The sequence below is a fragment of the Ectobacillus funiculus genome (assembly GCF_004138295.1).
GTDB classification, from domain to species: domain Bacteria; phylum Bacillota; class Bacilli; order Bacillales; family Bacillaceae_G; genus Ectobacillus; species Ectobacillus funiculus.
This window is the reverse complement of sequence record NZ_SCFM01000013.1, coordinates 115344-173014: the sequence shown is the minus strand read 5'-3', so window position 1 is coordinate 173014 and position 57671 is coordinate 115344. Positions and strand designations below refer to the sequence as shown.

Annotated in this window: 58 protein-coding genes, 1 tRNA gene, 3 pseudogenes and 1 riboswitch (2 of these 63 cut by a window edge); of the genes and pseudogenes, 16 read left to right on the top strand and 46 right to left on the bottom strand. The window is 42.0% G+C overall.

Going from position 1 to position 57671, the window contains the following annotated elements; genetic code table 11:
- Window positions 1-759, top strand: partial view of a class I SAM-dependent methyltransferase gene (locus tag EP737_RS10940; RefSeq protein ID WP_129728005.1) — the 3' portion only. The gene continues 9 nt to the left of window position 1, outside the view; 759 of the gene's 768 nt are visible here — the last part of the coding sequence; its start codon lies beyond the left edge, outside the window; the stop codon is at window positions 757-759.
- Window positions 760-922: 163 nt separating this feature from the next.
- On the opposite strand, the gene EP737_RS10935 is transcribed toward EP737_RS10940, so the two are convergent.
- The 8 genes and pseudogenes from EP737_RS10935 to EP737_RS10900 form a co-directional block, all read right to left on the bottom strand.
- The gene (locus tag EP737_RS10935) at window positions 923-2245 is read right to left on the bottom strand and encodes an alkaline phosphatase (protein WP_246040227.1); all 1323 of its coding nucleotides are present in this window, start codon (window positions 2243-2245) and stop codon (window positions 923-925) included.
- A 261-nt stretch (window positions 2246-2506) separates the two neighbouring features.
- Window positions 2507-3697, bottom strand: a complete 1191-nt coding sequence (locus EP737_RS10930; protein WP_129728004.1) for an MFS transporter — start codon at window positions 3695-3697, stop codon at window positions 2507-2509.
- Between the two features lie 315 nt (window positions 3698-4012).
- A complete protein-coding gene (locus EP737_RS26540; RefSeq protein ID WP_281278889.1) occupies window positions 4013-4138 on the bottom strand; it encodes a hypothetical protein in 126 nt (41 codons plus the stop codon).
- Window positions 4139-4349: 211 nt separating this feature from the next.
- Window positions 4350-5246 (bottom strand): annotated as a pseudogene (gene nrdF, locus EP737_RS10920) (class 1b ribonucleoside-diphosphate reductase subunit beta); the annotation flags it as partial.
- A gap of 28 nt (window positions 5247-5274) precedes the next feature.
- Window positions 5275-6858, bottom strand: a complete 1584-nt coding sequence (gene nrdE / locus EP737_RS10915; RefSeq protein ID WP_425455882.1) for a class 1b ribonucleoside-diphosphate reductase subunit alpha — start codon at window positions 6856-6858, stop codon at window positions 5275-5277.
- A 287-nt stretch (window positions 6859-7145) separates the two neighbouring features.
- Window positions 7146-7718 (bottom strand): annotated as a pseudogene (locus EP737_RS10910) (ribonucleotide reductase N-terminal alpha domain-containing protein); the annotation flags it as partial.
- Window positions 7705-8064, bottom strand: coding sequence for a class Ib ribonucleoside-diphosphate reductase assembly flavoprotein NrdI (gene nrdI / locus EP737_RS10905; protein WP_129728002.1), 360 nt, complete (start codon window positions 8062-8064; stop codon window positions 7705-7707). The pseudogene EP737_RS10910 and the gene nrdI, both read right to left, overlap by 14 nt.
- Before the next feature lie 1199 nt (window positions 8065-9263).
- Window positions 9264-10106 (bottom strand): SPFH domain-containing protein, encoded by an 843-nt coding sequence (locus EP737_RS10900; protein ID WP_129728001.1) that lies wholly within the window; start codon window positions 10104-10106, stop codon window positions 9264-9266.
- A gap of 141 nt (window positions 10107-10247) precedes the next feature.
- Here EP737_RS10900 and EP737_RS25545 point away from each other — a divergent pair, with 141 nt between their 5' ends.
- Window positions 10248-10400, top strand: a complete 153-nt coding sequence (locus tag EP737_RS25545) for a hypothetical protein (protein ID WP_165350757.1) — start codon at window positions 10248-10250, stop codon at window positions 10398-10400.
- 228 nt (window positions 10401-10628) lie between these two features.
- Here EP737_RS25545 and EP737_RS10895 read toward each other — a convergent pair whose 3' ends face one another.
- The 4 genes from EP737_RS10895 to EP737_RS25540 all read right to left on the bottom strand — a co-directional run bounded on the left by EP737_RS10895 (window position 10629) and on the right by EP737_RS25540 (window position 12911).
- On the bottom strand, window positions 10629-10979 hold the full coding sequence (locus EP737_RS10895) for a hypothetical protein (RefSeq protein ID WP_129728000.1): 351 nt from the start codon (window positions 10977-10979) through the stop codon (window positions 10629-10631).
- 58 nt (window positions 10980-11037) lie between these two features.
- On the bottom strand, window positions 11038-11232 hold the full coding sequence (locus EP737_RS10890) for an abortive phage infection protein (protein WP_129727999.1): 195 nt from the start codon (window positions 11230-11232) through the stop codon (window positions 11038-11040).
- A gap of 292 nt (window positions 11233-11524) precedes the next feature.
- Window positions 11525-12190, bottom strand: coding sequence for a histidine phosphatase family protein (locus EP737_RS10885; protein ID WP_205650922.1), 666 nt, complete (start codon window positions 12188-12190; stop codon window positions 11525-11527).
- Window positions 12191-12749: 559 nt separating this feature from the next.
- Entirely contained in the window at window positions 12750-12911 is a 162-nt protein-coding gene (locus tag EP737_RS25540; protein WP_165350756.1) for a hypothetical protein, read from the bottom strand.
- 317 nt (window positions 12912-13228) lie between these two features.
- Between EP737_RS25540 and EP737_RS10880 the strand changes: the two genes are divergently transcribed.
- The gene (locus tag EP737_RS10880) at window positions 13229-13414 is read left to right on the top strand and encodes a YkvS family protein (RefSeq protein WP_129727997.1); all 186 of its coding nucleotides are present in this window, start codon (window positions 13229-13231) and stop codon (window positions 13412-13414) included.
- A 115-nt stretch (window positions 13415-13529) separates the two neighbouring features.
- On the opposite strand, the gene queF is transcribed toward EP737_RS10880, so the two are convergent.
- The 6 genes from queF to EP737_RS10855 all read right to left on the bottom strand — a co-directional run bounded on the left by queF (window position 13530) and on the right by EP737_RS10855 (window position 17383).
- The gene (gene queF, locus EP737_RS10875; RefSeq protein ID WP_129727996.1) at window positions 13530-14027 is read right to left on the bottom strand and encodes a preQ(1) synthase; all 498 of its coding nucleotides are present in this window, start codon (window positions 14025-14027) and stop codon (window positions 13530-13532) included.
- A gap of 19 nt (window positions 14028-14046) precedes the next feature.
- A complete protein-coding gene (queE, locus tag EP737_RS10870) occupies window positions 14047-14763 on the bottom strand; it encodes a 7-carboxy-7-deazaguanine synthase QueE (protein ID WP_129727995.1) in 717 nt (238 codons plus the stop codon).
- Window positions 14756-15247, bottom strand: coding sequence for a 6-carboxytetrahydropterin synthase QueD (gene queD, locus EP737_RS10865; RefSeq protein WP_129727994.1), 492 nt, complete (start codon window positions 15245-15247; stop codon window positions 14756-14758). Before queD ends, queE begins: the two co-directional genes overlap by 8 nt.
- A complete protein-coding gene (queC, locus tag EP737_RS10860) occupies window positions 15247-15909 on the bottom strand; it encodes a 7-cyano-7-deazaguanine synthase QueC (protein ID WP_129727993.1) in 663 nt (220 codons plus the stop codon). Before queC ends, queD begins: the two co-directional genes overlap by 1 nt.
- A gap of 99 nt (window positions 15910-16008) precedes the next feature.
- Window positions 16009-16052: riboswitch (PreQ1 riboswitch) on the bottom strand.
- A 355-nt stretch (window positions 16053-16407) separates the two neighbouring features.
- Entirely contained in the window at window positions 16408-16530 is a 123-nt protein-coding gene (locus EP737_RS26245; RefSeq protein ID WP_246040226.1) for a DUF6254 family protein, read from the bottom strand.
- 589 nt (window positions 16531-17119) lie between these two features.
- Complete coding sequence (locus tag EP737_RS10855; RefSeq protein WP_410776948.1) at window positions 17120-17383, bottom strand: Spo0E family sporulation regulatory protein-aspartic acid phosphatase; 264 nt, start codon at window positions 17381-17383, stop codon at window positions 17120-17122.
- Window positions 17384-17723: 340 nt separating this feature from the next.
- Here EP737_RS10855 and EP737_RS10850 point away from each other — a divergent pair, with 340 nt between their 5' ends.
- On the top strand, window positions 17724-18485 hold the full coding sequence (locus tag EP737_RS10850) for a divergent polysaccharide deacetylase family protein (protein ID WP_129727991.1): 762 nt from the start codon (window positions 17724-17726) through the stop codon (window positions 18483-18485).
- Window positions 18486-18697: 212 nt separating this feature from the next.
- Here the strand turns inward: EP737_RS10850 and EP737_RS10845 are convergent, their stop codons facing one another.
- Complete coding sequence (locus tag EP737_RS10845; RefSeq protein ID WP_129727990.1) at window positions 18698-19327, bottom strand: class II aldolase/adducin family protein; 630 nt, start codon at window positions 19325-19327, stop codon at window positions 18698-18700.
- 283 nt (window positions 19328-19610) lie between these two features.
- Complete coding sequence (locus tag EP737_RS26535; protein WP_281278888.1) at window positions 19611-19745, bottom strand: hypothetical protein; 135 nt, start codon at window positions 19743-19745, stop codon at window positions 19611-19613.
- A 160-nt stretch (window positions 19746-19905) separates the two neighbouring features.
- On the opposite strand from EP737_RS26535, the gene EP737_RS10840 reads away from it, so the two are divergent.
- Entirely contained in the window at window positions 19906-21672 is a 1767-nt protein-coding gene (locus EP737_RS10840; RefSeq protein WP_129727989.1) for a B12-binding domain-containing radical SAM protein, read from the top strand.
- Between the two features lie 192 nt (window positions 21673-21864).
- On the top strand, window positions 21865-22086 hold the full coding sequence (locus EP737_RS10835) for an NINE protein (RefSeq protein WP_165350755.1): 222 nt from the start codon (window positions 21865-21867) through the stop codon (window positions 22084-22086).
- Between the two features lie 103 nt (window positions 22087-22189).
- Here the strand turns inward: EP737_RS10835 and EP737_RS25535 are convergent, their stop codons facing one another.
- Window positions 22190-22357, bottom strand: coding sequence for a hypothetical protein (locus EP737_RS25535; RefSeq protein ID WP_165350754.1), 168 nt, complete (start codon window positions 22355-22357; stop codon window positions 22190-22192).
- Window positions 22358-22489: 132 nt separating this feature from the next.
- Between EP737_RS25535 and EP737_RS10830 the strand changes: the two genes are divergently transcribed.
- A complete protein-coding gene (locus EP737_RS10830) occupies window positions 22490-22834 on the top strand; it encodes a DUF3905 domain-containing protein (RefSeq protein ID WP_425455879.1) in 345 nt (114 codons plus the stop codon).
- 39 nt (window positions 22835-22873) lie between these two features.
- Here EP737_RS10830 and phaC read toward each other — a convergent pair whose 3' ends face one another.
- From phaC to phaR, 3 genes are all read right to left on the bottom strand, one after another.
- Window positions 22874-23959, bottom strand: coding sequence for a class III poly(R)-hydroxyalkanoic acid synthase subunit PhaC (gene phaC / locus EP737_RS10825; RefSeq protein WP_129727986.1), 1086 nt, complete (start codon window positions 23957-23959; stop codon window positions 22874-22876).
- A 66-nt stretch (window positions 23960-24025) separates the two neighbouring features.
- Window positions 24026-24769, bottom strand: a complete 744-nt coding sequence (locus tag EP737_RS10820; RefSeq protein WP_129727985.1) for a 3-oxoacyl-ACP reductase — start codon at window positions 24767-24769, stop codon at window positions 24026-24028.
- A 52-nt stretch (window positions 24770-24821) separates the two neighbouring features.
- Window positions 24822-25277: a polyhydroxyalkanoic acid synthase subunit PhaR gene (gene phaR / locus EP737_RS10815; RefSeq protein ID WP_129727984.1), complete on the bottom strand. Its 456-nt coding sequence runs from the start codon at window positions 25275-25277 to the stop codon at window positions 24822-24824.
- Window positions 25278-25521: 244 nt separating this feature from the next.
- Between phaR and phaQ the strand changes: the two genes are divergently transcribed.
- The 4 genes from phaQ (at window position 25522) to EP737_RS10795 (ending at window position 27418) form a co-directional block, all read left to right on the top strand.
- Complete coding sequence (phaQ, locus tag EP737_RS10810; protein WP_129727983.1) at window positions 25522-25971, top strand: poly-beta-hydroxybutyrate-responsive repressor; 450 nt, start codon at window positions 25522-25524, stop codon at window positions 25969-25971.
- A gap of 42 nt (window positions 25972-26013) precedes the next feature.
- The gene (phaP, locus tag EP737_RS10805; RefSeq protein ID WP_129727982.1) at window positions 26014-26538 is read left to right on the top strand and encodes a polyhydroxyalkanoic acid inclusion protein PhaP; all 525 of its coding nucleotides are present in this window, start codon (window positions 26014-26016) and stop codon (window positions 26536-26538) included.
- Window positions 26539-26637: 99 nt separating this feature from the next.
- Window positions 26638-27081, top strand: coding sequence for a MaoC family dehydratase (locus tag EP737_RS10800; protein WP_129727981.1), 444 nt, complete (start codon window positions 26638-26640; stop codon window positions 27079-27081).
- A gap of 151 nt (window positions 27082-27232) precedes the next feature.
- A complete protein-coding gene (locus EP737_RS10795; protein WP_129727980.1) occupies window positions 27233-27418 on the top strand; it encodes an alpha/beta-type small acid-soluble spore protein in 186 nt (61 codons plus the stop codon).
- Between the two features lie 265 nt (window positions 27419-27683).
- Here EP737_RS10795 and EP737_RS10790 read toward each other — a convergent pair whose 3' ends face one another.
- A complete protein-coding gene (locus tag EP737_RS10790; RefSeq protein WP_246040225.1) occupies window positions 27684-28454 on the bottom strand; it encodes a prepilin peptidase in 771 nt (256 codons plus the stop codon).
- Window positions 28455-28632: 178 nt separating this feature from the next.
- Between EP737_RS10790 and EP737_RS10785 the strand changes: the two genes are divergently transcribed.
- Window positions 28633-30333 carry a pyruvate oxidase gene (locus EP737_RS10785; RefSeq protein ID WP_129727978.1) on the top strand — a complete coding sequence of 567 codons (1701 nt, stop codon included), beginning with the start codon at window positions 28633-28635 and terminating at the stop codon, window positions 30331-30333.
- 126 nt (window positions 30334-30459) lie between these two features.
- Here the strand turns inward: EP737_RS10785 and EP737_RS10780 are convergent, their stop codons facing one another.
- The 7 genes from EP737_RS10780 to EP737_RS10750 form a co-directional block, all read right to left on the bottom strand.
- Window positions 30460-31173: a LutC/YkgG family protein gene (locus tag EP737_RS10780; RefSeq protein WP_129727977.1), complete on the bottom strand. Its 714-nt coding sequence runs from the start codon at window positions 31171-31173 to the stop codon at window positions 30460-30462.
- Window positions 31173-32597, bottom strand: coding sequence for a LutB/LldF family L-lactate oxidation iron-sulfur protein (locus EP737_RS10775; RefSeq protein WP_129727976.1), 1425 nt, complete (start codon window positions 32595-32597; stop codon window positions 31173-31175). Before EP737_RS10775 ends, EP737_RS10780 begins: the two co-directional genes overlap by 1 nt.
- A gap of 14 nt (window positions 32598-32611) precedes the next feature.
- Entirely contained in the window at window positions 32612-33328 is a 717-nt protein-coding gene (locus EP737_RS10770; RefSeq protein ID WP_129727975.1) for a (Fe-S)-binding protein, read from the bottom strand.
- Window positions 33329-33515: 187 nt separating this feature from the next.
- The gene (locus EP737_RS10765; protein ID WP_281278891.1) at window positions 33516-34208 is read right to left on the bottom strand and encodes a FadR/GntR family transcriptional regulator; all 693 of its coding nucleotides are present in this window, start codon (window positions 34206-34208) and stop codon (window positions 33516-33518) included.
- Window positions 34209-34411: 203 nt separating this feature from the next.
- The gene (locus EP737_RS10760; RefSeq protein ID WP_246040223.1) at window positions 34412-35800 is read right to left on the bottom strand and encodes a sensor histidine kinase; all 1389 of its coding nucleotides are present in this window, start codon (window positions 35798-35800) and stop codon (window positions 34412-34414) included.
- Window positions 35801-35802: 2 nt separating this feature from the next.
- The gene (locus tag EP737_RS10755; protein WP_129727973.1) at window positions 35803-36471 is read right to left on the bottom strand and encodes a response regulator transcription factor; all 669 of its coding nucleotides are present in this window, start codon (window positions 36469-36471) and stop codon (window positions 35803-35805) included.
- Entirely contained in the window at window positions 36471-37430 is a 960-nt protein-coding gene (locus tag EP737_RS10750) for a YncE family protein (protein ID WP_129727972.1), read from the bottom strand. The genes EP737_RS10755 and EP737_RS10750 overlap by 1 nt, the downstream gene beginning before the upstream one ends.
- A 781-nt stretch (window positions 37431-38211) precedes the next feature.
- Here EP737_RS10750 and EP737_RS10745 point away from each other — a divergent pair.
- Both EP737_RS10745 and EP737_RS10740 read left to right on the top strand, forming a co-directional pair.
- Entirely contained in the window at window positions 38212-39057 is an 846-nt protein-coding gene (locus tag EP737_RS10745; RefSeq protein ID WP_129727971.1) for a CAP domain-containing protein, read from the top strand.
- A 219-nt stretch (window positions 39058-39276) separates the two neighbouring features.
- Window positions 39277-40128, top strand: coding sequence for a CAP domain-containing protein (locus EP737_RS10740; protein ID WP_246040222.1), 852 nt, complete (start codon window positions 39277-39279; stop codon window positions 40126-40128).
- Window positions 40129-40231: 103 nt separating this feature from the next.
- Here EP737_RS10740 and EP737_RS10735 read toward each other — a convergent pair whose 3' ends face one another.
- The 4 genes from EP737_RS10735 to adhE all read right to left on the bottom strand — a co-directional run bounded on the left by EP737_RS10735 (window position 40232) and on the right by adhE (window position 45008).
- Window positions 40232-40858 (bottom strand): DUF1648 domain-containing protein, encoded by a 627-nt coding sequence (locus EP737_RS10735; RefSeq protein WP_129727970.1) that lies wholly within the window; start codon window positions 40856-40858, stop codon window positions 40232-40234.
- Window positions 40859-40944: 86 nt separating this feature from the next.
- On the bottom strand, window positions 40945-41841 hold the full coding sequence (locus tag EP737_RS10730) for an RluA family pseudouridine synthase (protein ID WP_129727969.1): 897 nt from the start codon (window positions 41839-41841) through the stop codon (window positions 40945-40947).
- Window positions 41842-41944: 103 nt separating this feature from the next.
- On the bottom strand, window positions 41945-42283 hold the full coding sequence (locus EP737_RS10725) for a YmaF family protein (protein WP_129727968.1): 339 nt from the start codon (window positions 42281-42283) through the stop codon (window positions 41945-41947).
- Between the two features lie 121 nt (window positions 42284-42404).
- On the bottom strand, window positions 42405-45008 hold the full coding sequence (gene adhE, locus EP737_RS10720; RefSeq protein WP_129727967.1) for a bifunctional acetaldehyde-CoA/alcohol dehydrogenase: 2604 nt from the start codon (window positions 45006-45008) through the stop codon (window positions 42405-42407).
- Window positions 45009-45535: 527 nt separating this feature from the next.
- Here adhE and EP737_RS10715 point away from each other — a divergent pair.
- The gene (locus tag EP737_RS10715; RefSeq protein WP_246040221.1) at window positions 45536-46153 is read left to right on the top strand and encodes a YitT family protein; all 618 of its coding nucleotides are present in this window, start codon (window positions 45536-45538) and stop codon (window positions 46151-46153) included.
- 428 nt (window positions 46154-46581) lie between these two features.
- On the opposite strand, the gene EP737_RS10710 is transcribed toward EP737_RS10715, so the two are convergent.
- The 9 genes from EP737_RS10710 to EP737_RS10670 all read right to left on the bottom strand — a co-directional run bounded on the left by EP737_RS10710 (window position 46582) and on the right by EP737_RS10670 (window position 56895).
- Entirely contained in the window at window positions 46582-47013 is a 432-nt protein-coding gene (locus EP737_RS10710) for a histidinol dehydrogenase (RefSeq protein ID WP_129727966.1), read from the bottom strand.
- Window positions 47014-47285: 272 nt separating this feature from the next.
- A complete protein-coding gene (locus tag EP737_RS10705; protein WP_129728073.1) occupies window positions 47286-49484 on the bottom strand; it encodes an MMPL family transporter in 2199 nt (732 codons plus the stop codon).
- 12 nt (window positions 49485-49496) lie between these two features.
- On the bottom strand, window positions 49497-50135 hold the full coding sequence (locus tag EP737_RS10700; RefSeq protein ID WP_129727965.1) for a phosphatase PAP2 family protein: 639 nt from the start codon (window positions 50133-50135) through the stop codon (window positions 49497-49499).
- Window positions 50136-50258: 123 nt separating this feature from the next.
- Window positions 50259-51302 (bottom strand): polyamine ABC transporter substrate-binding protein, encoded by a 1044-nt coding sequence (locus EP737_RS10695; RefSeq protein ID WP_425455881.1) that lies wholly within the window; start codon window positions 51300-51302, stop codon window positions 50259-50261.
- Window positions 51303-51327: 25 nt separating this feature from the next.
- Window positions 51328-52119, bottom strand: a complete 792-nt coding sequence (locus EP737_RS10690; protein ID WP_129727963.1) for an ABC transporter permease — start codon at window positions 52117-52119, stop codon at window positions 51328-51330.
- On the bottom strand, window positions 52116-52967 hold the full coding sequence (locus EP737_RS10685) for an ABC transporter permease (protein ID WP_129727962.1): 852 nt from the start codon (window positions 52965-52967) through the stop codon (window positions 52116-52118). The genes EP737_RS10690 and EP737_RS10685 overlap by 4 nt, the downstream gene beginning before the upstream one ends.
- Window positions 52964-53938, bottom strand: coding sequence for an ABC transporter ATP-binding protein (locus EP737_RS10680; protein ID WP_129727961.1), 975 nt, complete (start codon window positions 53936-53938; stop codon window positions 52964-52966). Before EP737_RS10680 ends, EP737_RS10685 begins: the two co-directional genes overlap by 4 nt.
- A gap of 86 nt (window positions 53939-54024) precedes the next feature.
- Entirely contained in the window at window positions 54025-55392 is a 1368-nt protein-coding gene (locus EP737_RS10675; protein WP_129727960.1) for an aldehyde dehydrogenase, read from the bottom strand.
- A gap of 282 nt (window positions 55393-55674) precedes the next feature.
- On the bottom strand, window positions 55675-56895 hold the full coding sequence (locus EP737_RS10670; protein WP_129727959.1) for a D-alanyl-D-alanine carboxypeptidase family protein: 1221 nt from the start codon (window positions 56893-56895) through the stop codon (window positions 55675-55677).
- A gap of 191 nt (window positions 56896-57086) precedes the next feature.
- On the opposite strand from EP737_RS10670, the gene EP737_RS10665 reads away from it, so the two are divergent.
- A tRNA-Val gene (locus EP737_RS10665) sits at window positions 57087-57159 on the top strand.
- A 390-nt stretch (window positions 57160-57549) separates the two neighbouring features.
- Here EP737_RS10665 and EP737_RS10660 read toward each other — a convergent pair.
- Window positions 57550-57671 (bottom strand): annotated as a pseudogene (locus EP737_RS10660) (site-specific integrase) (its annotated part continues 505 nt past the right edge of the window); the annotation flags it as partial.

The following is a 57671-nucleotide window of genomic DNA, read 5'->3' as shown; positions in this document are numbered from 1 at the left end:
AAACAGCGTGTACAAGAGCAGTTCGGTAAGTATGCAGCTCATTATGTAACAAGCGAAATCCACGCTAAAGGAAAAGACCTGGCAGTACTTCTTGCACTCTCTGAGGCAAAGAAGGAAGATATTGTTCTCGATATCGCCACAGGCGGCGGTCATGTTGCCAACGGCTTTGCGCAGCTTGTAGATCAGGTTACCGCACTTGATCTAACAGAAAACATGCTGCAGGAAGCGGAAGCATTTATTCGCGGAAATGGACATACAAACGTTACCTTTATGAAGGGTGATGCCGAGCGGCTGCCGTTTCCTGATGCTTCATTTTCTATTGTGGCTTGCCGCATTGCACCGCATCATTTCTCGGACATTGCTGCTTTTGCGGCCGAGAGCTACCGTGTGCTCCAAGAAAACGGGAAGTTTCTTCTGATCGATAACGTTGCTCCTGAGCAAGATGAGCTTGATACCTTTTACAATACAGTGGAGAAAAAGCGGGACAATAGCCACTACCGTGCTTGGAAGAAATCTGAATGGATTTCACTATTAGAGCGTTCAGGATTTACAGTGCAGCAGCTTGTGACCTTCTCAAAAACATTTCAATTTGAAAAATGGTGCAAACAAGCAGGATTGCCGGAAACGGAGAAACAAGAGCTGGAGCAGTATATGCTGAATGGGGATAAACAGATAGCGAAGCATTTTCATATTGAGGTACAGGACGGACATATCAGCAGCTTTCAAGGGCAAGCTGTGTTGATACAGTGCAGAAAATAAAGAAAACTCGCCGACTGGTAAGCCTTGCCTTTATACTATATTCCTAAAATTTCTCACTACATCGAATGGTCTCCCAGCTTTCAGGTGGGAATTTATATTTTCTACAATGTAACAATAAACGCGCAGTATGCTTCTAGACACGCTGCGCGTTAAAATTCCTCATCTAGCGGGCTGGTAGAAAAGAAATTCCCATGACTTGTGCCATTAATTGTGGAAGATCTGTGTTATTGTGTAAACCGTAGAACAGGTTAGATCCTGGCCCGAATGCATATACCGGGACATCCATACCAGTATGCTTAAAAGTTGTCCAGCCAACTAATGCACGTTCTGAAATCACTTCATTAATTGCTATGTCCGTCGTTTGAGCAGCTTTAATTCTTGCAGCTTCTTCATCTGTAAGATTTATATTAGCATAGTGTTTCACTACTTCCTTTATATTGCTGCGGGCAGGATTGAGCTTTTTTGCCATAAAGAAGCCTGTTGCAGTTACGTTGCGAAGCATTTCAATATTTGCAGCATATTTCCCGTAACCACCAACGGACATACCTCCCGTATCATGATCACCCGCTACAACGACTAAAGTATGTTTGTCCTTTTTGGCGAATTCTAATACCTTTTCCACTGCTGCTTCAAATGCTTCGGCATCTTTCATCGCCCAAGCTGCATCGTGAACATGCCCTGCCCAATCAATCTCACTTCCTTCAATCAGCAAGAAAAATCCGTCTTTCTCCTGATGAAGCACTTCAATGGCTGCTTTGCTCATCTCAGCTAGGCTAGGCTGCTTGGTTACATCCCGATCCAATTCTGCTGCTAAGCCCTCTTCAGCAAACAAACCGATTAGCTTCCCAGTCTTTTTGGCAGCAGACAGCTGTTCCCGATTGCTGACCAATTGGTACCCCTTTTCCCGTGCCTCCTTTAAAAGTGAATCAGGAAAATACCTCCTTCCGCCTCCTAGAATCACATCTACTCCATTGTTCAGCAGCTGGGGTGCAATAGTTGCTTCGCTTGTACGTGAAACAGCATGTGAAGCAAATGCAGCAGGAGTGGCATGCGTAATCGTGGCAGTAGCGACTAATCCAGAGGCTTTTCCCGTTGCCTCAGCGGCTTCAAGAATCGTTTTCAACGTCTTACCTTTTGGTGAAAGGCTAATCATTCCATTATTTGTTTTGACTCCTGTCGCCATTGCTGTTGCAGCAGCAGCTGAATCTGTTACCGCGGAGCTTGCAGAATATGTTCGATGCATACCGACGAACATGGAGTCCAAAAGAGATTGTTTGCCTTTATACCAACGATAGTGCGTTGCATACGCCGCAGAAAAACCATCTGGAATCATAAATATAACGTTTTTTACCTTCCCGTTATCATGGTTAGTTTCTGCTTCCGCAGATGATGGTGAAAAAGCACAGGTGCCCATCAAACTACCAACAGCAATAGAAGACATAGCTGCAAAAAGGAATAGCTTCTTTTTAAAACTTGTGTTGAACACTCTATTTGCCCCCTAAAAAATGATTAGCTAAAAAGCCTGTCCGATCCCTAGGGATGGTAAAGAAAAATGGAAACTGTGTACAAACTTATCCTGATCCATTCAGTACTGTAATATCATTTCCTGTGTTATCAAAAATTAATTGGAATACTGAAAATGAATATTCTCTTCTATGTTAGGTACCATCAAAGAATGATGTTTCCATTTATTGTAAATAAAAATGAGCACCCTCTATTCTGAGGGTGCTCACTATACTCTGTTTATCTATGCTCTTTTCTGTGTTCTCACCAAGCTTTGTTTATTGATAAATAATACGGAACAGTAAACAAGAAGGAAAAATACCATGACGAAAGCTGAAAATAAATAAATGGAACTATAGCTTGTTTTTACGGCAATCAAACCAAGAATAGCCGAACCTCCCCCGATCCCCAGGTCAAACGAATTAAAGAACATCGCAGTTACCTTTGTGAATTGTTCAGGCTTGGTATTATTCAAAGTCCAGGCTTGTAGAGAAGGGAATAATGATCCCGTTCCCATACCATATAAAGCCGCAGCAATGAGTAAATCACTTAAAGTGGTAGCTTGGTATAATAAAACAAATCCAATGGTAATGGAGATAGAACTTGGAATCAAGACCCAGGCATGCCCTTTTCGGTCGAATACTTTTCCGGAAATAAAACGGATTAAAAATCCGCTCACTGTATTTACAAAATAAAACCATGCCACTCCTTCAATATTTAGCTCCTTTGCATAGAGTGCCATAAAACTAATGACTCCTCCAATGCATATGCCAAACAAAAGCATTAGGAAGCAAGGAAAAATAGCGGAAGGTTCAATCATTGACTGGAGGAATGATTTCTCTGTTTGATTAGAATTGGCCACACTTTCTGGAAAAGAAATGAAGCTAACGCAAGAAAGAAATACTAGCAAACTAAGTCCTGCGACTCCAAATAATATAATTGGATTGTACGAGTTAAATAGCCACATCCCAGCGAAAGGCGATAGTGCCAAAGCAACGGTTGTGCCATTCCCAATCATTCCCATCCCTTCGCCTCGTCTGTCTTTCGGAATAATCTCCGCTGCTAAAGTAGAAAGAATCGTAACAGCAAGACCAAAGCCAAAACCATGCAGAATACGAATCGAAAGTGCAAGGATAAAGCTTGTGCCAATATAATAACCTAGAGTTGAGAGTAAACAAATAAGAATAGAGACAACTAATACTTTCTTTCTCCCAAATTTATTAGTAAAAATTTCAGTAAACGGCCGAATGATAATAGCAGAAAAAGTAAAGCTCCCGATGATCAATCCTATTTTGGATATATCAAGGCTCCCATACTTTTCCAAAAAAAGCGGGAGAGTTGGCAGCAAAATATCAAATGCGAAAAAAGCAAATGCATTGGCTAACATGATAATAATAAATGTTTTAGTCCATAAAGACGGTGGTGTATTTGACACGAAGGTAGGCTCCTTTTGTTAAATGTATTAAATGATTATAGCACGATAAAGTAAAACAACTAGTTCAGCTTCTAGGTGCTTCATTTGTTTTGGTTTCGTTATATACTTTTTATATTATGAAAAATTCACTATGTTTAATAACAGAATCACAAATAGTTATTCTGACATAATTATTCCAGCAGAGTCTTCTTAAAAAAGAAATAGTAAACACATACATAAAAAAGGTATTTACATATTAGTTATGTCTAATGTGTAAATACCTTTTTTTAGGGATTTTTAGAAATGAGGTCTTGCTATCATCAAGCCCTCTGCTTCTTAAAAATCAAACACAAAATCATCATTTGTCAGTTTTTCAACATTTGTTGCTTTGACGTAACCATTTCCTTTACCTGTATGTTCCCACAAGCTCGCTACACTTGCAGCGGGACGAACCCGGCTCATGCTTTCGCATGAGAGCAGACTATATCATCATCCGTTTTGGATGCTCCGCGCTTCCACTCGCTTGAGTGTACTCCCTTTTTAAGGGATAGTCGTTGCACGTTCCTCATAGAGGCTTCGCTCAGGATTGCCATATCACTTACGCAACACAGGCTTTCCCTGAATTCACGGAGTTATTCGATAGACATTTCTGCCTAAAGCCGCTCAAGAAAAGAACGGAGAAAAAGTCATGGTTTTTTGTATCAGTACGAAGTCCGTTTAAGACAATTGGATTAATCTCCTCATCCTCAAAATATGGATCCATACCAAGATTCATTAACGCCTTATTTGCATTGTAGCGAACAAATTTGTTCACTTCATCTACAAGACCTATTGACGTATAAATTTCTTCTGTATATGCTTGTTCATTTTCATATAAGTCGATTAAGAGCTCAAGTATTTCTGCTTTTACCTCTTGCTGCTCGTCTTCTGATAGCTTTGCGTATAATTCTTGTGCTAATAAGCCAACGAACACACCGTGAATGGACTCATCACGTATGATCAGGTTAATAATTTCACCACTTGCTGTCATCTTACCTTGACCAGCGAGATAAAGCGGATAGAAGAACCCGCTGTAGAATAAATAGCTTTCCAAAAACACGCTTGCAACCATCGCCATATATAGCTCTTTATTCGTTACCTCTGGCTTTAACAGGCGGCGGTAGTAGGACGTAATGATGCTTCCTTTTTTCTCTAGAAGCGGATGCTCGTCTACCCATTTAAAAATACCGTCAATTTCTTCTTCTGTTGCGAGTGTCGTAAAAATATGACTGTATGACTTTGCGTGTACTTCCTCCATCGCACCCATAAACGCCAGCACGCTTTTTGCCTGCAGATTGTTCACATGCACGAGGATGAGCGGCATACCCTCGCCGCCCTGTTTCGTGTCAAGCAAGGTCAAGCCGCCGAGAACTCGCTTGTAGGCAACTTGCTCTTCCTTAGATAACTGTACCCAAGTGTTTTTGTCAGAGGAAACAGCGATTTCCTCCTCCGTCCAAAACTGGGCGATATTTTGCTTCCAAAACATTAAGCTGTAATCATCTTCTTGCTTATTCCAGTTTACTGCGCGCACTATAAACCACCCCTTCTCTCTCTAAAAATTAGACTACGCACGCTACGCACTCTTCTACGCTTAGCTTTCGTGTTCTTGTATAATACAAGCTCTTTAAGCCTTTTTTGTGAGCGTAGATATAATAACGCGCCAATTCGCGTGTGGAAATATCGCTATTCACGTATAAAATCGTGCTGATTCCTTGATCTACATGCTGCTGAATTTCCGCGATTAAGTCAATAAGCTTAAATTGATTAATATCATAAGAGGATTTATAGTACCAAAACGTTTCTTTTGATAAGAACGGCATTGGGTAATATGTTGTTGCATTTGCATACGTTCTAGACTCAATTTGGTTTACGATCGGCATTACGCTAGATGTCGCGTTTTGAACGTAGCTGATGGATTGCGTCGGAGCGATTGCAAGCCTATAAGCATTGTATAATCCGTATATTTGAACTTGTTCTTTCAGATTACTCCAATCTTCCTGCGTCGGAACATGCATGCCTTCAAACAGCTTTTTTACCTTGTCTAAGCATGGTCTAAAGTCAGTTGTTTCGTATTTCTCGAAGTATGTTCCTTTCGCATACTCGGACTTCTCAAAGTCTTTAAATGTCTCGCCTCGCTCTTTTGCGATTTCCATACTTTTCTCGATGGAATAGTAGTTCAACATCATAAAGAAGGTACGAGCAAAATCCTTCGCTTCTTCGCTTTCGTACGCGATTTTATTTTTTGCCAAGAAACCGTGCAGGTTCATTGCACCTAAGCCAACAGAATGAAGTTCATCATTCGCCTTTTTCACTGTTGGAGCGTTTTGAATCACTGTCATATCAGAAACGGCTGTCAAAGCCTCCATACCGGTATGCACTGCTTCGCGAAGTTCTTTGTTTTCCATTACGTTGACAATGTTTAAAGATCCTAGGTTACAGTTAATATCACGGCGGATAATATCGCCTACACCGTAATCGTTAATTTCTGATGTTTCTTGAAGTTGGAAAATTTCCGAACAAAGGTTCGACATTTTAATTGAACCAATATCCTTAAGCGGATGCTGCTCATTCGCATTTGATTTAAACATGATGTACGGATATCCTGATTCCAATTGGATCATAGAAACTTTAATTAGCATGTCACGCGCACTTAAATCAAGCTTTTTCTTTTTGATTTTCGGATTTGCAACCAGTTCTTCGTACATCGCATCAATATCCATATCGTCTAGGTGTTTTCCATACTCTTTAAACACTGTATATGGAGCGAATACGTATAGAGGTTCATCCTTCTCTGCTAGTTCAAAAAACTTGCTTGGTACGATTAATCCGATGGAGAGGGATTGGATCCGAGTTTTTTCATCAGCGTTGATTTTTTTCGAGTCAAGGAATTCAATAATATCCCAGTGGAAAATGTTCAAGTACACGGCGCCTGCGCCTTTTCTTTGTCCTAACTGATTTGCATAAGAGAAAGAATCCTCTAACAGCTTCATCACCGGCATTACACCGCTTGCCGCATTTTCAATCCCTTTAATTTCTTCTCCTCTGGCTCGTAGTTTAGAAAGATTTAGCGCACCTTCTGTTCCACCAGGTTCGCTATACCTAGTGCGTCCATTTGGACAGCTTACAGTCGCCTGTAAGAGCAGACCATATCATACTCTTCCATATTTGGTAAGAGTCCCTGCGTTTCGGACGCCAAACGCTTGCGTCCTACTCTACTCTCTTCCGCTGAGACAGCGTGATTTCGATGGTCGTTACACCTTTTATCTAATTGGTCAAATTTTGGTCAAGAAATCGGTAGCTTGAAAATTCATCATTCTCACAGCTGACCAATTAGATAACTTGGCTCGGTATTGTCTTGTTAAAGCAAGAGTTCCACCGAATTAGCAGGGTTCTTATAACCAGCATCTCTGCTAGTTGGCGCTCATTGGTTAACGCCTCCGCCAATCTTACTTAGCTGCATCGCCGTATTAATATTAAATCCAATCGAGTTTAAGCTATCATCCATTTCCAAAAGAAAACAGCTCACCATTTCCCCTCTTCTGCTTCGTCCTGCATTCAAAAAGGTTGGTGTCGCTGGTTGATAGTTTTGCTTGATCATTTGTTGTGCATATTTCTTTGCTTTTTCCGCGTTACCACGGCCCAAGTATAAGCTGACAATTGCAATGCGATCTTCATAGCTTTCCAAATACTGCTTTCCATCATTTGTTTTTAATGCGTAATCCTTATAAAACTTTGATACCGCCATGTAGGATTGAAATTGGAAGTTTTCTTCGTATGTAGTAGCATACACTTCCTCAATCTCTTCTAGAGAATACTCCTGTAACACATTGTAGTAATAGTCTTGCTCCATCATATAGGCGATGCGCTCACGTACGTTGCTAAACGGTAGTGTGTTTTCGCGCGCCTCTTTCAAAAATTCCTGCAATGCTTCTTGGTCTTTCTCCAATTGATAGAAGCCATCTGCCATTTGTGTAATTTCATTATTGAGCTCAATATGTCGCAAGCCCCAGCACCCTTTCTTTGAAAAATTCTATATCTTTATTTGTCCCAGCCATTTCAAACTTAGACAAAACTGGCACTTCGTATGCTTTGGCAATGTGGTCTGCGCTGGCGCCAAACTTGTCTCCCCAGTTACGATTTCCGCTCGCTGCTACACCTTTTAAGCGATCGTAGTTTCGCTCCAGAAATTTTGCTACACGCTCTGGCACTTTCCCGAATCCTGTTGTATATGTGACAAGGACATACTCCTTATCCAGCAGTAATTCGTCATGAATTTGCACCGCGGGCATATTGAGTTTTTGAATAAACCTCTTCACATTTCCTGTCATTGAATCATATACAATCAGCATTCCTAACTCCTCCATTTCCTAACCATAACCAAATTCTTCATATTTTTATCTGCCTACATATTGTATTATGTTTTTCGAGCAGACACAAGATATATGCACAGATTTATTTTGAGCAAAAGAATTTGTTTTTCGACAAAGAAAGAGCCGTTCCAAAAAGACGTACAAAACATATGAAACTACATTATAAATAGCATGTCAATACAGTGTATTTACGAGAACTTGTCAATGTATTTTCTAGTTCATCCTAAAGATTAAATGTATGAATATGGAGAAAAAGAAGGGAATTTGCAGAAATGTTTTAAGGGAAGCGACAATTTATGCAACATAAGAAGAAAATTGAAGAAAGAACATCCAAGGCAGATTTGTGAGGAAACAAAGAGAGCAAACAGGATAAACATCCTTGAGCGCGAAAGATACGCTTTTCTATAGAGAAAACTCGCTGAGTGGCGAGCCGTCAGGCGAAGACAGAAGCGTAGTTACACTTACACTTTGTTCCTAAAATTTCCTGCTACATCGAACTTGCTTCTAACTGGAAAATTATACCTCTACCATACAAAAAAAAGAAGCCTCCTGGGACCCGAGAGGCTTGGCTACTTATTTCTCGCGCATGCTTTGAGTTTTACGGGGTTTAGCCGATAAGCTTTGACGCGAACAAGTGCACTACATATAAAGTTTGTGTTTTGCCTTAAGGCATGATGTCCCATGAAACAAGGTACCAGCGAGGCATTACCTCGTTTTTCTCTCTCCTTTCTGTTGCCTGCGGCGATGTGTCTAGAGGCATTTTACAAAGAAATAGTTTTTTTGTAAAATCAACTCCGGTTTATTCATATAGATCTTTGTAGCATAATTGTTACAAACGTCACATATTCGAAAGAGCAGACTTCATTATATAATGTGCGTGTAAAGGTATTATTTCCCGTCAATATTCTGGTTTTCCTGGGAAATAACCTAAATAAATCAACGGAAACCCTCTTTTTTCCTCGCTTTTCTCCCTTTATTATACTAGATATACTCTCTCTTTATAGAGCCACAAAAATGCCAGCTTACAGGCTGATATCTCAAGCAAAGAAACATTTGATTGTTACAATCACCTTATAAATGTTTCAAACGGCTAACATTTCCAAACTAGTATATTAAGAGAGAAGGACTGAAATAGCTGCATAGTAGAAAAAATCTTTCTCGTTTCTCTTTAGGCAGGCCTATTTCAAGGTCCCAGCATTCATCACGGGCTGTGTTCCTTTTTCTGATACGATCGCGACCATCAGATTGCTTACCATTTGTGCCTTCATATCTTCGCTTAGCTGTACGACTTGTCTCTGATCCAGCTGTTCAAGCGCCGCCTCGACCATTCCGACTGCACCCTCTACAATTTTTTGACGCGCCGCCACGACAGCTGTTGCCTGTTGACGCTGCAGCATAGCACTTGCGATTTCAGGGGCATATGCTAAATGAGTAAGGCGTGCCTCTAGCACTTTTACACCGGATACATTCAAACGCACTTGCAGCTCACGGGCCAACTCTTCTGCAATTTCCTCTGCATTTCCGCGAAGTGACCACGCTTTCTCAGTATCCGTATCATACGGATACTTTGTCGCTACATGACGAAGTGCAGTTTCACTTTGGATACGTACGAATTCTCGATAGTTTTCCACATCAAACAATGCTTTAGCTGTATCTGTTACCTTAAATACGACAACCGCAGCAATTTCAATGGGATTCCCGTCTACATCGTTAACCTTCAACGTATCACTATTAAAGTTGCGCACGCGCAAAGAAACACGTTTGCGGATGGAAGGAATTGTAATAAAGAAACCATCATCCCGAATGGTCCCCATATACTTTCCGAAAAATATTACGGCTACAGAATCGTTCGGCTGCACAATTGTCAGCCCCGTTAATACGAATATGGCCAGGACCGCGGCAAAAATGAGGTATAAAGGATTGTATTGCACAATACTAAAGTACGCGGCGAATATAAGAATCACAAGCAATAATAACAATCCAATAAAACCATTTATCTTCCAAGCTGCCTGCTCTTTCACAGCTATCTCCTCCCTTTTGATTTTGGAAATCCTTACTAATTCTATGTTACAACGCCCAGTGGCTTTCAACAATCCTTTTTTAAATTATTTAGCCATTCTTATTCTTTCTTTGCTACACTGATTGAGAAGGGAGTGTGTACAATGGAAAATAAAGAAATATGCTGGTGCTATGAAAAATATAAGGCGCAGCTTCCCCTGGGAACAAAAACAGTTTGCTTTAAAGAAAAGTGCGCCAATTATCGTAAACATCAGCAAACGCAGCAGACAAAAGAAGATTCAGATCGGCAAATATAAAGGGGGCTGAACTTAGTAAAGACAAAATTTCATCTGTGCGTGCACTATATCCAATTTGCTGCTATATCAGATAATCCTTAGTATTTCTCTGAAAACCCGCTATCATTGGCGAGCCGTTAGGCGAAGATAGAAGCGCAGTTGTCTTTATACTTTGGTCCTAAAATCTTCTCTACATCGCATTCGCTGCTAGCTGGAAAGGTATGCTTTTCTAAAATGCAAAAAACAGCCCTACTCTGAGCTGTTTCCGCCTTCATTCTTATACTCAATATGCAAGACATCGCTAATTCGCACTGTATAGTAGCTACCAGCCAAATCTTGAATGGTTATCATATTTTCATCATCGCTTACCGCACAAATACGCCCATCTATATCTAAGAAGGAATCTTGATGTAAAATGGTAATCGGAACATAGAGCTTACTTTTGTATGCATCAGCAAGCTGTTTTTTCAATTCCCATAAATAGCGCCCCGCTCTTTTACGATTTGCAGGCAAAAGCACCATCCCCATAAACCGTCTGCCTTGTTCATCCTTCCACATATAATCCCAATGTGTGAGACGCTTTTGCTTAAATTCTCCCAAGCTCATTCCCTCCCCATCTATTGTTTTTATAATATTAGCTGCAGTTCCCTATCATTGTTTAGGAACGCGGTGTTTCCATGTATGTGTACACCACAATTCCTCCATGCTGGGCAACACCGCGAAAATGCTTAAAATCCGGTCTATTCACCAACACTTCCCGAAAGGAGTAAAATACCTCTTTGGTTACAGTATATTCATGCAGCTCACCGCTCTTTAATTTATCTAAAATCTCATTAACTATTGATTGATCCATAGACTTCACCTCTGCAAGTACTTATTGTACCGTTATTTCCAGAAACCGACAAGAGCCTGTTTACAAGAAAAGTGGAATTGATCAGCTTTGTTCTCGTAGTCAAGCAACCTGCATGAAAGTTCTAGCAGACAAAAACGCAATCCTTCTACATGGGATTGCGTTTTTATTTGCACCAGAAATTATACATTTCCAGCTAGAAGTCATTTGACGTAGCCGGAAACTTTAGGAGTACAGTGTAAGTGCAACTACGCCCCTGTCTTCGCCTGATGGCTCGCCAATCGATGAACTTTCTTTAACTAGGTGTAAACCCTACTTTATATTCAAGTGATTTTCCTGCAAATACCTTGGAATAACGATATGTTGTGCATCCCCAGTTACGACTGTCTGTCCATAAAGGTCCTGTCCAACCTTTTTTTCTTAACTCCTTCGCAATCATAGCATTGAAGAAGGCATGACCAATTAAGACAATTTTAGAGTCGCACAGCGCATAGCCTATTAGCAAATCAGCTGCCTGCTGGGCGCGTTGCTCCGCCTGCTTGTATGATTCTGTATGATCACTGTTATTACTACAGTCTGCAAGCCAAAGCGCTCGACTAAGCATCATCCATGCCGATGGCTTTAATTTCAGCCAAGGTACAGTTGGCAAGCATCTAGGCACGGATATTTCGCGAAACAAGTTGTTTTGTACAAAAGAAAGTGAAGAAATGAACGATGCTGCAGATTGAACCGCACACGTTGCATCGCTCGTGACCACTCGCTTTGCCTGACGTACTATGTCAGTCGTTTTTGTTGGGAATGTGCTATTCAGAACCAGTTCTGCCTGCTTGTATTGTTCCCACCATAAATGAAATGCTGTTGTACTCATAAAATAAGAAGGGACGTTGACAGGACCGTGCGTAATCAACGAGATTTGCACCTCATTCACTCTCCGTTTTTGAAAACTTCCTGTTCTTATCATACTTATCGTTCTATTATATCATGCAATGATAAACAAAAAATAAAGAAAACTCGCCGATTGGCGAGCCCTGCTTTTGGGCGAAGACAGAGGCGTAGTTGCCCTTATACTGTATTCCTAAAATTTCTTACTACGTCGAATTGACATCCAGCTAGAAATTTATACTTCCCTACAATGTAAAGAAAACTCGCCGATTGGCGAGCCCTGCTTTTGGGCGAAGACAGAGGCGTAGTTGCCCTTATACTGTATTCCTAAAATTTCTCACTACGTCGAATTGACATCCAGCTAGAAATTTATACTTCCCTACAGTGTAAAGAAAACTCGCCGATTGGCAAGCCCTGCACTTGGGCGAAGACAGAGGCGTAGTTGCTCTTATACTGTATTCCTAAAATTTCTCACTACGTCGAATTGACGTCCAGCTAGAAATTTATACCTCCCTACAGTGTAAAGAAAACTCGCCGATTGGCGAGCCTTTAAGCGAAAACAGCGGCATAGTTACACTGATACATTCGCTTCCAGCTTCTCCTACAATTCAAAAAAGACAGCGTGTCATAGCTGTCTGTCAGTCTCCTCCACCTCCATCTCCAGCATCGGAGGAATCATTATCATAATCATTCGTATAGGAAGAATCACTATGATGACGCTTTCCTTTTCTCGAAGACGATGCCACCCAAAATATCAATGCTATTATGACTAAAACACCTAAGATAATCCAGACCTCCATAAAGTCTCTCCCTCCCGACCTAGTTCCTCATACCGCTAAGAGATAAACGGTATATGGGCAAATATATGATTGATATATATTTCCTTAAAAGGTAAAATATACCGATACTTTCTATGAATCAATCTATATCTTATTGTCAATATCTATTTTTTTTCGACAAAAATCTTCTTTTTTCTTGACAAATGAAAAATCTTTTTTTGAAATGAGTATGAAAACATTTACAAATTAGTAAATATAGTTCAAAATAGAGAAAACAACAAAAGAGGACTACTGAGCAAGGTCTTCTTATCCAATTTTTTTATGGGGAGAGAGTGCATATGATTATTGCAGAAGCTGGAGATGTAGTAGAATTTAAAAATGGTTTGCAAGGGCGTGTGCAGAAAGTGAATAAAAACTCCGTCATTGTAGATATAACAATTATGGAGAATTATAGAGAACTGGATTTGGAGCCTCTTACCGTTGTTAACCATAAAAATTATACGATTGTAGCGCAGCAGGCATAATGAAGCTAGCAGAAATATCATTTGGAAGCAAAAAGGATGTACAGAAGCAGCATACAGTACTGCTTCCGTACATCCTTTTGTTTTTCATAGACTCTTTTATATTACAAGCTTTCTCTTAACGGTTATCAATTTTCTCCGGATATAAATCGTGATTCATCAAACGATACTCCGCCATTTTCTCATACTTTGTCCCCGGGCGTCCATAGTTGCAGTACGGGTCGATTGAGATACCTCCGCGCGGTGTAAATTTGCCCCACACTTCAATATATCGAGGATCCATTAATTCAATCAAATCGTTCATAATAATATTCATACAATCTTCATGAAAGTCACCGTGGTTGCGGAAGCTAAACAAATAAAGCTTAAGTGACTTGCTTTCTACCATCTTAATCTCTGGGATATAGCTAATGTAAATCGTCGCAAAGTCTGGTTGTCCTGTCTTCGGACAAAGACTTGTGAATTCCGGACAATTTAATTTTACGAAATAATCCCGGCTTGGGTGATTATTATCAAAAGTTTCTAAAATGCTTGGTGAATATTCAAATAAATATTTTGTGTTTTGATTGCCGAGCAGCGTAACATCCTTTAGCTCCTCGTCTTTACGTCCTGTCATGATAAATCCCCTTCCTATTTTAAACGCCGCGCTTATTTCCCCACACTAACGCATGAAGCTGCGGCAGCACCTTTGCATCATTCATTTCCTTGCAGCTTACTGCCTTCTCAATCAGCCATTCATATTTACGTAATAACCGTGAGATAAGCAGCGTATCGTCAGTTGTATGCACATCGTCATTGCCGACCTGCACAAAGAATGGGATGTGCGGATAACGGGCATGAATGTCTTTTGCGTAAGCAAAATCAGTATCATCAAATACAACAACCTTAAGGCTTACACGGCTATCTTTTAGATTGGTTAGCACTGTGCTAAGCATTGTAAAATTTGTCTCCATCCCAGAACTTGGCGGCTTTGGAGATACGGTTACTTCATCGATAGCGAGAAGCCAATCCTGCCATTTGCTTCCTTGCGTTTCTATCGCCGTTGTAATGCCATTTTCTTTCAATAGAAGAACAAGTTCTCCTAAGGAGCTCAACAGAGCAGGATTGCCGCCTGAAATCGTTACATGCGAAAAATTGTCCCCGCCGATTTGCTTTAGCTCCTGCCAAATGTCTTCTGCGCTCATCTGCCGAATCAAATCCTTTGCTGTACCGTCCCATGTAAAAGCAGAATCGCACCATGTGCAACGATAGTCACAGCCAGCAGTACGGACAAACATCGTTTTTTGTCCAATCACCATTCCTTCTCCTTGAATGGTCGGTCCGAATATTTCTAACACGGGAATATTAGTCAAGCTCCATCCACTCCCGTCTCATTTCAGCATAGCTCGTTGGTGTTTCGTACAAGCGAACGAATTCTACGCGCGCACCTTTATACTGCAACTGACGCTCGTCTTGCTGCAATGCCTCTTCCATTTTTTCGAAAATCCACACAACCATATTTTCTGCTGTTGTATTCATCGGTGGCAACGTTTCATTTAAATAACGATGATCAAGATAAATCTCAATCTCTTGCTTCCAAATTTCTTTAATGTCACCAAAATCAATTGCCAAACCGATTTCATTTACATAGCCGCTAATGCCAAAAACAACTTTATATGTGTGGCCATGAAGGTTTTTACACTTTCCTTCGTAGCAATGCAGATGGTGCGCTGCATCAAATGTAAACTCCTTACTCACCATAACCCGTTTGTTATGGTACTTGAGCTGCTCACGACGAATATCCTTGTCTATTTTTTGTAGATTCTCTACAATGCGAAAACCAAAGAAGTTGTCCATTATGCGCCCGCTCCTTTTCGCTCTGCTACATATTCAGCTAAACCAGCTGCACGAAGCTTACATGCCGGGCATTCCCCGCAGCCGTCGCCGATGATTCCGTTATAGCAAGTGAGTGTTTTTTCGCGCACGAAATTAAATGCCCCGAGCTCATCTGCCAACTTCCATGTTTCTGCCTTATTGATCCACATAAGAGGTGTATGAATTACAAATTGATAGTCCATTGCCAAATTCAATGTCACATTCAATGATTTTACAAATACGTCCCGGCAATCCGGATAGCCGCTAAAATCTGTTTCACATACGCCTGTGATGATGTGGCGCGCGCCGACTTGCTTCGCCAAAACCGCCGCAAATGACAAGAAAAGCAAATTGCGTCCGTCCACAAAGGTTGACGGAAGCTCTCCTTCTTTATGTTCAATCTCAATATCGCCGCGTGTTAACGCATTTGGCGCCAATTGGTTTAATAGACTCATATCTAGTACGGTATGCTTAACGCCAAGTTCTTCCGCAATAGAGGCTGCACAATCAATTTCTAGGCTATGCCGTTGATTGTAATTGAACGTAACTGTCTCAACCTCCGCGAAATGATCAAGTGCCCAAAATAGACACGTTGTACTATCTTGACCGCCGCTAAATACAACAACCGCTTTTTCATTCTTCATTATTCATTCTCCTTTTTCATTAAGAAAGTATACGAAGAAGCAGCGTTCTTGAACTGTCATATAGATAAAAACAAAACAATACCAAAAAATAGATATTGTCATGCCTTAGTTTTTTATAGAGGGAGTTCGCGAACCTCTCCCATGCAGTGCATGGAATTTCTTCTGAAGTTAATCGCACATTATTCTAACATATATTCGTGCAGCAAGGAAGCTTTAGAAAACGAATAGATGAATCCACCTGATCAGGCATATGCATGGTTTACTCTTTAAGAGAGTATAAATTTCCAACGTAAGGTCTACATGCTTGGATATATAGAAAAAACGTGATGGGACATAAACCCTCACGTTTTTTACTTTAAAGACAAAGGACATCTGTTTTAAATCATTGTCTAACTTCATCCACTAGCTCGCTGTACCCAGAGCAATAAAAGAAAAAGCTTCTCCTTTGTGTTTGGAGAACTGTTCACATTGCGGGTAAAATGAGCTTATTCTGTTTTCTTACTGCTTACCTGCTTCTTCTGCCAGCTGCTCAAACGTTTTTACTTTTCCATGAGGATGTTGCTGTTGGCTTTCTTTTCTCGTTCTCCAAAGTCGTTCCTTTTGACGTTTTTGATGAGACATTGCGCACCTCTCCTTACATGTTTCTTCTTTTTTAGGGTGCTCTAACATAAAAGGAGTTATGTCTGTAAAAGAGTTCCATCAGCATTCACAACATCGTTTGGAATGTTAATTTGTAAAGGTCCTGCCATGACATACATTGTTAACACGTATCATGATCCCTATTATGTACAGATTGCTCTTCCGTAGCCAGGCAAAAGAGAGAATGTGTCTAAGGAACATAAACAGCTTCTTGATTTTCTTAGGGGGTATAAAGAAAACTCACCGTCAAGCGCAGACAAAAGTGCATTTGCGCTTACACTGTGTTTCTAAAGTTTCCAGTCACGTCGAATAACTTCTAGCTGGAAACGTATGATTTTTTTACTTACCGAACGCGTATCATTATATATATGTTCAATATGCTGAGCTACAAAGACGAACAAGGCTTGAACGCAGACAAAACGAATGGAAAAAGTTCAAACTGATTAAGATGCTAGCAAGATGATACCGCCTTAGATATGATTTTGTCCGCTGCTCCCTCCCTGTTAGAAAAGGAGGGGGGGGTCTTTTTTGGAACAGCGTTGCAAGAGACTAGAAAGGAATATACATTATTTTAGTAATGAAGATAAGATAACACCACTACTACGATGGATGTTTTAGAAAGCTGCGCCTTTAATTTCTTTAAAAAATCGAGATTTATTACAGTTTGGAATGAACTGGGCTTGTCCAGTTGTTCTTTATGCTTTTGATATTTCAAAATCAACATATCCAATTCTTGGCTTATTTGCAATGTTTCTGAGCTGGAAAATCCGCTTTCTAGCCCACTGGCAATCATTTCTTCACGTTTTAAATGTATATCAAGCAACAGCTTGTCCATTGCATGCTTTCTCTTTATAGCTTGCACATCAGTCTCCCCCTCATCTCTCTCTCTTGCGCGTTCCTCTCCCTGCACTTTGTCTGCTTTTTATATGTTTTCTCTAATATTTACAAAATCTTTATCTTACTTTAGGAATTATTACAAATAATTCTATATTTGTAAACACATTCGCAATAATAGACATTTTTTTCTCTGTATTTTTTTTTATTTTTCTGTAAAGTCCAATGTTTTCAACGTTTGAAATTTTTATATACGCTTGATTCGACTATTTATCCGATTATTTTCGTCATAAATCGCAAAGCATAATGACAAGCTACTATAATTAAAAAGGGTGTTAGAGATGAAAAAGTGGACTTTGATGTTTTTTGCTTTCTACCTTATGTTTCTTCCGTCAGCTATAGCTGCTGAAAAACATAAAGTAGCCATCGTCATTGATGATTTTGGCAACAATATGAAAGGAACAGAGCAAATGCTCTCACTCCCCATTCCCCTCACAATTGCTGTGATGCCGTTTCTTCCATCCACAAAGGCGGATGCGAAAGCAGCTCATCAAAAAGGGTATGAGGTTATCATCCATATGCCAATGGAGCCGATTAGGGGGAAAAGAAGCTGGCTAGGTCCGAATGCTATTACAACGGACTTAAGTGATGAAGAAATTCGTAAACGTGTAGAGCTTGCAGTGGCAGATGTTCCGCATGCTGTGGGAATGAATAACCATATGGGGTCAAAGGTTACAGCAGATGAACGAGTGATGCGTATTATCTTATCCGTTTGCAAAAAACACGGCCTGTTTTATTTAGACAGCAAAACAAATTCAAAAAGTGTTGCGGGAAAAGTTGCAAAAGAACTGAATGTTCCAGTGGTTGAAAACCATTTGTTTTTTGATGATATATATACGTCAGCACATATTACAAAGCAAGCAATTCTCCTGCTAAGCAGAGTAAAAGAGAAACCGGTTACAATTGCAATTGGTCATGTCGGCCCCCCTGGGGAAATCACTTCTAGCGTAATTCGTTCCAGCATGCCGGCGCTCAAGGAACATGCCCAATTTGTATTTCTCTCTCAACTTGTGCAGCAACGCTCCTTGCTTCCTTTTCATTAGGAAAAGCTCAGCGAATAGCCAACTAACACTCAAATGAGAGAGGTCCCCCCTCTCTCATTTGAGTGTTAGTGATCTTTTTTACACTTACGCCTCTGTCTTCACCCAAAGACGGGCTTGAAGCTGAAGCCTTTATCTATAAATAAAACGCTTACATTTATTTTGTGGAGCAAGTGAGCCCTTCGCAGTATGAAAAACTCATCATGCTTGATCTATCAAATGACAGAACTTTTCGCTCCTTTAATCATGAGCAGTTTCACGTGATAGTTCATTAAATACTCAAGTCCTTCCAACCACTTCTTCGTTTCCTCTGGTGAAGAGGCCCAGACAATTAACCCATAGTCATGTACGAGAACAGCACCGCGTTCGGGCGTAAATGCACTTGTTTCTCCATTTAGCAGTTCAATAAATTGCCGTTCGTTATCTACGATAGGAATGGTAATGTTCTCAATACCTTCTTTTCCAAATACACGGCTCACATTCTTTTCGTCAAATGTTACTTCTCTTTGCTGACTATATAATTCTGAAACGAGATGACTATCTACAGTTTGTACTTGCAAAATACAATCAGCACCTGTTTGTTTATAAATATGGGCATGAAGAGGAGATTCTGAGGCTGGTTGTGCTTCTAGCTGAAAAACCGACTCGCAAGAAGCATTCACGACAATAAAATCATCTTCGGAGAATATTCCTTTATCTTTTCCTTCTACATTCACTAGAAATGTAAGAGGATCCTGAGACACTCTCATAGACATGCTTATCTTTGTTCCATAAAACCAATCCCGTAAGGCCAGTTCCATCTTAATATCGCGCAGTTCTTTCCATTTTTTTAAGAAAAATAACATTCTTTCACCTCCGTGTAATCTCGCATTCTTTACTGGATTTGTTCAGTACAGTTGGCTATATATGAACGTTCATTCTTCCTTAATTATTTGATAATTCTTAAAATTTAATCAAATTATCACATGAAAATAACTGTTTTGTCAATAACTTTTCTATATATCATGGAAGCTTATTCCAATATTTTTCACAGTGCCTGAAAGTATAAATTTCCAGCTAGAAATCAATCGAAGTAGCCGGGAATTTTAGGTGCCGCTGCGCTTCTGTCCCACAATCGGCGAGTTTTCTTTATGAGAAATACTTATCTTTTTTGTTCTTGTGAAGTGTCTTGATAATTTGCTGTTTTTCTTGTTCAGATATAATATGAAGCTTTTGCAGCAAATGTGCATACCACTCTGTTTTTCCGTTCGTCCGTTTATTCATGTTCGTCCCTCTCTTTCCTTGAGTCAACTTTTTTTGTCTTGGTAAATTATATGATGAAAGTACAAGAATGTGTATAGTCTCCATTGAGTTTTCTTAGGAGTATGCCTATACTAGGAGAGTGTCTACACTATGACTAAAAATAGATTTGAGGTTCAAACAAATGAAGATTGTTGTAAGTACACTAAATGCAAAATATATTCATACAAATTTAGCCTTACGTTATTTAAAAGCATATGCTGCGCCAGAATTTGATTTGGAGATGGCAGAATATACAATTAAAGATCCAGCAATGAACATTGTGACGGACTTGTATCGCCGCCAACCTGATGTAGTCGGTTTCAGTTGCTATATTTGGAATATTGAGGAAACAATTCAAGTGATTCAAATGCTGAAAAAAATCAATCCTAGCCTTATTGTGTTTATTGGCGGACCAGAAGTAAGCTATGATACAAAATATTGGTTAGAGCGCATTCCAGAAGTTGATTTTATTATCATCGGTGAAGGTGAAGTTTCTGTAAAAAAATTACTTGTCGAAATACAGGGAAACAAGCAATACGAAACACTTGATGGTATCGGTTTTGTAAAGGAAGATGGAACATATGTAATTAAACCGCAGCGTGAAAAGCTCGACTTAAAAACAATTCCATCACCGTATCGCTTTCCTGAAGATATTCCGCATTTAAGTAAACGCATCACTTATATTGAAACAAGCCGCGGCTGTCCGTTTAGCTGTCAATTTTGTCTTTCTTCTATAGAAACGGGAGTTCGTTATTTTGACCGCGAACGCATTAAGGATGATATCCGTTACTTAATGAAGCATGGTGCGAGAGTCATTAAGTTCGTAGACCGTACCTTTAACATTAGCCGCAGCTATGCGATGGAGATGTTTCGATTTCTAATTGACGAGCACCTTCCCGGCACTGTATTTCAGTTTGAAATCACAGCGGATATTATGCGCCCCGAGGTCATTGAATTTCTCAATCAAGAGGCCCCTCCAGGGTTATTCCGTTTTGAAATCGGTGTTCAGTCAACCAATGATCGTACAAATGATCTTGTCATGAGACGTCAAAACTTTGCAAAACTTACTCGTACCGTGACGATGGTAAAAGAAGGCGGAAAAATCGATCAGCATTTAGATTTAATTGCCGGCTTGCCAGAGGAGAACTATGATTCCTTCAAAAAGACCTTTAACGATGTATTTGCACTTCGTCCGGAAGAACTGCAATTAGGCTTTTTAAAGATGCTGCGCGGTACTGGTCTGCGCATTCGCTCCAAAGATCATAGCTATGTATATATGGATCATGCTCCATATGAGATTCTTGGAAACGATATCCTCCCATTTGATGATATTGTGCGTATTAAGCAGGTGGAGGACGTGTTGGAGAAATACTGGAATGCCCATCGTATGGATCGCACTCTTGAATATCTAGTATCAAGCACCTTTGAAACGCCATTCGACTTCTTCCAAGAGTTCGGCTCCTATTGGGATGAACAGGGATGGGTTCGCATCGGTCATCAGCTTGAGGACTTATTCAAGCGGCTCTATCAATTTTTAGAAGGAACGCAAGCTCGGCATCTTGATGTAATCCAAGGGTTAATGAAAGCCGACTATTTACAAGGACATAAATATCGTCCGCGCAAACCATGGTGGGATGAAATCGTCCCAAAAGAACAGCTCTCGCTTTATTATAAGGTTATTTTGGAGCAACCCTCTCTTTTAGGAGAAGAGTTTGCTTCGCTTTCTTTGACAGAAAAAGAGTTGTATAAGCATACCATTTTAGAGTTTGTACCGTTTGATTTTGCAGGCTTTGAGCAGACCGGAGCAATAACGATGCAGCCGTCTCTCTTATTAGCTTATTTTGATCCGAAAACATTACAATGCACGATTTACTCTGCCCCGGCTCAGCTTACTGTAACAGCAAACTAAGGATCATGTCTGCTTTTTACACGGCAGGAGTATACATTTCCAGCTAGAAGGTCATTTGACGTAGTGGGGAATTTTAGGAATATACTGTAAATGCAACTGCGCCTCTGTCTTCGCCGGTGGGCAAGGCTTGCCGGTTCTTTAGATTCTGATTCCTTCCCCTTCCTCATACAGTTAAGGAAGGGAGGGATGAAGATGAGCGTATCGGAACGTAAATCTTTCGGTTTAGCAATTATACTATGGTTCTTTCTTGGCGGCATTGGAGTACATCGTATTTATGTGAAGGAAAAGGTAAGTGTAATCCTCTGGTATTGGCTCGCTTGTATGGTTACAATCGGCCTTCTTTGGCTAGTAGATGTCTTTCTAATCAAAAAATGGATTGATGAAGCAAATAGGAGATATAAGGCCTCTCTTTAGACAACAATAGGGCTAACCTTAAAGGGTTGGCCCTATTTTACATTGTAGGAAAGTATACATTTCCAGCTGGAAGCCACTTCAGCGCAGGCGGAAATTTTAGGGTTTACAACTCAGAAGAGGAATTCTTTTTCCCCTTTTTAGAATTTCGATTGGCATATTTAGCTACATTCTCACTTGCGAACTCCATTGCCATTTGCCCCCCAGGCAAGCTTTCCTTCGGTGTTTGATTATTTGTTGAAGCTGCATTATAGCCTACTTTTCGTTTAACCATGTATGTTCCCTCCATAAATAAGCTGTATGCTTAGTATAAAGCAAACGGTTCTAACTATGAGTGGCAACTTTTAACGCTCGAAAAAGGAGATGTGATGGGTACAATAATAACAAAAAGCAAAGGAGCATGCATATGAAAGAGACCAAACTTTCTTCGCCCGTTTTAGATGAAACAATCCCCCATCAAGCTGGCTTTCCTTCCTTTAAAGGAACAGGGATTAAGATGGAGCCTCCTTTTGTAAACAAGCTCGGGGTGATCATAGGGGACAGTAAATATAATTCAGAGAATAGCCCGCTCAACCACTGGAGCGAAGATACGGATCCAGCCGTTATGTCCGGAGATGAATGGGTTCATCCAACCAATGATATTGGCTGGATTGCACCGGAGAACCAAGAATTGCTTGAGAAGGAACGAAGCCCAAAGCAAAGCAACAATGACGATGTATTTATGCATCCTGAGCGTGGGATAAACGATTAAAAAGTAAAGAAAACTCGCCGATTTGGCGAGTTTTCTTCATTATTGGGAACGTTTTTCAAGCCAATCCCCAATTGTCGGATACGTTTGCTTAACAGCTGTACCTCCGTATACGATAGACACATGACCTGTAGGGATGGAAACGTATTCTTTATCTGTGCTGGAAATATGCTCAAGCAATGCTTCTACCTGACAAGGAAGCGCAATGTGATCACGCTGCGCTGAAAGATTTAGCACATTTGCTTTAATATTTTCAAGCTTTACCTGTTGACCGCGAATAACAAGCTCGCCTTTTACCAATTTGTTGTTTTGGTAAAATTCGCGAATCCATTGACGATAAGCTTCACCTGGGAACGGTGTACCATCGCCTACCCACTTTTGCATAAGCTTCCAGCTTTCTACAAAGCGTTGGTTGTCAGAGCGGTCAAATAAACTTACGTAAGGTCCAGCGAAGTTTGTAATCGGCTTTAGCATCTTATTTCCAAAATCGATCATTTCTGCTGGAATATTACCTAAAGTATCTACTGCTTTATCAAGATTGAAGTAGCGCTCATCAAGCACAACACCATATAAGCCAGTATCAGAGAAGTCAAATGGACTTGTCATAAATACTAGATTACGAATTGGCATATGTGGGTGCAAAGCAGCATAGATGGATGTCATAGTTCCGCCCATGCAGTAGCCAAGAAGAGAGATATCCTCCGCTCCGGAAACCCGTAGTACCTTTTTAACTGCTTTCCCAATATAGTCCATAACAAAGTCGTCGAATTTCAAGTGGCTGTCCTCAGGTCCGAATGTACCCCAATCGAGCAAGTATACATCAAAACCGCGGTCCACCAAATATTCGACGAGACTGCTGCCAGGTGTTAGGTCCATTATATAAGGTTTGTTAATTAACGCATAAATGAGCAGGAGAGGCGTTGCATGAGTGTTCTCTTGCTTGCGAACATAACGATATAGTTTTGCTTTATTTTTTGTCCAAATCACTTCTTTAGGGGTAAGCCCAACCTGCGGCTCTGGTTCGCGATATAGAACCTCACTTGCTCGCTTGAAGCGATTATATGAATTTTTATATTCCTCAGGATAAAAATCGAGCTGTTTTTCCCACTCGGTTAACATGGATGCCATTTCGGTTTCCTCCTTCTTTTTAAAAGAAGGTGCATGTATACCATGCACCTTCGAACATACCGAAAATTACATGTACAAGCCGCCGTTAATATTCAATTGCTGTCCTGTTACATATGCACCGTCACGGCATAGGTATAGAACACCATTTGCGATTTCTTCGGCTGATCCTAAGCGTTTTTTCGGGATTTTAGCAACGATTTGATCTAAAACGTTTTGTGGAATTTCCGCAACCATATCTGTCTCAATAAATCCAGGGCAAATTGCGTTAACAGTTACATTCGTTCTTGCAAGCTCAAGAGCTAATGATTTCGTAAAGCCAATCATACCCGCTTTAGCAGCAGAGTAATTCGTTTGTCCGAATCCTCCAGTTTGACCAATAATTGAGGAAATATTGATGATTCGGCCGTTATCAGACTCCGCTATGTAAGGAAGCGCTGCGCTGACCGTGTTGTAAACACTGCTTAGGTTAACGTCAATTACTTGATCCCAGTCCTCGCGGCTAAGCTTCTTGAATGAACGGTCTCTTGTGATACCCGCATTGTTAACAAGGAAGTCTACTCTGCCATAGCGTTGTACAGTTTCCTCTACAAGACGCTTAGCATCTTCTAATTTAGAAACGTCAGCTTGGCATGCATAAGCTTCAGATCCTTGCTCTGCTAATGCGTTTACAAGCTCATCAGCAGCTGTCGCACTGCTGTTATAATTGATGACGACTTTTACCCCTTGTTTAGCAAGCGCCTCCGTAATCGATTTGCCGATTCCTTTTGCGCCACCTGTAACGATTGCTACTTTGCCATCTAACTGAACCATTTCAATTTCCCCCTAAAATATGATATAGCATAGTTTGTATAGAATAAAAAGCTTATTGCTTCTCTTCTCTAGATGTTTTCGACGCAGCTGCTACTAATTCCTGCTGCTTTTGCAAATATTCTAAAACTTGGTCAATTTTATTTTCAAGGAGGCGGATATCTTGCTTCACCTTCGTAATATCACGCTTTGCTCCAGGAGCTTGTTCCATATTTTCTAATTTATCTTCCAAAAATTCCTCAATGTTATCAACTTTGTTTTCTAGATTGATAATTAAAGATGCAATTCTTGCAACATCCTCTTGTGTTGGAACATTCATCTTCTCTAGATATCCTTTTGTGATATCATTCAGCATTTTTTGGTAAAACAAATTCAAATCCAGAACACTTCCAGTCCATGCGGAGTACTCCTCAGACTTTAGTGTTTCATTTAGCGTTTTCCCCCAAAACTTCTCTGTTTGGTCGTATACTTCCTTCCAAGCCTTCAATGGGTCAAACTTTTGATCGATCACATTATCACACCCCTTTGGAATTAACGTGAAAACTATTCAGTATATCCTATATTTTGTAACATTTAGAAGAAACGTGCAACCCTTTTTTTATTTTTCGGACTTTTTATTTTTTTTTACTGTTTCGACCTTTTATTTTTTTTTTATTTTTCGGACTTTTTATTGACAACAAAAACAGGTAGGTGTAAATTACAGGTAGATGAGAAAAAATTCCTATTTTTGTATTTGTTTACGAGGTGATGCCACTATGAACAGTAAGGAACCTGAACACAATGAGCTTCTAGAGGAACCTCAAGCGAAAGTATCAAATGCTCTTCCAAAAAATTTTTTAGTGCCTTTTTTGCTTCTATGTTTAAAAGATTGGAGTCTTCACGGCTACAAACTCATTCAAATGCTGATGGATATTGGCTTTTCTTCTATTGACCAAGGCAACGTGTATCGAACGCTGCGCAAACTGGAAAAAGAAAAGTTAATTTCATCAACATGGGATACGAGTGAGGGCGGACCAGCCAAACGAATTTATTCTCTAACAGAATACGGAGAAAAATATTTGGAATCTTGCGTTAACTCGTTTGAGCAATATCAAAAAATGCTAGGCACATTTTTTACATTGTACACAAATGCTTTTTTCCCCTTCTCCTCATCTGGAAGTAAGGAAACAAAGCAACCACCTTCATCAGGTGATTCTGCAGAGTAGTCTGCATTCACAAATATGCAAATAAATATCGGAGGTCAAGTCATGGAAATGAAACCGTACGAAATCATGGATGCATTTTGGAAAAATTGGACTCAATCGCTCTCTATGTTCTCTAACGCTGGAAAACAAATGGAGCATCTTACTTTAGAAACAATGAAGCAACAGCAAGAAACGCTTCAGAAGATGGAAGAAGCAGTAAGAACGATGGAGCAAGAGATGAAACAATACTCTGCTCAACTGAATGCTCAATATACAGGTTATGTGAAGCAATTAGGAGGCAATCCATTTACTCCACAAATCGAAGAATGGCAAGGAAAATGGAATGAGTTTGCTCAGCAAATGCAGCAATTCTCTATCTCTCCTGCAAAAGCTTCTGTATCTTTCCTTTCACAAGCAAGTGGACAGTTGGAAGACACAGTGAAACAATTAGTTGCGCAAAATCAAAATCAGCGTGAGGAAATCCAAAAGCAGATGAATGGTTTTCTTGAGGAATTAAAGGGCATGCAATTGGATTTAGTAAAAAAATTCGAAGAAGGCTCTAAAACTCTATTCACTGCAGTAAAATAATTATATAGCGACTTCTTGCTGTCAAAGGAGCTCGTCTGTCTGGTGAACCGCTATCATCCTTCCGGCTTTATTACACTGGTAACTAAAAAGGAGGATAATATGAACCTTTTTCAAGAAGCACAAGTTGTTCCTGAGCGTGCCTATGGAGAGATTCAGATTGGGGAGCAGGCTTCTCTTACGAAAACGATCACAGACGAAGACATTCAAGCATTTGCAAAGCTTACCGGAGACGTAAATCCAGTTCACTTACTTGATTCGTTCGCACAAACAACGATGTTTAAAGAGCGCATTGCACACGGTATGCTCGTGGCTAGCCTTATCTCGGCCGTTTTAGGCACAAAGCTCCCGGGAAAAAACACGATTTATTTGTCGCAAAACGTATCCTTTAAGGCGCCTGTGAAAATCGGCGATACAGTGACCGTGATTGCAGAAGTCGTGCAAAAACGCGATGATAAAAAAATTATGACACTCGAAACCAATGTCTATAACCAGCATAAAAAGCTTGTTGTAGCAGGTTCAGCAGTTGTTATGAAAATGGAGTAGCTAGCTTATGGCTGCTCTTTTTTCTTTTCCTTTTCATCCAAGAACTGCTATACCCTCCTGCTACTTCCGAGTATGTCCCCTGCAAAACAGCACACTCTAATAACACCAGCTTACGAAAGCTGGAATACAGACAACAAAGGAGTAGTGCACAATGCCTAATAGAAATCAACTTCTTGTTCCAGGCTGTGAACAAGCTTTGGATCAATTCAAATACGAAATTGCAAGTGAATTTGGTGTAAATCTCGGTTCCGATTCAGCTTCTCGTTCTAACGGTTCTGTTGGAGGAGAAATTACAAAGCGTTTAGTCGCTCTTGCGCAACAACAATTACGCGGATAATTTCATAACAATGGCTGAAGGAGGATGGAAATTTCCATCCTCCTTGCTTTTTGTCTATACGTCCCACAATAAAGAAAACTCGCTGATTGGTGAGACGTTAGGCGAAGACAGAAGCGTAGTTGCCCTTACACTTTGTTCCTAAAATTTCTCACTACGTCGAGTGATCTCCCTGCCAGAAATTTATGCTTTCTTAAAGGGCAATGAAAAACACGCGGTTCTAAACAAATATTCTATGCACCCGCTGTCTTTCTTATAGCAATGCTATTTATGGAAGCAGCAAAAAATAATATCCCAGTACATTCGGTTCAAAGAAGTAGGATATAATCGTTCCCAGCGCAATAAATGGTCCAAACGGAATTGCTGATTGACGCTTCATTGCTCCAGCTATGATCCCCCCTACTCCAAAAACAGTCCCTAAAAACGAGGCCAGGAAAAAAGCGAGGAGCACACCTTTTATTCCTAGGATAAAGCCAAGCAGCGCAAAAAGCTTTACATCTCCCCCGCCTATCCCGCCTTTGCTCAATATCGCTATCATGAATAAAAAGAAGAAGCTAATACATGCTCCTGCTATCCCGCTCCACCAAGGCTGAAGGGGAACAAATATACGCTCTATTACAAACACTGGAAGGAAAAATAATAAAATCTTATTAGGAATCAGCATATAGCCTAAATCAGAAGCTACGATAACCGTGAGGAGCGCTAACAAGGTCCAAGCGACAATCGTTTCACCGCTCCAGCCGAATAACTGAAATGCTAAAACGAACAGCAAACCGTGAATTAGCTCTAGAGATGGATATAAGAGAGGAATTCGTACATCACAGCTACGGCATTTCCCTTTTTGCCATATGTACGAACAAACAGGAATGAGTTCCCGGATTCTAATTGTCCGTAAGCAGGACGGACAAAAGGAACGAGGATGGATAATAGATTGTCCTGCGGGGATACGCAGACCAACAACATTATAAAAGGAGCCAAGAACAAGACCGACAAGAAACAAATACACAATTAAACCAATCATGCATCCCGCCTTTTTCATTTATTTTACAGAACAAAAAGAGTACAAAGCGCCCCTTTTGTTCCATTGTATACAAAGAAGGGGAAAATGCAAGGGAAATTCTGGGCATCAACGCTTGTTGATTAGGAGGCTTTTATTGATTAAGTTCTGGATATATGTGCCAAACTACAAACAGGCATATTTGAAAAGGAGATGTGTGATGTTTAAAAAAACGGCAGGCGAAAAATTGATTGATTTATTAATTGAATGGGGGGTTGACCATATCTATGGTATGCCCGGAGATTCCATCAATTCCATTATTGAACCTCTTCGTAAAAAACAAGATAAAATCAAGTTTATTCAAGTGAGACATGAAGAAGCAGGGGCTTTGGCTGCGGCTTCATATGCAAAATTAACTGGGAAACTGGGGGTATGCATGGCTATTGCCGGCCCTGGTGCCATTCATTTATTGAATGGATTATATGATGCTAAGCTTGATAAGGTGCCAGTGCTGGCCATTACAGGACAAATAGAATCAGATTTAATCGGAACGGATTTCTTTCAGGAAGTAAACCTGGAAAGGATGTTTGATGATGTGGCAGTCTACAATCAGCGAATTATGTCTGCTGAACAGCTTCCAGCTGTTGTCAACCAAGCTATTCGAACTGCTTACACGAAAAAAGGAGTGGCTGTGCTTACTGTTCCTGATGACATTCCCCGCTTTGAAGTAGAAGCAGAAGCACGCATAACATCCAGTCTTGTCGTAAAGCAAGAAATTCTTCCGTCTACAGAGGATCTTCAGCAAGCTAAGGAAGTTTTAGAGAATGCTGAGAGTCCCGTCATCCTTGCAGGCAGAGGTGTACACGGCGTACGTGAAACGCTGTTAGCATTTGCTGAGCACATTGCAGCTCCTATTGTTTTGACTCTGCCAGGAAAAGGGGCTATTCCCGATGAACACCCATACTGCTTAGGCGGCTTAGGATTAATTGGCACAAAGGCCGCTTATGAAGCGATGCAGGAGACAGATACTCTCATCATGATAGGAACTTCTTATCCGTTTACCGGGTTTTTGCCGAAAAAGGCGAAAACTATTCATATTGATATTGATCCTGCACAAATCGGAAAACGCTATCCGGTCGATGTCGGTTTGGCTGGAGAGGCGGGAAAAACATTAGAATGGCTTTCGCAGCATGTGAGTCGCAATGATAATCGCACTTTCTTAGAACGAAGTCAAGAAAGAATGCAAAAGTGGTGGGATCGTCTAAACCGTCAAGAGGATGATGAATCGGTTCCAATTAAACCACAGCGTGTGATACATGCTTTGCAGCAAGTTGCTCATGATGACGCCGTATTATCTGTAGATGTCGGAAATGTTACCGTTTGGGCGGCACGACACTTCCGTATGACCAATCAGCAGTTTATCATCTCAAGCTGGCTTGCGACTCTCGGCTGCGGACTGCCTGGCGCGATTGCAGGAAAGATTGCCTATCCAAAAAAGCAGGTATTTGCTATTTGCGGTGACGGGGGATTTGCTATGACAATGGCGGACTTTGTTACTGCAGTAAAATACGATTTGCCAATCATAGTCATTGTGCTGAACAACCATAAGATTGCAATGATTAAGTTCGAACAAGAAGTGATGGGAAATATCGAGTTTGGAACAGATTTATGCAATCCTAACTTTGCTGATTACGCTAATATTTGCGGCGGGGTAGGATATCGAGTTGAAAAGCCGGAGGAACTTCTGCCGGCGCTGCAAAAGGCCGTTCAGCAAAACAAGCCGTGCATTATAGATGTTATAGTAGATGTACAGGAAGCGCCGATGCCAGCAAAAATTACATTTGCACAAGCAGCGGGATATAGTAAGCATATGTTCAAGGAGCTATTTGAGGAAGGAAAACTCGACCTGCCCCCTTTATAAGAGAGGGAGGCTGCTTCGTATAGTTAGATTCTGTTCTATGTAATACATATAACCCCCTCCTCTTTCTATCGTAAAGAGGAGGGGGGTTCAACAGTCTGAAAGAAGCTCGCCGATTGGCGAGTTTCTTTACACAACGATATAATATGCTTTTAACGGACCATGTACACCGACGACGAGATTCATCTCAATATCGGCAGAGTTGCTCGGGCCGGAAATGAAGTTAATACAGGAAGCGACCGTTTCTCCCTGCTCCACGCGTTCCTGCAGGCTGTGCACGGCCTGTGTAATGCGCGGCACGAGCGTTTCACGAGGAATAATTACAACGTAAATCGTTGGCAAGAAATGCAATGCGCGCCCCTGCCCTTTATGTGCTTGCACAACAATTGTCCCGGATTCTGCCAGCGCATAATCACTAAATACAATTCCGAAATTAGCTTGTTCTGCAAACGCATGGTTCTCCTCGCGGCCTTTCTCCGCATCCCAAGCCTGCACCTTCATCCCTTGGCTTGGTAATTCTGTCGTCAACAGCTGCTCCAAGCCATATGCAGCAAAACGTGCATCCTGTGATGTAATAATAGGTCCCCCGCCGTTTTCAGTAATCACTTGCTTCAGCACAGAAGCCAGATTTTCTTTTGTAGCTTCCAAAACAGTCGTATGAATTTTATTACAGTGCTCTCGGAATGCGTGCAGCAATTCTTCCTGTGTAAATCCCTTCATGACTTCCTCATTCACATCATGCTTCCATGCTGGACGCGTCACACCGCTTGTGCGTCGCTCGCGTCCGAGCTGCTTTGCTAGATTGTCTAAAAATGCCTCACGATTTTGAACAGTTCCTTGCATTAATGATTTCCTCCTTTCTTATGATCTTTGTACCAATCACGAAAGCGCTCCTTGCTTGGCGCTGGGAATTCGCGAATATCCGTCCAGTTTTTCAGCGGACCGACCCCTTTAGATACGCGGCCTCCAGACGTGATTGGCATCATCGCAGTTGGTGCGATTTTTGTGCCTAATTTATACAATGCAGCGGAGGAAGCACCCATTTCAAACATTTTCATAGCCAGCTTTTCTGCTAGCGGGGCACGCCCTTCCTTCTCAACAATCACCTGACGATGCTTGAGCAACAGCTCATGCAGCGGAATTTTTACCGGACAAGCGTCTGTACATGCCCCACAAAGGCTCGATGCATAAGGCAGCTCCTTATAGTCATCGTATCCGCCTAACAGCGGGGATAAGACAGCGCCAATTGGTCCTGGGTAAATGGAGCCGTATGAGTGGCCGCCGATATGACGGTATACAGGACAGACATTAATGCATGCGGCACAACGGATACATTGCAGCACCTGACGAAATTCTGACCCTAAAATTTCCGAACGGCCATTATCTACGATCACAAGATGGAATTCCTCTGGACCGTCTGCTTCCCCTTCATGCTTTGGACCGACTGCTGTAATATAGCTTGTCAGCTTCTGCCCTACTGCACTGCGACACAGCAATCCGACTAATACATCCAGCTCCTCCATAGTCGGAACAAGACGCTCCATTCCCATCACGGCGATCTGTGTTTTTGGAATCGCTGTGACAAGGTCAGCATTTCCTTCATTCGTGACTAAACAAATAGATCCTGTATTCGCAACCGCAAAGTTACAGCCAGTTACACCGATTTCTGCTTCGACAAACTTTTGGCGAAGAATTTTGCGGACAAACTTCGTCATCTCATATGGATCTTCTGTTTGTTCGTAGCCTAGCTTTTTTTCAAATACATCACGGATTTGTTCTTTTGTCATATGAAGTGCCGGCGCCACGATATGAGATGGCGGCTCATGGTCGTCGACCTGAAGAATGTATTCGCCAAGGTCACTCTCTACAACCTCACAGCCAATGCTTTCTAACGCCTTGTTCATCTCGATTTCTTCCGTAACCATCGACTTTGATTTCACAACTTTTTTCGCTTGCTTTTGTTTCGCTACATCTTGAATATACTGAGCCGCTTCTTCCTTTGTTTTTGCAAAAAATACGTGACCGCCTCGCTGCATCACGCTTTCGCTTAGCTGCATTAAATAATAATCTAAGTTCTCAAGCGTATGCTGGCGAATTTGTTCTCCGAGATCACGCCATTTCTCCCAATCTCCTAGTTCATCCGCAGCCGTTAAACGACGTGTATACAGCCGCTCCTGCGCAGCGGAAACCGCACCGCGCATTGTAGAATCCTGAATCCCTTCACCTACACGTTCATTAAACTTTTTATCGCTAATTTTCATGCTCATTGTTCATTTCCCCCTTATCGGCTGTTTAATACTTCCGCAATGTGAAGCACCTTTACTTCTTTTCCTAAACGTTCAATGCGTCCCCCAATATTCATTAAACAGCCGCAATCCGCTCCAATTAAATAATCCGCTCCTGTTTGTTCCACGCTTTGCACCTTTTCATCGACCATCTGCTCGGAAATTTGCATCATTTTGACAGAGAATGTTCCACCGAAGCCGCAGCAATTTTGCGCATTTGGCAAATTCTCAACCTCCAAACCCTTTACGTTGGAAAGTAATGTAAAAGGAGCTTCCTTCACGCCAAGCAAGCGCGTCATATGGCATGATGTATGGTATGTCGCCTTCCCATCTAAGCGCGCACCGACATCAGTTACTTGTAATACTTCTACAATAAATTGCGTGAGTTCGTACGTTTTTTCCGCAAGCCGCTTTGCCCGTCCTTCCCACTCAGCATCTCCGTGAAAAATGTGCGGATACTCCTGAAACATTGTAGCGCAGGAACCAGATGGCGTAACGATATATTCCGCATTTTCAAATGTGCGAATCATATTTTTCGCCACTTCCTTTGCTTCTGATACATATCCGCTATTATAAGCTGGCTGCCCGCAGCATACTTGCGATTCTGGAAACTCGATCTCGCAGCCCAGACGTTCAAGCAGTTCTACTGTTGCTTTTCCGACGTTCGGCTGAAATGTATCAATTAGACATGTAACAAACAATGTAACCTTCATTCTATCTCTCTCCTCTTCCGTAACACCGTCTTTTTAATTATCAGGTCATCTGATGACTTGGTAAAAAAGAAATGAATATCCTCTTCTGGAATATTCCCTTTTCTCCTGAACATGAAAAAAACGAAAGCGTTTGCTTATTATTCTAACAGAAATTTTGAATTTTAAAAGAAAAATTATCAACAAGGCTTCATATTTTTGTTTTACGCCAAACAGCGTCGAGCATTTCCTCGATGTGTGTTAAGTGATTAACAATCGCATCTCTAGCAACCTCTGCATCCTGCTGCACAATGGCTTGAAAAATGATTCTATGCTGCTCTGCAAGCCGTTCTGCTGTTGTTTGCTCACCGTATAAAATCAATCTTCGCGTTTCTCCAATCGTTTCGGCAGTCATACTGGACACATGATTCATGAGCTCAAGCAGCATCGGGTTGTGGGCAGCTTTAGCAATGGCCATATGAAACTGAAAATCAGCTGTTTCCCCTGCCTTTTCGTTTCCTGCACCGCGCTCCATTTCTTCTAGCCAATGTTTGATTTCCAGTAAATCTTCGTTTGTCCGTTTTAAAGCAGCTGCCTGAACCGCTCCAGCCTCAAGGACCTTCCGCACCTCAAGCAAATTGATAACGTCTTCTTGTTTCATTAGTAAAACAGAGTTTAAAGGAGCTGCTACCGCTGAAGCATCAAAGCTCTTGACATACGTACCTTCCCCCTGGCGCATTTCGATAAGCCCCATTGCCCGAAGCGCGCTTAGAGCCTCGCGTACAGCGGAACGCCCAACCTGAAATTGCTCTGCCAGCAGATGAACGGCGAGCAGCTTGTCCCCTGGCTTTAATGTCCCGTTTTTAATCATAGCTAAAATAGCTTCCGCTACTTCTTCATATATTTTCTTTGGTCGAATTGATTTATAACTCAGCTTGTACCACCTCGGTATCCATCCGGCAGCAGCAAATGTTTTGCTGCACCGGTAAAGGAAAGTTTTGAATTGTATCTCTTATTGTAGCCGCAATTTATATAAACCTCAAACAATTTATGAAGCTTGACTGGGAAAACAGCTGATATGAACGGATAAACGGAGCTCCCTCCTTCCTACTCTGCCATCGGAAGCGTAATCGCAATCGTTGTTCCCTGATCTTCTTTGCTTGTAATGCATAATGCCCCTCCGTGAACCTCGACAATTTGCTTCACAATCGCCAAGCCGAGACCCGTTCCCCCATTTTGGCGGCTGCGCGCTTTATCGACGCGGTAAAATCGCTCACCAAGTCTCTGTACATGATGCGCTGGAATCCCTTTTCCTGTATCGGATATACGAAGCACGCACATCTTTTCCTGCTGAAGCAGCACAACAGAAATCGTACCGCCCTCGGGTGTGTAGCGAATCGCATTATCCATCACGTTGTGAATCACCTGCCGCATGCGATCTTCGTCGATATAAGAAATAATCTCCGGGTTCAGTTCTGTTTTGAGCAGGATCCTCTTTTCTAACAAGCCTTGTTCATATGTTTCCAATGTGTCCTCTACGAGCTGTGCAAACGCGGTCGGCTGTTTATTGAGAGGGAATAAATCACCCTCGAGCTGCGCTAAGTCTAATAAATCATGTACGAGCCGCTGCATACGTCCTGCCTCTTTATGAATTAAACGAATAAACTTCACCTGCTGCTCCGGCTTGCTAATACCGTCCAGTATAGCCTCGCTGTAGCCTTTTATATAGCTAAGGGGAGTGCGAAGCTCATGCGAGATGTTAGCTAAAAACTCTTTACGCTGCAAATCCTCCTTTTGTAAAACATGCGCCATACTATTAAATGCAGAGGCAAGGAGGCCAATTTCATCATTTGTTGTAATCGGGATCCTTTCGGTAAAGTCTCCCTTTGACATTTGATAGGAAACACGCTCCATTTGTGAAAGCGGCTTTGTAATGGCAATGACAATTTTGCGGCCCACCCATGCCATAAGCAAGATTAAACCAATAGCAAGAGGCGCCAGTACGAAGGCTAAATCAAGAATTAAATCTTTAATGCTTTTGAGCGGAATGTAGGAATATACGATACCTATTAATTTTTTCTTTTCTAATACCGGAATAATTACGCCCATAATCTGACGATGAAACCGTTCCTCAAATCCTACCTTTGTAACAGTATTTCCATTCAGCAGCTCCTGTCGGTCTTCCTCAGTGATAATGGCATTATTGTATTGCACATCAAACGGCAAGCAAGCGCTCAAATCACGCGGGTTACTTACAAACAGTAGCTCCGTCTTCGAAATCGAATTAAACCACTGTACCTTCTGTTCAAAATCCGGAAGCGATCCTTTATATTCAGCTACAAGCTGCCGCCCCTCCGTTTGCAGTGTATCTTCTATATGCTGTACATATAGCTTTTGATAGGAATATATGGAAATTAAATATAACAAGGAAACGGTAAGCAGCACAGCGCAGCTAATTGTAAGCCAAAGCTTTTGTACCATAGTAAGACGTGGCATAATTACACCTCAAATTTGTAGCCGACGCCCCATACTGTGCTAAGATGGCTACCGTAGGAACCGAGCTTCAGCCGGATTGTTTTTATATGTGTGTCAACCGTTCTCGTACCGCCCGCGTAATCATAACCCCATACGCTTTCGAGCAGCTGTTCACGGCTAAATACCTGCTCTTTATGATAACAAAGGAATGTAAGCAAATCGAACTCCTTCACCGTTAATACTACAGTTTTCCCGCTTAGCTCAACGCGGCGGCCTGCTTCGTTAATCACAAGCTCACCATACGAAACACTATCCTTTGGTCCGGTTTTTACATATCGGCGCAGCACCGCCTCCATCCGCGCAACAAGCTCACCTGGACTAAACGGCTTCACAATATAATCATCGCCGCCGCTCCGCAGTCCGTTTACCCGATTCCATTCCTCTCCTTTTGCCGTCAAAAAAATCACAGGAATATCAGAGGTTTTGCGAAGTTCTTTGCATACAGAAATCCCGTCTAACTCCGGCATCATAATATCTAAAATAAGCAAATCAAAATTCTCACGCTTAATCATCTCAAGAGCCGTTTTGCCGTCAGGAGCCTCATCCCACTTATACCCTGCGTTCTCTAAGTACATCCCGACAAGCTGCCGCATATCACTCTCATCATCCACTATTAGTACCTTATACGTCATTAATGCTCCTCTCCTTTCCGTTCGGTCATATGAAACGGTCCCTTTCCTACCTTGATGCTTGTCCCCATCTTCATTGTATCTGTAGGTATGACGTATATTTCATCGCTATCATAGCTTGCAACAAACAACGCTGTTCCGCTCAGCCATACTGCAAATGGATTAGCACCTACCTCAATGGTCGCTATATCCTTGTGCGTGTTTCCATCTATTTTTCGCAACACGCCAGATCCGTGACTGAGAACATAGATAAATTCATTATCACTAGCAAAGCTTACTGGCATTTGCGGCGCAGACACCTTTTGTTTCAGGGAATGACCTTCATATATATAGACATTCTCATTTATTTCCGCTCCGCTTCCGTGACCACCAATCCATAGTTCGTTCCCATATATAACGGCACCAAGGGAAGATTGCGGAGTAGAAATCGTATTTATCACCCGCTTTTCCTTAAGACCCACAACGGATAAAACAGTATCGTTAAAATTTAACACATATAACTGGTTGTTCCGCTCTACCATTGTCATTGGCCGCTTTCCAACTGGAATCGCTGCTATTTCCGTCCCATTTTTATTGTATAGACGTACAGTATTGCTTTGTCCATCCGCAAGCAGTATATCTTTTCCGCTTGATGATACAATGATATTGGTAATTCCTTTACCCGTTTTCCATTCCCCGACTTCCGTTCCTTTGCTGAGGGAATACAAATAGACAACTTCCAAATTCTGGCCATATACAGCAATCGTATCATGATCCGGGAGCACAGCTGTCCCCATGACCGCCTTACGAATCGGCCAGGAAGCGATCATCTTCTTGTTAGCTGCATCTATAAAGCTAAGGCTGCCATCCTTTTGATTTGTTACAATGACAACATCTTTATTTTTAGGAATTGCTTTATACATCTCCCGACTGCATCCTGTTACAAGCCATACAGTAAACAGAAGTAAAATGAAGTTCTTCAAATCATCACCTCAATGGCCACAGCTTATTATCTCCATTGTAGAATACCAAAAAATTGTGAGAAAAGTATGAAATGCTTTGTTAGGTTGTAAAGAAAACTCACCGATTGGCAAGCCCTGCTCTTGGGCGAAGACAGAGGCGTAGTTGCACTTATACTTTCTTCCTAAAATTTCTCCCTACGTCGAATTATCTTCTAGCTAGAAATTTATTCTTTCTTAAAGTGTAAAGAAAACTCGTCGATTGGCAAGCCTTGCTCTTGGACGATAGTCTTACACTGTACTCTTAAAATTTCCGACTACGTCGAATGGGATCCCATATGGAGATTTCTACCTTATTGTATTGTAAACCAAACTCACCGATAAGATTTCTTTTATGAACTGTATATAAATATTATCGAACAATATTGTTACAGTTGTGTTAAATAGTTTCTATATTTATCCTATTCAATTTCGTGTTTTTCTTGAAATAACTGCATTTTCTGCTTTCGAACCGTCCAATATTATCCAATCATTCAGCTGACTTTTTCTCGTATATCATTTTTTCTAAATTTCGCAATCCCTCTTGAGCAGATTGCAATCCCAACACATTATCTGCTTTTTTCGCCAAACATAAGGATTTTTCAAAAGAGGATATAAATGGAAAAGTTTATATCTATGAAAATATTTCCAAATTACCTCCCTCTAAAGCTATGTTACTATGAATGTGTCAAATAACGGCGCCAATATTAGCATGACTCGACATGTTGACATATGTATAGACACTTCTACTTAGGGGGTTATAAGGATGAAGAAAACAACATTACTATCTCTTGCAGCTGCTGCGGCTCTTACATTTGGAGCATCATCCACAAATGCAAAAGCAGAAACCGTTCAGCAGCCTGTATCGTATGAAAAAGTAATCTATGTCTCTCCACTTCAATGGAATGCAGAGGACCAAACAGCATGGGCAAAGATGTTTGCTTCTTTGTATCATACCTACACGGAGTGGCAATCATTTAATGTCCCTCTAGAAACAACACAAAAACCAGCTCAGCCAACAACAACAAAACCAGCTCAGCCAACAACAACAAAACCAGCTCAGCCAACAACAGCAACACCGGCTCAGCCAACAACAACAAAACCAGCTCAGCCGACAACAACAACACCGGCTCAGCCAACAACAACAAAACCAGCTCAGCCAACAACGGCAACACCGGCCCAGCCGACAACAACAAAACCGACTCAGCCAGCACCTGCTCCTTCAACAGGCACATTAAGTGCATACGAACAAAAAGTTGTAACATTAACAAACCAAGAGCGAGCTAAGCAAGGATTACCAGCACTGCAGGTAGATAGCGCTTTAAGTAAGGTTGCAAAAGCTAAATCTCAGGATATGTACAACGCAAATTATTTTTCCCATACAAGCCCAACGTACGGATCACCATTTGATATGATGAAACAATTTGGTATTTCGTACCGTACAGCAGGGGAAAACATTGCAATGGGTCAAAAAACACCTGAAGAAGTGGTACAGGCATGGATGAACAGTGCAGGTCACCGCGCTAATATTTTAAATACGACCTATACACATATAGGTGTTGGATATGTTGCTGGCAAAAACATTTGGACTCAGCAATTTATCTCGAAATAATATGAATAGCCTTCCCGATACCGGGAGGGCTATTATGTATTATACAGATAGTTTCATTCTTGCTGTTCTATCTAGTATAGATTAAATTCCTATTGCTATTCTTTTCCTCTTGAAACTCCCTCACTTACGAGTAATTACCAAGCATCTCTCTGAAGCATAAAGGAACAATACAAGAGAAAGGAGTTCCTTTCAGTGAATGCTATCGAGGAGGGGTTTAAGATGAGGAAATTCCGTATTTTTACGACCGCTACCGTTCTTTCTCTCTCATTGCTTACAGTTAGTGGATGTGGTACTAATCGAGACACAGCTTTAAATGATAATACAGTGAATCGCCACAACGTATCTACAAATGATATGGGACGAACAGACCGTACTGATCTACGCACAGTAGGAACGGATCGTAACGGTGACTTACGTATAAATCGTGATAATGGCTTATGGCCAGATCGTAATGATCGCAATGTTGGTTTGCGAACAAATCCTGACAATGCTCTGCCTGCAAGAAATGCCAGAGGCTACATTTCGCCAAATCCTGTATCCTTTACACCAACTGGCGGCTATACGCGTCTCTGTCCTTGTCCGAACCAAGCAACACCAAATACAACAACACCAGGTACAACAACGACAACGCCAAAAACGACAACGCCAGGTACCACTACAGCACCGGGTACTCAAGCAACCGGCGGTACACTTGATGCAACAGAAGCACGTGTCGTGGAATTAACAAATGCAGAGCGAAGAAAAAATGGTTTGCGCGATTTACAAGTCGATAATTCGTTAGCAAACGTGGCACAAGCAAAATCCAATGATATGCTAAGTAAAAACTATTTCTCACATACAAGTCCAACATATGGTTCTCCTTTTGATATGATGAGAAGCTTTGGGATATCTTATTCTTATGCGGGAGAAAACATCGCCAAAGGACAACGTTCTGCTGATGAAGTAGTGACAGCGTGGATGAACAGTCCTGGTCACCGTGCTAACATCCTAAACGGCAACTATACCCATATCGGAATCGGGCATACAAGCTCACAGGATTATTGGACACAAATGTTCATCGGTAAAAAATAACAAAAAATCGGCCTTTGGCCGATTTTTTGTTGGGAAGGATTAAAAGTGGGATTGCGGCAACGGAAAAGTGCTTCATCGATAAGCCGGATTTCGTCCTCTTATCTTAATTTCGATTTTCTATTGTATAGTAATACAACGTCATGATAATGATAAAAATTCCTCCAAAGCCAATCATACATATAGCTGTATATACTTGCCATTGCTGCGGCAGGATAAGACTAACCAATAAACCGAATCCAATAAAACAAAATGTTCGGACAGTATGCATTTGCATTTTTTGAAATACGGTTTCTGTTGATACGAACGGGGCGGTAACAGGTTCACGCGTCTGTATTTTCGCAAAGCACCAGCTTAACACGAGGAAGAACGCTCCTGCCGCCGCTAACAGACACATCTGAAAATCAATAAAAATCCCGGCCCCTATTAGCAAAATAAGGACATGAATAAATAATAAAAAGGATAAAACAGTATTTGTGACAATCGCATGCACCGTGCAGTTTCGTTTACTTGTTCCATATATATAGCGCATTGTAAAGTCAGAAACTTTAAATAGAAATACCATTAGCACCGGGATAAGGAAACCTGCCATTATTTTTGTCGTATGTTCATCTGCTGTTCCATTAATATTCCAATGTGTAGCAACGTGACTTGGCAAAAGCGGGTATAAAGCAACACTCATACATAGCGAAAATAGACAAAGGTATACGGAGACTTTACGAAGTAATAGCATCTTTCACCTTCCTTTTCGTGTTTCGTGAGTTACATCATTCGCTTTTCCTCCATAGAAATCCTTCCCTCTACATCATTCGTAATAATTTATAATATATTTGTAATATCAGCAGGAACTGGTGCAGAAATTTCAACCATTTCCTCGGTAATCGGATGAAGAAGTCGAATTTGCCTCGCGTGCAGCGCTTGGCGTGTTATAAATGAAGTACGGCTGCCATATAAATGATCCCCGGCAAGAGGATGGCCGATATAGCTCATATGTACGCGAATCTGATGCGTGCGTCCGGTTTCCAGCTGCAGTTCTACTAAGGATAGACGTTCCTTCGGCATATAGCGTATCAGTTCATAATGCGTCACAGCACGATCTCCTTTAGGTGATACTCTTCGACGCACCGCATGATGACGATCTCGTCCAATTGGAGCATCAATCACACCTTTCTTCTCCTTCAGCCTTCCTTCCACAAGCGCCATATACGTTCGTTTAATCTTTCGCTCATGCAACAGGCGATCCATGATGGCTCCTGCGAGCGCATGCTTCGCAAATACGATAGCACCTGATGTGTCCTTATCTAAGCGATGAATATGCCGCACCTTTGTGGCAACTCCCGCAGCTTGCAAATAATAAGCGACTCCATTCGCTAACGTATGCTTGCCTCCCTTATCTGCCGGATGTGTATCCATACCAATCGGTTTGTTTACAATTAAAATATGGTCGTCTTCATATAAAATATCTACATCCATGTATTCGGGCACAACCCCAAGGTCTTCTTCAAGAAACATGCGAACGCGCAGCACATCCCCTGCCTGCAATTCTTCACTCCAGCGTTTTGCCTCGCCATTTACAATCACACTCTTCTCCATTCGATATTGATGAAGAAGCTTCTTTGGCACTTGCCATCTGTCCTTTAATAGCTGCTCGATTGTGCAGCTCCAATGTGAAGGCACGACTATTTCGCACCATTCTCCTTTTTTTACCATGTACATATTTCATCACCACATTATATTGTAAACGAAAAAGAACCTGTTTCCAAATGGTCACAGGTTCTTTTCCTCAACATAGAAAATATTTAGAAAAATCGTAAAGCTTTTATTTTGTACCTGGTGCAGGCTGGTCTACCCCTTTAACATGATGCTTATGACCATCATCTTCCGTCGTATAAAAGTCGTAATAGTGGACATGCATGCCATTTCCCACAGGAATGGCAGGTCCCGAATACGCCTTGTAGTAATGAGTATGACCATTCTCGAACATGACATAGCCTTCCGTATAATGAATGTGCCCGCCATCCTGTGTTGGAATCGGAGGAGATGTTACGTCCAGGCATTGATGTACATGCCCTGCTTCGGTGGATGTATAATCGACAGATCCGTGGTTATGCTTTGGAACGAATCCAGGAACAAAATCATCTTTCCCTACTTTATTCAAGCAGCTCACTCCTTGTTTATAAGAGTATGTCTTATAAACATATATGCACAGAACAACAGAGGTAGTCCTTCCTGAAATGAAGGATGAGTATTTTCTGCAAGCCGAGTGCCGTTGGCTCTAATTACACACCTTCATATGCTTGACGATAAATCTCCGCAAGTTCTGTCACGAGCGGCAGCTTTGGATTGGCAGGTGTACATTGGTCTTCAAATGCACGCTCTGCCAGCTCCATCACTTGGCCTTCAAACACTTCTTTGTTTACCTGTTGGGCAGCAATACTCATCGGAATGTCCAGTTCTTTGCCAAGCCTGATGATCGCTTGCACTAGGCTTTCTACTCCTTCTTCCACAGTGCGGGCAGGCAAGCCGAGAACACGGGCAATTTGTGCGTAACGCTCATCCGCAACGAAGTGCTCATATTTCGGAAACAATGCATGCTTATACGGCTTTTTCGCATTGTAACGAATCACATGCGGCAGTAAGATCGCGTTAGAACGGCCATGTGCGATATGGAATGCTGCACCAAGCTTATGTGCAAGGCTGTGGTTAATACCTAAGAACGCATTGGCGAACGCCATACCGGCAATAGCGGAAGCATTGTGCATTTTTTCACGGGCTTCTGCATCGCTGCCATTTTTATATGCTCTTGGCAAGTACTCAAAGACTAACTGAATTGCCTTTAACGCTAAGCCATCTGTATAATCATTAGCTAAAATAGACACATATGCCTCAATCGCATGCGTTAATACGTCCATTCCTGTATCAGCTGTAATATGCGGCGGTACCGTCATCACAAATTGTGGATCGACGATGGCAACGTCAGGCGTTAATTCGTAATCTGCTAACGGATATTTAATATTGTTCTGTTTATCCGTAATAACCGCAAACGGTGTAACCTCTGATCCTGTACCAGACGTTGTTGGAATCGCAACGAATTGTGCTTTGTGACCAAGCTCTGGATACTTGAATGTACGCTTGCGAATATCAAGAAACTTTTGCTTTAAGCCGTGAAAGCTTGTTTCTGGATGCTCATAGAAGAGCCACATTCCTTTTGCGGCATCCATCGCAGAACCGCCGCCAAGGGCGATAATGACGTCCGGCTGGGACGCGCGCATCATTTCTGCTCCTTTAAATACTGTTACGTCAGATGGGTCCGGCTCGACATCAGAGAAAATTTCAACCTGTACATTGTTAGGATTTTGATTTAGGTAATGCGTGATAATATCAACGTAATTCAATTTGACCATTCCTGGATCGGTTACAATGAACGCACGAGAAATCTTCGGCATTTTAGCTAAATATTGGGTTGCGTTTTTTTCAAAATAGATTTTGGGAGGCAGCTTAAACCATTGCATATTATTATTGCGGCGTGCCAGCCGTTTTACGTTTAATAAGTGTACAGCCGTTACGTTAGCAGAAACAGAGTTTTTGCCGTAGGATCCGCAGCCAAGTGTTAAGGATGGCAGGAAAGCATTATAGACATCACCGATTCCCCCTTGAGCAGCCGGTGCATTTGCGACAATGCGGCAAGCCTTCATGCGAAGGGCAAACTCTCGTTGCAGCGCTTCATTCGTAGAGTGGATGACCGCTGTATGGCCGAGTCCGCCAAGGTTCAGCATATTCTCGCATTGCTGGAAGCCTTCTTCGATATTTTTCACACGAATATAAGCAAGAACCGGGCTTAATTTTTCACGAGATAGTGGGTATTTCGCACCTGCCCCAAGAATCTCCGCTACGAGAATTTTCGTTTTCTTTGGCACTGTAAAGCCTGCAAGCTTGGCAATATCTTCAGGAGATTTACCAACAATGTCAGGATTCACAGCGCAGGTGTCTTCACGAATGACAAGCTTCTCTAGCAGCCTCTGCTCTTCTTTTGTAACGAAATAGCAGCCATTTGCCATCATTTCTGCCTTTACTTCTTTATGTACTTCTTCATCTACAATAACTGCTTGCTCAGATGCACAAATCATGCCATTATCAAATGTCTTAGAGAGAATAACATCATTCACGGCACGCTTCACCTTCGCTGTTTTCTCAATATAGCAAGGAACATTACCAGGACCTACACCAAGAGCCGGCTTTCCTGTGCTATATGCAGATTTCACCATGCCTGCTCCCCCTGTGGCCAACACAAGCGCTACTCCCGGATCATTCATAAGAAGCTTCGTTGCTTCGACAGAAGGCTGTTCGATCCATTGAATGCAGGATTCTGGCGCTCCTGCCTTGACAGCTGCTTCATATAAAACACGTGCAGCTTGCGCAGAGCATTGCTGTGCGGACGGATGGAATGCGAAAATAATTGGATTTCTCGTTTTGATCGCAATTAACGCTTTGAACATGGTTGTGGACGTCGGGTTTGTTACAGGGGTTACTCCGGCTACTACACCGACTGGCTCTGCAATTTCAATGATGCCAGCTTGCTCGTCCTCATAAATAATACCGACAGTTTTATTGTGTTTAATGCTATGCCAGATGTACTCTGTTGCAAATATATTTTTTGTAATTTTATCTTCATAAATACCGCGGCCCGTCTCTTCTACCGCAAGCTTTGCAAGCGGCATATGCTGATCCAAACCGGCGAGGGCCATTTCGTGAACAATTGTATCAATTTGTTCCTGTGTAAAGGTCGAGAGCTGCTGTAATGCCTTTTGCCCGTTTTGTACGAGCTCATGAATCATTGCACTTGTGTCTTGCACCTGCTGCGCCATTTGTTCTTTCACTGCCATGGTTGCTCCTCCTTAGTGGACTAACAATGATGTCTAGCCCTGTTTAATTTTGTGAAATTAATCACAATCTCTACACTCATACTATACTGCATAATTGGAAAAAAGTGTGTGAAGCATTTGTGAACTATTTCACATATATTTTTTCGACAAAATATGTATTATTTGTAATGAAAATGTAAATAATATACATTTATTTTTTATTCTGAGAAAACATATGCTATAATAAGAACATACTTTATAATGAAGGGATTTGAAACCATGGTTGCTCGAAGGAGCATCTGGAAACGTCAAGATTTGTCGTACACTTAGCGTCTTTTTTCGTTAGACAGTGTTTGTCTACGGAAACAAAACGAAAGTGGGCGAAAGTATGTTGGATCAACGACCCCGTTATTCCTTCTGTTATATATAGCGTAGTTAGTTTTTTAGAAAACTAACTACAAAAGAGCAAGGCTCTTATGCTGTATATGCAGTAGTTAGTTTTCTATCAGGATTTTCCCGAAAAAACTAACTACGAAAGAGGAATAACCATGAAAAGGATTCGTTGGCAAGAGTTTTTGATGATTTTGTTTGGTTCATTTGTTTTAGCAGCTGCATTTTATCATATTCACGTACAAAATAATTTAGCAGAGGGCGGCTTTATCGGAATCGCTTTGCTTGTACAAGCGTTATTCCATATTTCTCCGTCCATCACAACTCTTTTATTAGATATTCCATTAATTTTACTGGGCTCGAAGATATTAGGAAGGCAATTAGCGTTTAAGACTATCATCGGCGCAACCTCCTTCTCCGTTTTTTATTCTCTCATGGAGCGATATTCTCCGTTTCAAATTAACCTTTCGCAGCATCTATTTTTCGCAGCGCTGCTCGGAGGCGTTCTTGTCGGCTTTGGACTGGGACTTATTTTACGATACGGAGGCGCAACGGGTGGAGACGATATTTTGTCGATACTCATAAGCAAAGTGTCACGCCTATCTGTTGGTAAAGTGTATTTTATTTTCGATGTGCTTGTTCTCATTTTGTCCCTCGTGTACTTGTCGTGGGATCAAGTCGCCTATACCGGATTTTCGGTGACGGTGTGCGCATATATAACGGATTGGGTGATGACATACCATAGACGAAAGAAAACGGAATCAGCCTATATATAATAAGATGAAAAAGAGGCTATGCGAAAGGAAAGTAATTCCTGTTGCATAGCCTCTTATTGCACTTTAAGAAGTATCAATTTCTAGCCGAAAGCCATTTGACGTAGCAAGAAATTTTAGGAATACAGTGTAAGTAGGGCTACGCCTCTGTCTTCGCCCAAGGGCAGGGCTCGCCAGTCGGCGAGTTTTCTTTACACTGTAAAAGTATAAATTTCTAGCTGGAAGCCCATTCGACGTAGCGAGAAATTTTAGGAATACAGTATAAGTGCAACTACGCCTCTGTCTTCGCCCAAGGGCAGGGCTCGCCAATCGGCGAGTTTTCTTTATTACATTAGAAAGTCTAGCTTCTAGGCTTGTCTCACTTCAGCGCTCCGCTTCTCGCAGTCATAGTGAAGAGCTTTTGCTCAAACCAGGTATTTTGTACATCCCTGCTACGAACTAAATTCTTTTAACTTCCCGAGCAATTCTTCAGCCTTTCGTTCGTATGATATGTCATTGAATAAGGAGGCCAATCTTCGGTAGTCATTATAGGCATCCAACAATTCATCTACATGCTGGCGGGCCGGGACTTTCGGCGGCTGTTTCGTCACCTTTGCTTTTACCGGATAACGATAACCGCACATATCCTGTATTTTGTAATACTCATCCTCAACCTGCACGATTTTCACAAGTTCATATTCCTCTGCATCCATCATGTAACCGTCAAATTCACGAAGCAATTCATATACGATGTGCGTCCAATCTTCATTGCCTTCTACACCATAGCCTTTTTCCAGCCGATAGCCGACAATTCGATAAATATGTCCGTCATTCTCGGCAAACTGTACTGTATCATTGAGCCTAAACTTGAAGTATCGAAACATTTTGTCCTCACCTCAATCATAATCTCTTTATGACATACTTTGTCAAAAGATAGACAAATCTATGCATTCTAACTGCATATGGCAAGGAAATAGATATAAGGCCTATAAAGAAAACTCACCGATTGGCGAGCCTCGCCCTTGAGTGAGAACAGAGGCGTAGTTGCCCTTACATTGTATTCCTAAAATTTCTGACGACGTCGAATAGTCTTCCAACTGGAAATTTATCCTTTCTTACAGGATAAAAAAAGCCGGAATCCTCTACAGGATACCGACTATACACCGCCTTTAGCTTCTTTATGAAGATTCCACTTCGTAAAAAACCACCAGTTCCAATCTCCGAGCATTTTCATTAAGCTTGGCACAAGCAATAGCCGAATCACGGTGGCGTCAAGAAAAATAGCGAGCGCAACCCCTAGCCCCATTTGCTTTACCGGTAAAATATCGGTAAAGACAAAAGCCCCCGTAACTACAATCATAATAAGCGCTGCGGACGTAATAATACGGCCCGTAGATACAAGACCTTCCAACGTTGCCGTATCATTGTTTTTCGTTTCCTTGTACAGCTCATATATTCTTGAAATAAGAAAGACTTCATAATCCATGCTGAGGCCAAATACAAGCCCGAAAATGAAAATAGGCAGGACAAACATAATGGTACTTTGCTCAAGTCCGAACCGGCCTCCTTGAAACAGCCATACGATAATCCCAATTGTTGCACTCAGACTTAGCACGTTCATCACAATGGCTTTCAGCGGAATAATGAGTGAGCGGAACGCAATCATTAAAATCAGAAATGTGGATCCGAAAATAACGGTCATCGCGATCGCGACACGCGCCATTACCTCATCCTGCAACTCCTGCTCAAACGTTGTCATGCCGCCAAGCAAATATGTAACATCCGGCTGCTTATACCTATCTTTAAAATCTCGCACCCATTGCTTTGCCTGCTCACCCTTTGGCTTTGCTTGCAGCAAAACCTGAACGAGTGCCCGATTACCGTGTGTATATGCCTGCAACGCAGGAAGCACCTGCTGTTGCTGCGATTGTAGCAGTGCATACAGTTGGCCGCTTGGCATGTTACCGAGCATGCTATAAGCGCTCGTTACTTTGTATACATCTGGATCTTTGCTCAGCTCTTTCACGATCGCTTCTAGTTTCTCCAAGCTCTTTCTCTCTGTCATGCTTTGCTTCATTTTAACAAGAATCGTTACATCCGCATGATGCTTCAGCAAAGGATTGAACTCTGTTTCGTACCGTTCATAAGCAATGCGGGTATCGCTATACTTTGGGAGGGATTCAATGCCGGGAAACTCAAACTTCGCTCCCCGCAGCGGCAGCAGGCATAGCGCAATCCCAATCAGTACAATAGCCGTCATCATCACGGATCGTTTCATCACAAAATGAGCAAAGGCACGCCAAAATGCAGCCGATTTTCGCTTTTGCCCCAGCTGCTTCAAACGCTTACCCATCAGAGAAAGTACAGCCGGAAGCAGCGTAAGTGAAAACAGAATGCTCATAATCACAACAATCATGCCGCTTAACGCAATGGACTGCATATATTCAATTCGAAAAAAGAATAAACCTGACAAGCCGACAAATACGCATAAGCCAGAAAATAAAATGGCTCGTCCAGCAGTTTGATATGTTGCCGCAATGGCTTCTGCTACCTCGCGCTGCTCCAGCTCTTCGCGAAAACGATTCACAAACAGCAAAGCAAAATCAATGGACAAGGCAAACCCGACCATCGGGGTCACATTCAGCACAAAAATGGACAGCTCCGTTTGCTGGCCAATCATATATAAGATTCCCATCGTTGCCGCAACGCTCAGTCCGCCGTTAAGAATCGGCAAAATCGATGCCATAAGATTTCCAAATGACATCAATAGCACCAGAAATGCAATCGGAAGACCAATCATTTCTGCCTTCTTTAGATCACTCTGACTGCGCGCATTAATTTCATGATTAATCACCGGAAAACCTGTTGGGGATACTTGCACCGCACGATTGCTTTCCTTTTGGATGCGCTTAGCAAAAGCGACTGTATTGGCCGTGAGCTCATCGATTGTCTGTCCTTTTAGTAAAATCGTTCCATACGCGATATCCTTATGCATCATAGCTGGATCCTGCAGCGGATGATGAAAGGAGGCATATGTTTCTTCCTTCTGGATTTTTTGGACAATTTGCTTGATTGCCGCATGAAACTGGTCTGATGAGACATTTTTCTTTTTTTGAAATACAAGAAAAAGCGTATCCTGTGATTGTTTAAACTCCTTCTCTAACACCTTGCGAGATTCTTGATAATCTCCCTCTGTTTCAAAGCCATCGCCTCCTAAAACCGACGGCAGACTCGGTGCAAAATAGCCGAGAACGGCAGCCAGTACGAGGAGTGCGATGATACATGTAAAACGAAAACGGTGAATCAAAAGCCCGATATTTCCCCAGTTATCGAGCTTCTGGACCGATGTCCGCAACATTCTCCCTCCTTACTTCATTCGGATTTTCAGAAAATGGTGTGCATATAAAAATACAACAAGCAGCATGCCGCCTAAACAATAGCCGCCAAGAACATCAGATGGATAATGGGCGGATAAGACAATCCGGCTCAAACCGATGGTAAAAATCAAAACAGCGGCCACGGCAATTGCCAATATACGTGTAGCTTTCCCGAATGTTCCATTTACAATCAGAAAGGCAACAAATCCATACGTGACAATGCTTAACATTGCATGACCGCTTGGAAAGCTATAGCCAATCGCATCGATAGCTTCATTTAAAAGGGGCCGTTCGCGGGCAATAACTCCTTTTACCCATTTATTTACGAAATCTGTCACAATGACTGCTAGGGGAAAAATAATCATAGCAGCATATTGCTTCTTTCTCCAAAGCAGAAGCAGACTGACGATAAGGGTGGAAATAATCCCTATTTCTGATCCCATCTCTGTCATAACAGTAAAAAAGGCAAGACTGCCCTTTGTTTGCAGGGCCTGCAATCGACCCTTCATAAACTCATCGACAAAAAGAGTATCTCCTCCCTGAATGCGATGTACAATAATACTGAAAAAACTAAGCAGCAGAGCGGTAAAAACTGCTGCATATGTATGACGGTTTAAATAACGTTGCATTGTGCACTCTCCTTCATGTTGTGAAACGGCGGCTTCTAAAGAAAACGAAGACAGAGGCGCAGCTATTCCCGCTACGCCCTCTGCCCTGGAAATCTACAATTAAAGTGTAAAAAGAAACCGCGTTTAGTTGTCTGTTCCTGTTTTCAATCTAGTCCAATATTCATCATATACGCGCAATTTCTCACCAACATCAACAAGCCACTCTGTACGGCTTAATTCTTCTTTTGATAAGAAGATCATTGTATTATCACGATATGCCTGACTATGAAGCGAATATGCTTTTTCATTTGGGTTGCTATAGCCGATCGACTCGTAGTTTTTCACGCTCACCTTTGGATCAAGCAAATAGTTAATAAACTTCTCTGCTAAGTCCTTATGCTTTGCTCCCTTAGGAATGGCAAGTGTATCAGCCCAAATCGTTCCGCCTTCCTTAGGGACAACATAAGCAATATCTTTATTTTCTGCAGCGATAAACGCAGCATCTCCGGACCAAACCGTACCGATCCAAGCATCCTCAGTAATGAACTTTTGCTTGATATCATCTGTATCAAATGCCAGCAGATTAGGTGTTAGCTTCTGTAAATCTGCATAAGCAGTTTTCAGCTCCTGCTCGTTTGTCGTGCTATTGGAATAGCCGTTTTTCTTTAAGCCCATGCCAAGCACTTCACGGGAGTCATTTAGCAGCACAACATGCCCCTTATACTTCTCATTCCACAAATCGCTCCAGCTTGTTGGGGCTTCCTTCACATATTTTTTGTTATATGCGATGCCGGTAACGCCCCATGTATACACAAGAGAATATTGATTCCCAGGATCAAACGGCGGCGTTTGGAATGTTGATACAAGATTTTTTAGGTTCGGAAGCTGCCCTTTATCGAGCGGCTCCAGCATATGCAGCCCGATCATTGTTGATACCATATAATCGGAAGGCTGAATCAGATCATACTGTGCTCCGCCTGCCTGCAGCTTTGCAAGCATCTCCTCGTTGCTCGCATACTTATCGTAGTTAATCTTCACGTTATACTTTTTTTCAAAGTCGTGCAGTACACCTTCATCAAAGTTATCCGCCCAGCTGTAAATATTGAGCTCTTCCTTCTTTTCTCCGCAGCCCGCAAGTAAGCTGCCTGTAAGAAGCAAGCCTGCGGCAACACTTATCACTTTTTTCATCGCTTTCATTTTTCTCCTCCTATCCTCAAAACGGAAGCTGTCCTTTCCTTCCGTCCGTCCCCTTTGTCTGAAACTTTTCCGAAAGAATCATCAATATAACAATCATACCGACTAAAATAGTAGAAAGCGCATTAATTTCCGGCGTTACCCCTCGTTTTACCATGCTGTAAATATAAAGGGGGAGCGTCGTTGAACCCGGACCTGATACAAAAAAGCTAATGACAAAATCATCGATAGATAGTGTAAACGTCAGCAGTGAAGCAGAAATGATGCCGGGCAGCAGGGCTGGGAACGTCACATATCGAAACGTCTGCCACGGTGTTGCCCCTAAATCGCTCGCTGCCTCCTGAAGCGTCTTTCCCATACTGGCAAGCCGTGCTGATAGGAGAATGACGACAAATGAAATGCTAAATGTAATATGAGCAACAATAAGTGTAAATTTGCCAAGCTCCCAGTGCAGCTGGCTAAATACAAGCAGCATCGACAATCCCATTAAAATATCCGGTACAAGAATAGGTACATACATAAAGCCGCTCAGCATCGTCTGGGTCCGCTGTTTATATGTATGAAGCCCTAGTGCGCAAAGCGTACCCAGTGCAGTAGCCGCTGCTGTTGTCACAAGGGCGATCAGCAGGCTATTTAAAAACGCATCGATAACAGCTTCGTTTTGGAATAAATCAACGTACCAATGAAGCGTAAAGCCCTTCCACGCTGCGTTAATACGAGAATCATTGAAGGAATACAAAGCGAGAATCACAAGCGGTATATACAAGAATAAGAGAATAAATGAACTATAGGTCAGAAGGGCCTTCTTCATCCGTCCTTCCCTCCCTCTGCAGCGCTGTATCGCCCTACGACTTTGTAATACAAATAGATAAGAAGAATAGAAAGCAATACAAGCATAAACGACAAAGCTGCTCCAAACGGCCAATCACGCGCACCAAGAAACTGATTTTGAATGACATTACCGATTAACGAAACCTTCGATCCCCCCATGATATCTGAAACAACGAACATGCCAATAGAAGAAACAAATACTAAAATCGAACCGGCTGCCACACCTGGCATGGTAAGCGGCAACGTAATACTCCAAAACGCCTGCGATGGTGTCGCTCCTAAATCATATGCCGCTTCAAGCCGCTGCTTGTCAAATTGTTCAAGAGAAACGTAGACTGGTAAAATCATAAACGGCAGCAATGTATAGACCATCCCAAGCACGACCGCAGGCGTATTGTACAATAGCTGTAATGGTTCATGAATCAAGCCAAGCTTCTGCAGCAATGTATTCACAACACCTTGCGAACGTAAAATCACAATCCAAGCGTAGGAACGGACGAGAAAATTAATCCAAAACGGAATGGTAACGAGCAACAGCAAAATCGATTGCCGTCGTTTTGAAACCATCGTTACTGTATAAGCAAACGGATACCCGATAATCAGACAAAGAACCGTTGTCAAAATCGCTATTTTCAAGGTTTCCCATAATACACGCCCATACAGCGGATCAAACACACGTTCAAAATTTTGGATTGTAAAGCTCTTAATCAACTCCCCATATGTGCCGCGCTCCCAAAAGGAAAGAACAAACACAAATCCAATTGGAAGAAGAAAGAAAACGGCAAGCCATACAATAGCCGGCAGCGCAAGCAACCGTCCCTTTCTCACCGCAGCTTCACCTCATCTTCCTCACGCCAGCTCACCCTTACCTCAGAGCCCTTTCGTCCCCGAAACGGCTCTGACCCATAACAATAGACAATGAAGCTCTCCAAAGTCTCCTTATCACGAACATATAGCTTTTCCATGCTGCCGACAAATTCAGTGTCCTCAATCGTACAAATGCGCCCTTCTACAACTGTCGACTCATCCAGCAGGCGAATATGCATCCGCTCCGGCCGGACGGCAATGTGTGACGAACGAACCTCCATAATATTATTCTCACCGATAAAGCTCGCCACAAACAATGTCTTAGGCTGGTGATAAATCTCTTGCGGCGTTCCAAGCTGTTCAATTCTTCCTTCATTCATAACAGCAATCCGATCGCTCATACTCATCGCTTCTTCTTGATCGTGTGTAACATACACGAAGGTAATCCCTAAATTTCGCTGCAGCTGCTTCAGCTCCCGCTGCAAATCCTTACGCAGCTTAAAATCAAGCGCCCCGAGCGGCTCATCAAGCAGCAATACCTTTGGATTGTTCACAATCGCACGGGCAATGGCAACACGCTGCTGCTGCCCTCCAGAAAGCTGGGACGGTTTTCGATTAGAGAGCGCTGTCAGCTGCGTCAAGCGCATTGCCTCCCCTGCTCTCTTTCTCTGCCCAACCGCCGGAATCTTCTTCATTTTTAACCCGAAGCGAATATTTTGCTCAACTGTCATATGCGGAAACAAGGCATAATGCTGAAAAACAAGATTCATATCCCGCTTATAAGGCGGTAAATCCACAATATTCTCACCGTCTAAAAAGATACTTCCCCCTGTCGGCTGCTCAAACCCGGCAATCATGCGCAGCAGCGTTGTTTTACCGCAGCCGCTCGGTCCTAAAATCGTTAAAAACTCTCCTTCCTGAATCTGAAGCGATAACGGCGGAATCACAACGGTATCCCCAAACTCTTTCTCCACTGCTTCGATTGTGATCATCTCTGCGCCTCGCCCCCTTTTATCTATCCCGATATACAGAAAAACCCCTTCTTGCAGAAGGGGAATTTCATAGCTGTATAGTAACCTTATTTTAACAACTTTCGAATATATTTTAAAGCTCTTTTTGATGACGAGTAACGAAGCTTAAAGTCCCACTTTGTCGATTGATAGAGCACACTCTTGTAATGAGAAAAGGCCCGGAAGCTCTGCTCACCATGATAGCTGCCTGTCCCGCTTTCTCCCACGCCGCCAAACGGCAAATATGGACTAGCTAAATGATACATCGTATCATTTACACAACCGCCGCCGTATGAAATGCGCTCCACAATGTTTTGCTGCACCTGCTCGCTCTCCGTAAACACATATAGCGCAAGCGGTTTCGGATGTGCGTTAACTGTTCGCACGACATCTTCTAAATCCGAGTACGTCAGCATCGGCAAAATGGGACCGAAAATCTCCTCCTGCATCACCGAATCGTCCCAGGAAATATGATCGAGCACCGTCGGTTCTATCGCAAGACGCGATGCATCAGTCTCCCCGCCTATAGCAATTATCCCATCCTGCAAAAACGAAGCTAACCGCTGAAAATGTCGCTCGCTCACAATGCGTACAAACTCCTTATTCTCAAGCGGGCGCACCCCAAACTGCTCCTGAATTGCTTTTTGCAGTTCTCTAAGCAGCTGCTCCTTTACACTTTGTTGCACATATACATAATCTGGCGCCACGCATGTTTGGCCAGCGTTAATAAACTTTCCCCAGGCAATACGCCTTGCCGTAACATCTAGCCTCGCATCCTCATGAACAATGCACGGACTCTTTCCGCCCAGTTCAAGCGTCACTGGAATCAGCTGCTTTGCCGCCGCCTCCATCACAATTTTCCCCACCGCTACGCTTCCTGTAAAGAAAATATAATCAAATGGCTGCTTTAAAAGCTCTGTACTCATGTTCACTCCGCCCTCCACAACAGCAATATAATCTGAATGAAATAGCTCACCAATGATGCGCGCCAGCACCTTTGACACATTCGGTGTTAACTCAGAAGGCTTCATTACCGCTGTATTCCCTGCCGCAATCGCGCCAACAAGCGGTGCAATCGCCAATTGAAACGGATAATTCCACGGAGCAATAATAAGCGTCACACCGTACGGCTCAGGGATGATTCTACCTTTTGACCCTGCATGTGTAATCGGTGTTTTCACCCTCTGCGGCTTCATCAAGGCGGGAAGCCGTTTCATTAAAAAAGAAATCTCCTTCAGTGCATAGCCAATCTCAGTCATATAAGCCTCTACCTCAGACTTATTCAAATCCGCTTGAAGGGCGCTCAAAATAGCAGCCTCATGCCGCTGAATCCCTTCATATAGAACACGCAAATGATGTAGTCGTGTTTCAAGAGACCTTGTTTTCCCGCTGTTATAATACTCCTTCTGTTTGATGATGAGTTCTGCAACATCCATTAAACTGCTCCTTTATATACGACATACAGTGTATTCTACTGTTCATTGTCTCTATCCACAAAATTTTCACACTGAGGACGGAAAAATATACAAAGATAACCTACCTTACTGTAGTATTTCTTATTTGCCTCGCCAGCAGAACATACATATATCTAAAAAAGCAATCCCGACAATCCTTAGAATCTAGCAAACAAAAAAACAGAGCCATCTCCTCCAAAGGATACGCTCTGTTTTGTATAACTATCTCTACTACGGATTGATACAGCCCCAAACTTTAGTAATCTACATTGCCCTTTCTTTTACTCTCCTTCTTACTTTCCATACAACAAAAGCAAGACTGCACAATGCAAGTAAACCAAGAGCTGCAGCCTCAATTGAAAACGTTAAAGGCTTCTTCGGCTCTGGTTTTTCATACGCTACATCATCCTTGGAAAGTACATTGACGGTATCTAACACATTTCCATTTTTCATAACACGCACTTGGCCAAGCACTTCACCTTTATGAATGCCTTCCTTGTACAGCTTCTCATCGTTCAACTGTAATGGCTCAAAATTAGCTTGTACCTTCTTACCTTCTCCGCGCTTTAACAGCAGTTCACTTCCTCTTTCCAGCTCCATATGAACTGTCTGATGTAACAGCTTCTCTTGTTTACTCCACTTCGCCTTATCAAGCACAGTTTGCTTCTCAAAACTATTAAATGCGTAGTTCGCTATCACATTCATATCATTATAAATATCCGGTCTATGCGAAGACATGACAACATTAATAATCTCCATATTATCCTTTTGGTTAATCAAAATGAGCGTATGGTGTGCCTGATCTGTAAAGCCAGTCTTTCCCGCGATAAAATTTGGCAGCTCAAAAAAGGTTGCCTTATTAAAAATGGAGACCGTTTGCCGTGATGTTGTCACCGTCGTTTGCTTCGTACTCATCGCCTTCAGAATCTCAGGATACTTCAACACCCCGCGCGTAATCATCGCCATATCATATGGGGTCGTAATGTGCGCTGGATCATGCAGCCCATTAGGTGTCACAAAATGGCTATTCTTCGCTCCAAGCTCCACAGCCTTCTCATTCATCAGCTTAGAAAAAGCCTCCGTGCTTCCTGCAATATGCTCCGCAATCGCCACAGCCACATCATTCGCGCTAAGCACCATCAAAATCATAAGAGCTGTATCACGATCAATTGTCTCTCCCGGCTGAAACTCAATTTGATAATTACTCTTATCTTGATTTAACGCTGTCTGCGAGAACCCAATCTGCTCCCCAGGGGCCACATGCTCCATCAGCAAAATCGCCGTTAACACCTTTGTAATACTCGCTGGATATGCCTGAGCGTTGGCATTCTTATCATATAAAACATCTCCGGTTTTCGCATCAATCGACACCGCATATTTCCCAACCACATCCGGCTGCTCCGTATTTGCATAATATCTCGATGGAACGCTCAAAAACACCAAAATAGCTGTGAGCAGCATCGTATATATTTTAGCTCTCTTCATATCCGTTCTCCTCTACTTTTTTCTCAATCATTCACTATATTAAACGCTTTCTAAACAAGCAAACTTATATTATCTTTCTATAAGACATTTCTTACTATATCATAGTTTATAAACATTGGATATGTTTGTAAAGAAAACGTTGACAAGTTGTTAGAAACGTTATATATTATGTAATACATAACTTACATTACGATCCTGTAGCTCAGCAGGGAGAGCGCCACCTTGACAGGGTGGAGGTCGCTGGTTCGAACCCAGTCGGGATCATTACTAAAACCCCTTGATACTCAAGGGGTTTTCTTTACGTAGCGAAGCTTTATCTTTTTTCGAGGAGTAAATTTTTTGTTTCTTGGTCAAGATTTGGTCAATAACTCCTTTTTGGTCAACAGTTCCATTTTTTGTGTGAGTTTTAATTAATGATCTACATGATCCTCTAATTCTGGGATGTATAAAAATAGAAGAACAAAAAATGGCGTTCCTAACGCTGGCAGCGTAGAGGTCACGGGTTCGAGCCCTTATGCTCCATACCATTAGAAATGCAGTAAAACCTTGAGAAATCAAGTTTTTTTCTTTTTCCCTTTATCACTTGTAGGTAGCAGAAATCTTACTAAATTGCTCTTTGGTAACATTTTGGTAACGGCTTGGTCACACCTGTTATCATTTAATAATTTCGTCTAGTTTACGAGCCACTTCTTCTTGCATCGTTGGAAGCACATGTGAATACGTATCAAGCGTAACTTTTATATTATTGTGTCCCAACCGCTCTGATATGATCTTTA

Excerpts from the sequence above, each read along its gene's own strand:
- EP737_RS26540 (WP_281278889.1), bottom strand. The coding sequence starts at position 4,138 with ATGAGCCGGGTTCGTCCCGCTGCAAGTGTAGCGAGCTTGTGGGAACAT.
- nrdI (WP_129728002.1), bottom strand. The coding sequence starts at position 8,064 with ATGCTGATTGTATATGATTCAATGACAGGAAATGTGAAGAGGTTTATT.
- EP737_RS25545 (WP_165350757.1), top strand. The coding sequence starts at position 10,248 with ATGGAAAATAAAGAAATATGCTGGTGCTATGAAAAATATAAGGCGCAG.
- EP737_RS10890 (WP_129727999.1), bottom strand. The coding sequence starts at position 11,232 with ATGGATCAATCAATAGTTAATGAGATTTTAGATAAATTAAAGAGCGGT.
- EP737_RS10885 (WP_205650922.1), bottom strand. The coding sequence starts at position 12,190 with ATGATAAGAACAGGAAGTTTTCAAAAACGGAGAGTGAATGAGGTGCAA.
- EP737_RS25540 (WP_165350756.1), bottom strand. The coding sequence starts at position 12,911 with ATGGAGGTCTGGATTATCTTAGGTGTTTTAGTCATAATAGCATTGATA.
- EP737_RS10880 (WP_129727997.1), top strand. The coding sequence starts at position 13,229 with ATGATTATTGCAGAAGCTGGAGATGTAGTAGAATTTAAAAATGGTTTG.
- queF (WP_129727996.1), bottom strand. The coding sequence starts at position 14,027 with ATGACAGGACGTAAAGACGAGGAGCTAAAGGATGTTACGCTGCTCGGC.
- queD (WP_129727994.1), bottom strand. The coding sequence starts at position 15,247 with ATGGACAACTTCTTTGGTTTTCGCATTGTAGAGAATCTACAAAAAATA.
- queC (WP_129727993.1), bottom strand. The coding sequence starts at position 15,909 with ATGAAGAATGAAAAAGCGGTTGTTGTATTTAGCGGCGGTCAAGATAGT.
- EP737_RS26245 (WP_246040226.1), bottom strand. The coding sequence starts at position 16,530 with ATGTCTCATCAAAAACGTCAAAAGGAACGACTTTGGAGAACGAGAAAA.
- EP737_RS10855 (WP_410776948.1), bottom strand. The coding sequence starts at position 17,383 with ATGGACAAGCTGTTGCTTGATATACATTTAAAACGTGAAGAAATGATT.
- EP737_RS10850 (WP_129727991.1), top strand. The coding sequence starts at position 17,724 with ATGAAAAAGTGGACTTTGATGTTTTTTGCTTTCTACCTTATGTTTCTT.
- EP737_RS10845 (WP_129727990.1), bottom strand. The coding sequence starts at position 19,327 with ATGTTATTTTTCTTAAAAAAATGGAAAGAACTGCGCGATATTAAGATG.
- EP737_RS26535 (WP_281278888.1), bottom strand. The coding sequence starts at position 19,745 with ATGAATAAACGGACGAACGGAAAAACAGAGTGGTATGCACATTTGCTG.
- EP737_RS10840 (WP_129727989.1), top strand. The coding sequence starts at position 19,906 with ATGAAGATTGTTGTAAGTACACTAAATGCAAAATATATTCATACAAAT.
- EP737_RS10835 (WP_165350755.1), top strand. The coding sequence starts at position 21,865 with ATGAGCGTATCGGAACGTAAATCTTTCGGTTTAGCAATTATACTATGG.
- EP737_RS25535 (WP_165350754.1), bottom strand. The coding sequence starts at position 22,357 with ATGGTTAAACGAAAAGTAGGCTATAATGCAGCTTCAACAAATAATCAA.
- EP737_RS10830 (WP_425455879.1), top strand. The coding sequence starts at position 22,490 with ATGAAAGAGACCAAACTTTCTTCGCCCGTTTTAGATGAAACAATCCCC.
- phaC (WP_129727986.1), bottom strand. The coding sequence starts at position 23,959 with ATGGCATCCATGTTAACCGAGTGGGAAAAACAGCTCGATTTTTATCCT.
- EP737_RS10820 (WP_129727985.1), bottom strand. The coding sequence starts at position 24,769 with ATGGTTCAGTTAGATGGCAAAGTAGCAATCGTTACAGGTGGCGCAAAA.
- phaQ (WP_129727983.1), top strand. The coding sequence starts at position 25,522 with ATGAACAGTAAGGAACCTGAACACAATGAGCTTCTAGAGGAACCTCAA.
- phaP (WP_129727982.1), top strand. The coding sequence starts at position 26,014 with ATGGAAATGAAACCGTACGAAATCATGGATGCATTTTGGAAAAATTGG.
- EP737_RS10800 (WP_129727981.1), top strand. The coding sequence starts at position 26,638 with ATGAACCTTTTTCAAGAAGCACAAGTTGTTCCTGAGCGTGCCTATGGA.
- EP737_RS10795 (WP_129727980.1), top strand. The coding sequence starts at position 27,233 with ATGCCTAATAGAAATCAACTTCTTGTTCCAGGCTGTGAACAAGCTTTG.
- EP737_RS10790 (WP_246040225.1), bottom strand. The coding sequence starts at position 28,454 with ATGAAAAAGGCGGGATGCATGATTGGTTTAATTGTGTATTTGTTTCTT.
- EP737_RS10785 (WP_129727978.1), top strand. The coding sequence starts at position 28,633 with ATGTTTAAAAAAACGGCAGGCGAAAAATTGATTGATTTATTAATTGAA.
- EP737_RS10780 (WP_129727977.1), bottom strand. The coding sequence starts at position 31,173 with ATGCAAGGAACTGTTCAAAATCGTGAGGCATTTTTAGACAATCTAGCA.
- EP737_RS10775 (WP_129727976.1), bottom strand. The coding sequence starts at position 32,597 with ATGAGCATGAAAATTAGCGATAAAAAGTTTAATGAACGTGTAGGTGAA.
- EP737_RS10770 (WP_129727975.1), bottom strand. The coding sequence starts at position 33,328 with ATGAAGGTTACATTGTTTGTTACATGTCTAATTGATACATTTCAGCCG.
- EP737_RS10760 (WP_246040223.1), bottom strand. The coding sequence starts at position 35,800 with ATGCCACGTCTTACTATGGTACAAAAGCTTTGGCTTACAATTAGCTGC.
- EP737_RS10755 (WP_129727973.1), bottom strand. The coding sequence starts at position 36,471 with ATGACGTATAAGGTACTAATAGTGGATGATGAGAGTGATATGCGGCAG.
- EP737_RS10745 (WP_129727971.1), top strand. The coding sequence starts at position 38,212 with ATGAAGAAAACAACATTACTATCTCTTGCAGCTGCTGCGGCTCTTACA.
- EP737_RS10740 (WP_246040222.1), top strand. The coding sequence starts at position 39,277 with ATGAGGAAATTCCGTATTTTTACGACCGCTACCGTTCTTTCTCTCTCA.
- EP737_RS10735 (WP_129727970.1), bottom strand. The coding sequence starts at position 40,858 with ATGCTATTACTTCGTAAAGTCTCCGTATACCTTTGTCTATTTTCGCTA.
- EP737_RS10730 (WP_129727969.1), bottom strand. The coding sequence starts at position 41,841 with ATGTACATGGTAAAAAAAGGAGAATGGTGCGAAATAGTCGTGCCTTCA.
- adhE (WP_129727967.1), bottom strand. The coding sequence starts at position 45,008 with ATGGCAGTGAAAGAACAAATGGCGCAGCAGGTGCAAGACACAAGTGCA.
- EP737_RS10715 (WP_246040221.1), top strand. The coding sequence starts at position 45,536 with ATGAAAAGGATTCGTTGGCAAGAGTTTTTGATGATTTTGTTTGGTTCA.
- EP737_RS10710 (WP_129727966.1), bottom strand. The coding sequence starts at position 47,013 with ATGTTTCGATACTTCAAGTTTAGGCTCAATGATACAGTACAGTTTGCC.
- EP737_RS10700 (WP_129727965.1), bottom strand. The coding sequence starts at position 50,135 with ATGCAACGTTATTTAAACCGTCATACATATGCAGCAGTTTTTACCGCT.
- EP737_RS10695 (WP_425455881.1), bottom strand. The coding sequence starts at position 51,302 with ATGAAAAAAGTGATAAGTGTTGCCGCAGGCTTGCTTCTTACAGGCAGC.
- EP737_RS10690 (WP_129727963.1), bottom strand. The coding sequence starts at position 52,119 with ATGAAGAAGGCCCTTCTGACCTATAGTTCATTTATTCTCTTATTCTTG.
- EP737_RS10680 (WP_129727961.1), bottom strand. The coding sequence starts at position 53,938 with ATGATCACAATCGAAGCAGTGGAGAAAGAGTTTGGGGATACCGTTGTG.
- EP737_RS10675 (WP_129727960.1), bottom strand. The coding sequence starts at position 55,392 with ATGGATGTTGCAGAACTCATCATCAAACAGAAGGAGTATTATAACAGC.
- EP737_RS10670 (WP_129727959.1), bottom strand. The coding sequence starts at position 56,895 with ATGAAGAGAGCTAAAATATATACGATGCTGCTCACAGCTATTTTGGTG.